The sequence below is a fragment of the Methanobrevibacter sp. genome, from assembly GCF_017410345.1.
Classification (GTDB): Archaea; Methanobacteriota; Methanobacteria; order Methanobacteriales; family Methanobacteriaceae; genus Methanobrevibacter.
Map to the genome: position 1 here is coordinate 1 of NZ_JAFQQZ010000033.1, position 41,203 is coordinate 41,203.

Consider the following 41,203-nt stretch of genomic DNA (forward strand, 5'->3'; position numbering starts at 1 on the left):
ATAAAAAAATTTAAAACATAGAGTAATTCTATGTTCTAAAATTTATAATGAATATTGTGCAATTTGTACAAGCATACTGAACTGCTTGATGGGAATGCATAGATCATATCATCTAACTCATCAAGACTAATTTTCTGATTTATGATGAATGTGAACATATTTGCAACATTCTCAGCATCTGCAGCATAGATTTCAGCACCTACAATCTGAAGGTCCTTATCTACAATGACCTTTGCTTCTGCGGTTCTATCGTTTTTAAGTTCTAATGAGTATGATTTACCATATCTGATTCTGTGAACTTCATATTCATCCATCTCTTCAGCCACAAAGGCTGGAACTCCAACAGTGGCAATTCTTGGTATTGTATATGCAACTGCTGGAACAACAGGGTAGATAATCTTATCCGGATTTTCTTCTGCCAAAGCCTTTCCAAGGTATTTTGATTGATGGATTGCAACTGTTACAAGCTTTGCAATTCCGCTGTCTGCAACATCACCGCATGCATAGATGTTAGGCACATCAGTCTGGAGGTATTCATTTACCTTGATTCCTCTTTTGGTATATGGCAATCCTACATTCTCAAGACCTATGTTCTCTACATTGGCTTCCCTTCCCATTGCTGAAATGACATAGTCTCCAGTCAATTCAAGTCCGCTTTCACATTTAACTGTAAATCCATTCTCATAAGCCTTATTGTCAATCTTTGCATCAGGATCCCTTAATTCATCATCGGTGTTCAATGCCTTTTCAAGATTTAAGACCTTTTCTTCAGGATTATTGATTGTTATACTGTCGTCTTTGATTATTTCATTGACAGTTTCGTTGAAATGGAATCTGATGTTTTTTTCCTTTAGGATTTCAATTACATTCTGAACATATGGCTGGTGGAAGTATTTCAATGCCATATCCCCTCTGATGATTACATCAGCTTCAAGGCCAGCCTCTGCAAGTATTGAAGCGAATTCCATTCCTACAAAGCCGGCACCTATGATGATTGCATGCTTTGGAAGCTCGTCAATGTCCAAAAAGTCAGTGCTGTCATGGAGGTATTCCTTTCCCGAAATGTCTGGAATGACCGGTTTCAATCCTGTACAGATGACTATCTTTTCTGTTGTGAATTGCTCATCTCCAACTTGAACGGTATGCTCATCAATGATGATTCCCTTTCCATGAGCTGTGTCAAGGTCATATTCCTTGAACTTATTGTCTAAAAATGGTGCCATTCCTGCAATGCGCTCACGTTTCAATTTCATAAGGTCCGGCCAGTTCACTTCAAAGTCACCTGATTTTCCACAGCCTTCAAAATTCTCTCCCAATGCCTTTATTTCATAAGGGGCGTCAAGCAATGCCTTTGAGTTGCATCCTCTGTTTGCACAGGTTCCACCGTATAGGCTTTCCTCCACAATCAATATCTTAAGGCCAGCCTTTCTTAGGAAACGGCCTCCCTGCCATGCTGCATTTCCACTTCCAATATATATTACATCATAATCCATTTCAATCATCTGATATTGTTTTAAAATTACTATATTATTTGTATTAAATAGTATAAATTATTATCTTTATGCCTCTTTAATTGATTATACTTATATGATGGAGAACTCCTATTCATTTTTTTATTATCTTTCTGAATCTAAACATCTCCTCATCCATTCCTTCATCATCTGAATGTTCACAGTCCTCTTCGTTTGGATCTGGATTGTATTTGTTGTAAAACTCTACAATATCGAATCCGCATCTGTTTACATAGAAGTGTATGTTTCGCTTTTCAAAGTAAGGTGTTACAGTTTCCCAAACCCTAACTTCCGGATGAATCTTTTCTATTTCACACCATGCAGCAAATCCGATTCCTTTGCTGTGGGCTTTAGGAGAAACGAATAGAATCAATAATTCCCCTTCTTCTCCATTCACTTTAATTATTGCGCCGCCCACTATTTCATTGTCAAGCATTATGCGATATGCTTCCCCTTCCTCTATGGATTTTTCTATGGTATCTCTTGCTATGATCTGTCCATCTTCTTCAAAGTTATCGTATAATCGTCCAAATTCTTCCAAAGCACCATAATTGAATGCTTCCTGATTATCAATTATAAATTGCTCTTTATCATCATCCTCCAATGGTTCAAGTGAAATATTGGCCTTTTCCTTATTCATATCCCATCACCATCATAAAATTGTTAAAAATGATTATTAATTAATTTAGTTTAATATTAAAAAAAGTTTTTCATTTGCTTTGAAAGATTAAATAAAAATTTTAAATTAAAATAGTTGGAATTGTTTTTAAAGTCGAAAAATAGCATAAGATTATTAAAAATATAGGTCTGTTAATAATTAAAAAAGTTAAAAAAAGAAAAAAAAGCAAATTGAGAAGAATTATAATTCTCCTCTTGCCCTTCTCTCATCGAGAAGCTTCAATCCGATTTCTCCCAATTTGTATTTCTGGATCTTACCGCTTGTGGTAAGTGGGAACTCGTCTACAAAGAATACATATTTAGGAACTTTGTATCTTGCAATCTTACCGATGCAGAAGTCTCTGATGTCAGCTTCGGTAACATCTTCGAATCCAGGCTCTCTGATGATGAATGCTCCTACCAATTCACCGTACTTTTCATCAGGAATACCTGCCACCTGAACATCCTGCACGCATTCGTGGGTGAAAAGATATTCTTCGATTTCCCTTGGATAGATGTTCTCTCCACCACGGATGATCATGTCCTTGATACGTCCTACAATGGAGTAGTATCCCTCTTCATCAACGGTTGCCAAGTCACCGGAGTGTAGCCATCCGTCAGGTTCGATGGTTTCAGCGGTCTTTTCAGGCATGTTGTAGTATCCTTTCATCACGTTGAATCCTCTGCACATGATCTCTCCGGTTTCTCCAGGTCCAAGCTCTTCGCCGGTTTCAGGATCTACAATCTTCACTTCAATGTTAGGGAACTTTCTTCCCACGGTATTGATCTTTTTCTCAAATGAATCAGCGGCATTGGTTTGTGTAAATCCAGGTCCCGCTTCTGTAAGTCCGTATACGCTGGTAATCTCGGTCATGTTCATCTTATTGATTGCATCCTTCATTGTCTCAACGGGACAGGTGGAACCTGCCATGATACCTGTTCTAAGTGATGACATGTCAAACATCTCAAACATAGGATGGTTCATCATGCCTATGAACATTGTAGGCACTCCATAAACGGAGGTACATTTTTCCTTTTGAATTGATGAAATTGCAAGAAGAGGGTCATATTCCTCAAGCACAACCATGGTGGATCCATGGGTGATTACTGCCATTACGCCGAGTACAGTTCCGAAACAGTGGAATAATGGCACTTGTAATAGAAGTCTGTCATTAGGAGTATAGTTCATGTTCTCTCCAATGTAATATCCGTCATTTAGAATGTTACGGCTGGTAAGCATTACTCCCTTAGGGAATCCTTCGGTACCGCTTGTATATTGCATATTGATTACGTCATTTTGTGTGACTGCATCCTTAATCTTTTGATATTCCTCTTCATCATAGTTCATTCCAAGGAGCAATAATTCGTTTGTGTTGAACATTCCCCTGTGCTTTTCCTGTCCCACATGGATTATGTACTTCAAGTAAGGGAACTTTTCGCTGTTCAAATTGCCTCTTGCGCTTGTAAGCATTTCCGGCACAAGTTCGTGGATGATGTCAAAGTAGCTTGTGTCCCTGAATCCGTCGGTCATTCCGATTGCCTTCATTTCGGATTGGCCTAATACATATTCCAGTTCATGGGATTGGTAAGCTGTGTTGACGGTTACAATAGCTGCACCGATTTTGGCGCATGCAAACATAAATGTAAGCCATTCCGGCACGTTTTTAGCCCAGATTCCCACACGGTCTCCAGGTTCGATTCCAATTGATAGCATTCCTTTAGCTAAATTGTCTACCCTTTCATCGAACTCCTTATATGTAAATCTTAGGTTTCTGTCGGGATAAACGATAAATTCATGATCAGGTTGCTTTTCAACCATATTTTCGAAGAATTTACCAATAGGAAGTTCAGTAAATAGTTCACTCATATTTTCACCCTTTCAATAATTATCAGGTTTTATATTTTCTTCTTTAATTTTTATTTTTTTAATTTGCTTCCGTATAAAGGTTAAATTAAGTTAAATTCTCAATCTTTTAGTCAATAGTTAATTTAATAAGGGGTGTATAAAACAGCCAATATTTTTGCTTTGTCTCCACTGGAGTGTAAATGATGAGGTACAACGGAATCATAGAATATGCTGTCTCCTGCAGCTACAGTGAATTTGTCCTTGCCGTATTCCACTTCAATCTCACCTTCCAATACATAAATGAATTCCTCTCCTTCGTGGGAAGATAACTTATGTTCCTTTTCATAGGTGATGTCAATTATATATGGGTCGATGTTTCTGTCTATTTTACCTGCACCTAATGAGTGGAATTCCAAATTGCTTGCATTGGTAACGTCTTCTCTTCCTGAGAAGTATAATACGTTGTTTGGTTTTCCGCCTCTTACAACAACAGGACCAAGCTGTGGAGTGTCATCAAGGAAAGTTCCGACTCTAACACCAAGGGCCTTTGCCATTTTGGTAAGTGGTGTGAGGGAAGGGATAATCTCTCCATTTTCCATAGCTTGAAGAACTTCTAATTTAACGTCACTTTTTTCTGCTAGCTCTTCAATGCTCATGTTCTGTCTTTCTCTAATGCTCTTTACCTTTAAAGCAAATTCTTTGTTTTCTTTCATCGTTTCACCTTTATACATGATTATCTTAAATTCTGTAATATTTTGATTTATTATTTTATTTGTTTTTATTAATTATTTTAAATGATATAAATATAATTTTATTATGTATTCCCTTTTAACGAGTAATTTTACATTAAATGATTTAAAAAAGAGAATTTAGAAGTTAAGTAAATTTAATAAAAAAAGATTTGGGGAAATTATTCATCATCAACATCATCTGAATGACTTGGTTTTGGTTTGGAATTTGAATTATCTCCTCCGCCATTTTCATTATTATTTGAATCTGAATTGCCGTTCTGATTGTTGCCATTTGGTTTTGTATCATCAGAATCGTCGTCATCATCTTCTTCTATAGTGGAATTTGAATCAGTTGCATTGTCAGTTTCGTTAACTTCTACTACCTTTTTTTGTTCATAAACTGCATTTATGCTTGCTGGAGCGAAATTGTCATCGTCCAACGCAATCATCTTGTCGGTGTCATTGATTCCCGGAAAGGATGATGTGACAAAATCTCCGGTAAATGCAGCTGCAAAATTACTCAATCCCAAGGCAAGGATTGCAATGACAAAAAATATGCAGAATTTGGCTTTCCGATCAACTTTCAAATTCTCACCTCTTTGAACTCATTATATTATATATAAATTAAAATACATTATTAATTTTTTATTTAAATAGTATTTATATATTATGGTAATATTTATTTTTATTGTCTTTTTTCCTGTTCTGTTTCGTGATTGTTTAGCTTAAGGACATTAAAAACAGTTATCTATGTTAATTCTTTCATTTATTTAGTTATTTCCATTTTTTTAGGCTTTTAGCAGTTTTTTCATACGGAATATTTATATACTATGAAAACAAATACTAATATGTCGGAAGTCGGAAGCCGCCTTCCGATAGGAAATAAAAAAATGATTTTATGTAGAAAAACTTAGTGATTATTTCCTTAATTTTTATTTATTAATTGATTATATGAGAAAATGATAATATGGTTATGTTAAGTACAGGAGATACTGCATGGATCCTCATAGCAACCATTTTGGTTCTATTGATGAGCATCCCTGGAGTAGCTTTCTTTTATAGTGGTCTTACAAAAAGGAAAAACGTATTGAATACAATGTTTTTAACATTTATAGCATTCTCCATAGCAAGTATCATATGGGTGGCTTATGGATATCCATTTGCTTTTGGAGATGTGAGCATAAGCGGTTTGATTGCTGAGCCTGCACATTTCTTCATGTCTGGAATCGGCGTCAATGACTTGACTGGATCAATTCCTACAATACTCTTTATTGTATTCCAATTGACATTTGCAGGTCTTACCGCAGCTCTTATTTCTGGAGCTATCGTAGGAAGGATGAAGACATCCGCTTGGATAATTTTCATAATTGCATGGGTGACTATAGTCTACATCCCTATAGCCCATTGGGTATGGGGAGGAGGATGGCTGATGCAAATGGGTGCTTTGGACTTTGCAGGAGGTACTGTAGTCCACATCAACTCAGGTGTAACAGCACTTGCATTGGCACTTGTTCTTGGAAAAAGGAAAAATCCTTCATTGCTACCTCATAACTTAGGTTACTCTGTCTTAGGTGCAGGATTCCTATGGTTCGGATGGATGGGATTCAATGGCGGTTCCGCTCTTGCAGCTAATGGGCTTGCAGCTTCCGCTATCTTGGTTTCAAACATCTCAGCTGCAACTGCACTCATCACTTGGGTAATACTCGATAGCGTTAAAGTCGGAAAGCCTACCATGTTAGGTGCGATTACCGGTGGTGTTGCTGGACTTGTTGCAATCACTCCTGCAGCAGGATTTGTGGATGTTCCAGCATCAATAATCATTGGTTTTGTAACAGCATTCGTATCCTACTTCGCAATTTACTATTTGAAATCAAAATTAGGCTACGACGATGCTTTGGATGTATTTGGAGTCCACGGGCTCTCTGGTGTATGGGGGGCAGTGGCTACAGGTATTTTCGCTTCACCTGCAATCAATGGGGCTGCAGGTTTGATATTCGGAAATCCTAGCCAAGTTACAATACAGATCATCAGTATTATAGTAACTGCAGTCTATGCATTCGTTATCAGCATAATTCTTGCAAAGATTCTTGATAAGACAATTGGAATCAGAGTTGATGAAAAGGCTGAAATCGAAGGGCTTGATGCAAACTTGCACAAAGAATCAGGATATAGGTTATAGGTTTTTAGGTTGTGATATTTATGAAAAGGATAATTGCTGTCATTCGTGAGGAAAAGTTTGAAAGCGTTAAGAAGGCATTGCTCGATGCAGGCTGTGAAGGAATGAATGTCTTTGAGGTCAAAGGTAGAGGAAGGCAAATGGGAATCAGGGAATCCTATAGAGGCTCCAGCTATTGCATTGACCTCATTCCAAAGACACGTCTTGAACTGATTGTGAATGATGAGGATCTGGAACGCATCCTTGATGTGATTGTGGAAAGCGCACGTACAGGGGAAGTCGGAGACGGAAAGATATTCGTTTCAGATGTTCAGGAAGTTATCAGGATCAGAACTGGGGAAAGAGGTATGGATGCTGTCTAACAAGCTTTTCCAGGCCTTCGGCCTGCAAAACCTTGACCAAAACTTTTTCCCAGCTTTTACTCGCCTTCGGCTCGTAAAACCTGGACCAAAACTCTTTTCACTAGTTGGGAATAATTCCAACTGGTTTTTCTTTTCCTTTCCTTCTTTTAATTATTTTTTTACTTTTTTTATTCTATTTCTATTCAATTATTTCATTTTTTTATTAAATTTAAATACTATTTTTTATAAATTATAATTAGAAAAGATAAAATTAATTTTTTTAATAAAACTATTTTTTTGAGGAATCCTATGTCAATTGATGAAAACCAAGAATTTGAATTATTGCTTAAGACAAGTGATGGTGATGAAATACTTAAGAATTCAGACACAGTGCTTGTCAAGTTCGGTCCTAAAAGGAATGGAATAGTCACTTCTTGGTTAAATGGAGGATACAATGAGGATTTATCTGCCGTTTTCAATCATCAGCTATCCCAAGAGAACATTGACAAATATGGGGATGGAGGCATATTGGATTTCCTAAATGACCTGTCTTCCAGTTTTTCCAATGATTTGGATTTGAGAAGCGACAAATTAAGCGGTCTCATCACATCTGCAGACATGGGCCATTATTCAATTGCCTGTGAAAAGTACAGGGATATTGAAGTGATTGCAATCACAACAGCAGGTGCCAGAGTGAATGCGGTTTCAGCAGGAGACATTGCTTCCTATTATGAAATCAATGCAGATTACAGATACGATTTGGATAAGGATTCAGATAACAATCAAGATCCGAATAAGCCTGGAACAATCAATACAATCCTTCTGATCAATACAAAACTGGATGAAAGTTCACTTCTTTTGGCAGAGATGATTGCTGTTGAGGCAAAAGCGGTGGCCCTTAGGGAATTGATGATATCAAGCAACTATTCAAATGAGATAGCCACAGGCACAGGCACAGATGGAATAGCAATTTTCTCTAATCTTGAAAGCGAAAACTTTACAGACAATGTGAGCAAGCATGCAAAGATAGGGGAGCTTATAGGAAAAGCGGTAATTAGCTCTATTAAAGAGTCTTTGGCTAAACTGCAATGGTTGACTCCAACTTATCAGTTGAATGCATTGGTCAGACTGGACAGATACCAATATGATTTGGATGATTTTTACAAGAATTACTTGCAGAACTATGTAAAAATGGATGATGAAGATGATAAAAGGGAATTTGTCATCTCATTGATTGAAGTCTCTAAAAATCCGGAGCTTGTTGCAAATGTCTCATTGATCATTCATCTCTTGGACCAATACAGATGTGGATTGCTAAGCAAGAAAACAGTTTTAAAGGTCTCCGATTCAATTTTGGAAAATCAATTCAAGAGAGATGATTGGCATTCAATGAAATTGCTTTTGAAATATGTAATTGAAACCCAATTGTAACATTTATTCGATAGTATTACTTTTTTTAAGATTTTAGAGGGTTTTTTATTACTTTTAAAACATTTAAATACTTTTATTTATATAAAAGTAAATATTAGTTGGAGGTTTTAGTATTTTAGAGGCAAGAAATATAGTTTACGAATATCCTGATGGGACAAGGGCACTAAATAACATTAACTTTAAAGTGGAAAAAGGAGAAATGATAGCTCTTTTAGGAAGGAACGGAGCTGGAAAATCCACACTCTTTTTGCATTTCAATGGAATCCATATACCAAAGTCCGGTGAGATTTATATTGATGGTGAGAAGTTGGAATATGATAAGGAAAGTCTTATGAATGCTCGTCAGAAAATAGGGATAGTATTCCAGAACCCAGATAATCAATTGTTCGCTCCAACTGTAGAAGAGGATGTTGCCTTCGGACCAATGAACCTTGGATTGCCTATTGAAGAGGTCGAACAAAGGGTAAAGGATTCCCTTGAAAAGGTTGGAATGGCTGGATTTGAAAAGAAATCTCCTCATCACTTAAGCGGTGGTCAAAAGAAAAGAGTGGCCATTGCAGGTATTCTGGCCATGAAACCTGAGCTCATGATTCTTGATGAGCCAACATCAGGTCTTGACCCAAAAGGTGCCTCCCATATTCTTCAATTGTTGTATCAGTTGAATAAGGAAGGAATGACCATTGTCATTTCAACTCACGATGTGGATTTGGTTCCTGTATATTCTAGTCAGATTTATCTCATCAGTGATGGTGAAATAATAGCTGAAGGATTGCCTAATGAGGTCTTCTCTGATGTTGAAACAATCAGGGATGCCGATTTACGTCTTCCAAGAATGGCACATCTTGCTGAAATCCTTGAAAAAGAGGATAAGATTGATTTCGATGGAGATTATCCATTGACCATCGGGCAGGCACGTAGAAAGTTCCTTGATTTAATGGACTAATTTTTTTATTTATTATTTTCACATTCTTTTTCTAACTTTTTTTAACTCTTTTATATTATTTTTATTCATTTTGTGCATTTTTTTAATCATTTTTTCTCATTTTTAAGTTATAATATTATTTAAATAGGATTATCAATAAAAAAATTAATAGAAAAAACTTTAAAATTACCTATTTTTGTGTTGATTTAAATGACTGAAGAGATTATAAGCCAAATCAAGAGGAATTTAAGCGGAAATCCTGATTTAGATAGGGATTATCTGATATCCCAATTGGATTATTATAAGAATCATGAATCCGCTTATGAGATAATCAAGGAGATTTCAAGGTTGATTTGGCAATCTTTAGACTTTTTTCATGAGGAAGAAAGCATCACCTCAAAGAAGACAAATGTGTCCAGAATGCTTGATGAAGTCATTCCACTTATTGAAAATAAGGAAAGGGATTTGGCTTTGGAAAAGCTGGACAGCTTCATGAGTCATTTTGAAGACAAGTATGAAAGCAAATCCGACCATAAGGAAAGTGACTTAAAATCTAACAGGTCCATTGCAGAAATACAGTATATGAGATATGAGGAAAACAAGCTCTCCAGAGCTCCAAGGTCATATCAGACATATCCGAAAAAGGAAGATAAAAGGGTCAATTGGCGTAAAGAGGTAAAGATCAATAGAATCAAAAATGTCAAAAAGGATGAAGCCATTGAAAAGGAATATCACAGTTTCCTAAATCCTCTCGAAGAGATCTTATTCTATCAATACATTGGCCTAAATCATGAATTGGCTTACATCCCATTCAATGAACCATTGTTTGACTTGTATTACATTTATGGAACATTGCTCTTGGAAAATGACGATTATGCAAAGGCAGAGGAATATCTGCTTAAAGCATTGAGAATCAATCCTGTATCTTCAAAGACCATATTGTCCCTTGCAGACATTTACAAATCTAAGACAAGAACCTACAATAGGTTTTTCCTATATAATGTGGATGCATTGAAGTTCGCTTATAGGAAGGAGGATATAGCAAGAGCCTATCGGAATTTCGGATTCTTCTATATTGAGGAGAATCAAATGGACATTGCTGCTGTATTCTATGATTACAGCCTGAACTATGACTTCAATAGGCAGGCTTTCAGAGAGCTTGAATATATTAAGTCCCGTGGAATCGATACTGAAATTGAGGCAAGGGATGCGGAAAGGATAATAGAATCCAAAAGCATTCAAGTGGGAGTGAATCCTTTCATCCTAGACACATTAAGGATTATATGTGCGGATTTGGAAAATAAGAAGAACGATGTCGGAGCATTGTATTTCTATAGGATATTGTATGATCTGACTAAGGACAATCTGATTTTAGGCAGAATCAATTCAATTCAAAACAGGATTTGATTTTCATATTCTTTTTTAATATTTTTCAATTTTTAATTTTTTTTCATTTTTTCTAAAGAACATTCATTCAATTAATTTACTTTATATATAATTAGAAACATATTTAATTATGTATTAAAATATTAAATCGAATTATTATTAAAAATTATTAAAATCAATTTATATTAAAAAATTTATTTAAAAAATTTATTTTAATCAATCAATTATTATTTATGGTGAGTTAAATGAGAATAGGAATTGCAGATACTACATTTGCTCGTTATGATATGGGTGCTGCAGCTATTGACGAACTGAAGAAAAACGCTTCAGACCTAAAGATTATTCGTGTCACTGTTCCTGGTGTAAAAGACCTTCCTGTTGCAAGCAAAAAGCTTATTGAAGAGGAAGGCTGTGAAATCGTCATGGCATTGGGAATGCCTGGACCTATGGAAAAGGACAAGATGTGTGCTCATGAGGCATCCACTGGGCTGATTCGTGCTCAGCTTATGACAAACACCCACATTCTAGAGGTATTCGTTCATGAGGATGAGGAGGAAGACCCTAAGGAGCTAAAGAAACTTGCAGACAACAGGGCTCGTGAACATGCCCAAAACCTCATTAAGATGATGTTCCATCCTAAGCAAATGAGAAAAGAGGCAGGAAAAGGAATGAGAGAAGGAAAAGAGGATGTTGGTCCTTTATAATGATTAATTGTTTTAATTTTAATCATGATTATTAGGTTTAAAAAATTAGAAAAATAGTTTTATTAAAGATTTATTTAAAATTAAAGAATTAGAAAAATAAGTTTTATTTAAAAATTTTATTTAAAATTAAGATAATATGTCAGAAATAAATTCAGATATCACTAAAGACGTTTACTTGGTTGTTCCGGCATTCAATGAGGAAAAGACCGTTTCCCAAATCATTGAAGGAATAGCTGAAAGGGGATATAATGTGATACTGGTCAATGACGGTTCAAGAGACAAGACACTAGATTTGGCCATTGAATCAAAAAGGAAGTATCCCGATCAGATATTCGTAGTCTCCCATGTAATCAATAGGGGATTGGGTGCTGCATTGAAGACAGGAATGATTCTTGCACTTAAAAAAAGGGCAAAATACATTGTAACCTTCGATGCTGATGGACAGCATGAGATAGGAGACATTCCAAAGGTCTGCAAGCCATTGCAGGATGGAGAAGCTGATGTTGTAATCGGTGCAAGGCCATTTGAGGACATGCCAATAAGCAAAAGCTTTGCAAACTACATAATGAATGCATTGACCTTAATCTTCTACGGAAGAAAGGTTAAGGATTCACAATCTGGGCTAAGGGCCTTCACTGCCCAAGCGGCAGATGCAATCAATATAGTCTCCAGAGGGTATGGTGTTTCATCCGAATTCATTAAGGAGATAAGCGATAAGAATCTTAGATTGGTTGAAGTTACAATCACAACAATCTACACTCCAGAAACCCAAAATAAGGGAACAGATGCAATTGTCGGATTAAAGATCTTAAGTAAAATGATCATTGACTTATTTAGGATATAATTAGGTTTTTACAATTATTAGAATATTTAGAATATAAGAGGAAGTGTTATTATTATAGGTCCGTTTCGTACATATCAGGTTTTATTAGTTATTGCAACTATAATAGTCATAATATACTTCTATAGGAGATTGAGAGTTAAGAAGATCACCCCAGCCACATTCGTATTGTGGGTTTTAGTTTGTTTAATCGTCAATTTCTTTGCTTTCGCACCTAAATTCAGTGACCCCCTTGCAGGATTCTTCGGTTTTGGCAGAGGATTGGACCTCCTCCTTGTTCTTGGATATGCACTTCTTGTTTATGCGATTTTCAGACTATATGTGAAAATCGATGAATTGAATAGGAACACAACCGAATTGGTTAGGGCTTTAGCCATTAAGGATGAAATCAAATTGGAAGATATCGATAAGGATGAAGATGAATAAATGTCTCATCTTTAATTTTTTTTTATTTTTATTATCATTAAATAATTAAATATTTAGTTTAATTAAGGTTTTATTATGTTATTGTATTTTAGAGGATGTACAGCTCGTGAAAAACTGAATTCAATCAGCAAAGCCACCGAAAGGATCTTAAGGCACGCAAAGATCAGTTATGAAACTTTGGAAGATGAAAAGTGCTGTGGCTCAGTGCTACTTAGAACCGGTTTTTTAGAGGATGCTATCGAGCATATGAATGGCAATTTGGAGGATTTTGAAGGAAGAACCATTCTCACCTCATGTGCTGGCTGCTATAAGACATTAAAGGAAGACTATAAGAAATACCTTGGTGTTGACTTGAAGGTCATTCACATTTCCCAATTGCTGGAGCAACTGATCAGGGAAAATAAGATCTCTCTTAAGGGAAACAATGATTTGAATGTAACATATCATGATTCCTGCCATTTGGGAAGGCATGCAGGGGAATATGATGCTCCAAGAAATGTCATCAACTCAATATCCAATCTTGTGGAAATGGAAAATACGAAGGAAAAGGCAAGATGCTGCGGTTCCGGAGGAGGAGTCAAATCCGCTTATGGGGAATTGTCCAATTCAATTGCAGATTTGAGAATTCAAGAGGCTAGGCAAACCGATGCAGACTTATTGGTGACTGCATGTCCATTCTGCAAATTGAATCTTAGTCAGAATTCCCAAGATTTGGATGTCTTGGACTTGTCTGAATTTGTTCTTAAGCATCTGGATTTAACTGAAGATTGTGACAAAGAGGGTGAAATCCAATGAAGGAAGAGGAAATAGAATCTATGAGACATGTATTCAGTGGCCTCAAGGATAGGATAGAGCCCCTTGTAAAGACTCCAAAGATAAAAGCTCTCCAGCAAAGGGTCATAGACATTAGAAAGGATGCGATAGACAACAACGAAGAGCTTATAGCCATTGCAAAGGAGAGCTTGAAGGAGAACGACATTGACTTCTTTTATGCAGATGATGATGAGGCAGCACGAAAAATATTATGGGATTTAATAGATGAAGAGATTAAATCAAGTAATTTAAATCCAAATGAAGTTTACATAGCGAAATCCAAATCCAATACATTACGTGAGATCGATGCAAGTCAGTTTTTAGAAGAGAAGGGCATGATTATTGTTGAGACAGACTTGGGAGACAGAATTCTGCAATTGAAAAAGGAAGATAACAGTCCTGTTCACCCTACTGGTCCCGCTTCCCATTTGACAGTTGATGACATCGCAGGGATTGTCAATGAATCCATGGGGTTGGATTTGCCTGCAGTACCAAGGCCTATTATGGAGGCTGTGAGAGCTGATGTTTTAGGATTGATTGAAAAGGCTTCCATAGGCATCAGCGGTTCCAATTCAATCGCTGCAGAGGATGGTGCCATCCTAATGGTTCATAATGAGGGAAACATCAGCCTGGTTCAAAACAAGAAGCTCCATATTGTCCTTGCAGGAATAGACAAACTGGTGCCTCTTATAGAGGATTCCGTTTCTATCGCCAAGCTGGAGACTGCATTTGCAACCGGAAAGCCGGTGACTTCTTATATCAATATCGTCGCAGGACCTTCAAAGACAGCGGACATTGAGAAAAAGCTTCTAAAGAATATGTACGGTGCGGAAAGGGTAGCTGTCATATTGCTGGACAATGGCAGAAAACAGGCATTCAAGGAATGCCTTTGGTGCATTGGCTGCGGCAATTGCATTGTGAATTGTCCTGTCTATAATGTTGTTGGGAATGAGTTCGGTTATCACAGCTATTTAGGTGGCAGAGGTGTTGCAATGAGCAAATACCTTAAGGATAACCAAGGTTCCGTTGATTCCGGCTTGTATATGTGCACCTTATGCGGAATGTGCACTGAAAACTGTCCTGTTCTCACTCCTACAAATGAAATCATTGAGAAATTAAGGAATTCCACTCAAAAAGATGGGCTTTCAATGAAACAGCATGAGAAAATCAGAGACAACATTAAGGATAAGGGATCTCCTTATTAATTATCTTATTTTCTAATCTTTCATTCTTTTTATTATTTTTAACTATTTTTGTAATTTTTATTCTTATTAAAATATTGATTTAATTTAGTAAATTCTAATTTTAGTCAAATATAATAATTATTTCATAATTTACTCTTTCATTATAATTTTATTTCAATTTTAAAACAATATTTCACTTTTAAATCAATTTTAAAGCTTTAAAAACTGTTTAATTTATAAATGATGACTAACTAACTATTTTTGAAGACAGATATTTTCTAAAAATTCTTTTTGAAAATAAATTTTTATTTTTGAATTTCAGTTCTATTAAAATTTCTACTCGGAATCTTTAGAATTTATTTCTCTTCTAAATTTTTATGAGGTGTTAATACATTGAAATTTAAAATTATATATTTAATTTGTATGATTCTCTGTGTATTTTTAACATTTTCAACTGTTAATGCAACGGATTTGGATGATTTTGGTCCAAATTCCCTTGCAATAGATTCACAGTCTGAATCTTCCTTTGCAAATTTAAATGAAGACTTAAGTGCGAATATTGTAAAAAGTGATGAGGATGAGGATTGTGTAGAATCTGTGAATGAATTATCTAACTTAGATGAGGATTCAAATCCTTCTTTAAGTTCTATTAATTCAGATGAGAATTCTCTTAAATCTGCTATTAGTCCCAGTGGAAATACATTCAGTGACATTCAAAGTTCAATAAAAAGCGCTAAATCTGGGGATGTCATTGAATTGAATGGAAAAACCTTCACAGGCAATGGCTCCAGAATTGTAATTGCAAATAAGTCCATTACAATAAGGGGCGGTGAGGGTTCAACTATGGCAACACTCGATGCAAGGAACATATCAGCAATTTTTAAGATTAGCAATTCAACCATAAACATATTTAATTGCAATCTTATCAATTCAAAGGGCATATGTGTTTACATCCTAGGTGGCAATGGCTCAATCGTCAATTGCAATTTTAGGAATAACCATGCAAATACCCTTGACGCACATCTTCTTGTAGATGAGAACTGCACTAATTTCCTAGTGGAAAATTCAAGCTTTATAAATGGTTCATCATTTGAATATTCAAATGTTGCAGTCATTGCAAGGAATTCCACAGTTAGGAATTGCACATTTATAAATAATGTTGTTGAGAATGATTATGGAGTTCCGGTTACTGGAGGAGGCCTTCAAATTGGCCAATATCCTGATATGATAAATGAGGGCAGTGTAATAAACTGTGTATTCATTAATAATTCTGCGATTTCCAATTCAGGCGCTCATGCTGGAGCATTGTGCTTCCGTCCAGGCATAAAGGTTTTCAATTCCACCTTTATCAGCAATTACTGCAATAATATTGGCGGTGCAACCACATTGCATGCTGATGGGGAAATGTTCAACTGCATTTTCATCAATAATAGTGCAGGCGTGTATGGAGGTGCGATCAGCACTGGATTGAATGAGAATAATATCAGTGTAAATATAAGTTCATGTATTTTTGAGGACAACTCTGCCCCTATGGGCGGTGCGATTCAAGTGAAAGGAAATAATGTAAAGGTTGTTAATTCCACATTCATTGGAAATAATGCCAGCGACAGCGATGGCGGGGCATTGTTCATTATGGGAAATGAGGCAATAATTATCAATTCCACATTCAATGAGAATTTTGCCAAATGCATTGGTGCAGGTGTTCTAATCAATGGAACAGATGTTACCATTTTGAATTCAAGCTTTGATGCAAACGTTGCAGACTATGGTGGTGCAATCTATGTTGTCGGATCAAATTCCAACATATTCAGTTCGAATTTCACCAATCATAAGGTAATCAACGGTTCTGTTTTCATCAAAGGTCCCAATACCTATGTCTATGACAGCAATTTCAAATTCAACTGCGGTGAAAACGGAGCTGCAATCTACATCAAAGGATCAGAGAATAATCTGATATTCAATAATTTCAGCTTCAACAATGTCACTAAAAGAGGCGGAGCCATCTATATTGAAGGGTCCAATGCAAATATCCTTGCTTCTGATTTCCTAAACAACTCCGCAATTCCAAATAAGTCTGACATTCTAAGCGGCTTAGGCGGTGCGATATACATAAAAGGAAACGACAATACCATCGATTCTTCCAATTTGACCTTCAACAGGGCAAGAAACGGCTCAGCAATATATACCGATGGAGTGAACATGGTCCTGTCAAATGTCAATTTCGACAAGAATCAGGCATGGTCATATATTCTGGATTCAACAGTATATCCGCTCATCAGCTATTTCAACGAAAGCGATATTCTAATTAATTTGACTTTGATTGGCGGCAATAATATTGCAAATGCAATCTATAATACTGCATCTATCGACGAAATATATTTCCATAATGTCAGCTATATATCCTCTAAGGGTCCGAAAGTGACTGGAGATGATGAGATACATCCTGTAGATGGTGCGGAAAACAGTTTGAACGGCAGCTTATTGTATCAGGATGACCGTGAAGACAACCAATTGGTCAATGTCATCATCTATAGGGAGCATTCAGGCAATGAGCCAATAAGAGCCCTTGATGAAGATTTCCTTTCACATTATGAGATTATCCTTAATGAGACATTCACAACAGGCATTCTTGGAAACATAAGCTTCAATCTCAGCGATTATCTTGGCAGTCCATTGAAGGCGGGAAAGTATTATCTCTACGCTGAGCATCTTGAAGATGACTATTACAAGGAAATAGATGAGACAAATGACTTTGACATCATTCCTCTTGTTGATGTGGCCATTGACATTGGCTCCAGCAGAGTGAATGTTGACTTCAACAAAACTGTCAAATTCACTGTAAAGGTCAGGAACAACGGTCCAAACGATGCAAGTGAAGTAAATGTCAATGCAATTGTCCCCGAAGGATTGGTCTATCTTTCATCATCACCTTCAGCAGGTGCATATGATCCGGAAAGCGGCATTTGGCATATAGGATACTTGGATGTGGGGGAAAATCAGACCCTGACAATCAATGTTTTGACAAACAGGACAGGACTTATCGATTATCCTGTTGATGTATCCTCTCTTGAAGAGGACTGCAACATGACAAACAACCAGGACAACAAGACCATAAGGGTTCTTATGGCTGACTTGGCCATAACTGTCAATGCATCTGAGGAGATTGCAAACTTTGGAGGCATTGTCAATTGGACAATAAGCGTTGTAAACAATGGGCCTAACAATGCAAGCAAGATAGTGGTTATATTGGACTATCTGGATGGCGAATTGGTCTATTTGGACAGTTCCAATGACAGCTTTGATCCTTCAAACAACAGGTTGGAGATTCCAAGCCTATTGGTTGGAGATGAAATCAGCTTTGACATTTCAACCAAGCTTAATGTTTCCAATATGACAATAAAACTCAATGGAACTGTAAGTGCAGACACTTATGACCCTATAGAATCTAACAATTTTGATTCGGATAGCGTAAATGCCTTGCCTTTATGTGATTTGATAACTAAAGTGAGTGTGTCTGAAAGTCCGGTGAATAAGGATGATGTTGTTGATTGGGTTGTTGTTGTTTCCAATGATGGTCCTGATGGTGCCAGTGATGTTGTCCTATCATTGTCTGATTTGGAGTCCTTGGGATTGATTGTTATAAATTCCTCTGATGAATCATTTGATGATGATGAGGGCATATGGACAATTGGCGATTTGGCTAGCGGAGATGAGCTAACTTTGGTCATTACAACTCAAGTAGACAAGTCAAATGGCAATATCACTGTTGTCGGTGAGGTTGAGACAATTACTAAGGAGTCTGATTACGAGAATAATGTTGACAATGATTCCTTGGCTGTAAATCCTTTATGCGATTTGATTATCAGCATAGATGTATCCAATGATACTGTAAATTATGGCGACATTGTTGATTGGATTGTTGTTGTTTCCAATGATGGTCCTGATGGTGCTAGTGATGTTGTGGTTTCCCTATCTGATTTTGAGTCTTTAGGTTTGCTTGTCTTGAATGCTTCTGATGATTCCTTTGATTTGGAGGATTATGAATGGATCATTGGAGATTTGGATGCTGGAGACAGCGTTTCCTTTAACATCACAGTAAAGGCAAATAAGTCAAATGATAACATCACTGTAAATACTGATGTGGAAACAAGCACTTATGAACCGAACAAGGAAAACAATCATGACAATGAAAGCTTGGAAATACTTCCAATCTGTGATATAGCGGTAAATATCGTTCCTGACAATGACACTGTCCATGTTGATGAGATTGTAAACTGGGTAATCAATGTAACAAATTATGGTCCTGATAAGGCAGATGAAGTGAATGTATCCAACAGTTTTCCAGAAAACTTGGAATTCATTGATTTTGAGTCAAACAATGGAGAATTGGAGCAAATCACCGATGAAGAGGGAAATGTCATAGACATTATCTGGAAAGTAGGTGATTTGGAGAGCAATGAGTCTGCAATATTGGTAATTTCCACTAAAGCGCTGGGAGAGGGAACTGTCTTGAACAATGTAAGTGCAGATTCCTCCACTCCGGATATCAACGAATCCAATAATATTGACTCTGCAAGCATCGATGTGATTCCAGCAGATGAAAGCTCTGATGAAAATCCAGATGATGGAAATGAGTCTGATAATAATCCCGGAAATCCGGAAAACAATTCAGATGAAAGTTCTGATGATTACGAGGATTATGATGATGATTTTTCATGGCTTGACTATTTCCTGGACAATCCTAATGGAAATGATGCTGGGAATAATGATGGTGATTTAGGTCCAAAACCTAAAAATCCTATGAAAAATCCTAAGAAATCAATAGACCTTTCAAAAAAGAAAACTGCAAATCCATTTGCTTTGGCTGTTTTATCCTTGTTTGCTTTGTTTGCATTAAGCTATAGGAAAGACTAAAATCTTATTTTTTGGAGTTCATCAACTCCTTTTTTTATTTTTTAATCATTTTATAGATTATCATCCATGATATGATTCTTATTTTTTTATTCATTTTACAGTTTATCCTCCAATTTAAAAAAATTTTTTATATAAAAAAATACAAATTTTAATTAATGAATGCTGCAGAAACTTCCAATCGAAATGATGATAAGATATTTACAAAGGACTTCTTTTTAATATTCGGTGCATTGCTCTTTTCCGCCCTTGTAATGTATGCGTTGATGTCTACCGTAACTGAGTATGCAACATCCATGGGAACAAGCGCAACCATTGCAGGACTTGTATCCGGAATATACATTTTCGGAGGCCTCTGTTCAAGAATCTACTCTGCAAATGCACTTGAGAGAAGGGATTGGAAGAAATTAGCCATTGTTTTTCTAAGCATTCACTTTTTGGCATGCATCTTCTACTTTTTTGCAAATAACGTGACTTTCCTTTTGATTGTAAGGTTCATTCATGGGCTTGGATTTGGGGCTTCCGCAAATGCAATCGTAACCATCGCAAGTGCGATTCTTCCTAAAAAACGCTTTGGAGAGGCTTTCGGATACTTCATGCTGGGAACTACCATTGCAGTCGGATTAGGCCCTTACATTTCAGGATTCTTCTATGACAATTGGGGATCCTTCGGTTCATTCTCTCTTGCCACAAGTTTCGCAGCCCTTGGACTCTTGTGCATTTTGCTTCTGGACATCACCAAATATGAGATCATCCATAACAATGAGATTGAAAACCATATGGAAAATGAATCCATTGAAGCAGAGGATTCATTGGAGGAAAAAGGAAAAATCAGAAGAGTCATAGATAAGATATTTGAGATTCCTGCAATTCCAGTTTCCCTTTTTACTGGACTTACAAGCTTAGGATACGTTTCCATCCTATCATTCTACAGATTATATGCTGTTGAAGTGGATTTGGTAAGCGCATTCTCCCTATTCTTTATAATCTATTCAATCGTTCTGGTGGCTTCAAGGCCTATTGCAGGGAGAATTCAGGACAAGCATGGTGACAGGATCATCTGTTTCACAGGAATCATTGCACAGGCAATCGGTCTCTTCTTGATCGCTTGGATGCCTTCAACCATAACAGTCTTTATCTGTGCGGTATGTGCCGCACTTGGTTTCGGTACATTGAATTCAGCATGCACAGCCATTGTTACAAGGGACACCACCGCAAATCGCCGTCCTTATGCAATATCAACATTCTTCATATTCTGTGATGGAACAATGGGATTCGGACCTGCATTGCTAGGGTCTTTCGTTAGTGCAAGCAGCGGATATGCTCCCGTTTACTTCATATCCTCTTTCATAACATTGCTTGCATTGCCAATAGCCTTCTTTGCCCTTAAAAGATAGCTAAATAAAATATTCTATTTTTATATCAATTTTAAATCAATCATAGTTTACTTTTTATTAAAATATTAATTCTCATCAAATTTAAATGTAAAAGAATAAATATTTAAATGATAATAAATAAGTTCATAATAGTTATAATCTTGACTTATTATTCTTTAATCAAAGCATAAAAGACATAAGTCAAATGATTGTAATGATTATAAGCTAATGTATGATAGGTGAAACTATGAGTATTCTATTAATAATTTTAATCGTTATAATAATCATCATTCTTGTAGGCGTTGTAGCCATTTACAACGGCCTTGTAACTTCAAGAAATAAGGTAAAGAATGCATGGGCTCAAATTGATGTCCAATTGAACAGAAGAGCGGATTTGATTCCTAATTTGGTTGAAACCGTAAAGGGATATGCCGGTCATGAAAGCTCTGTATTTGAGGAAGTGACTGCAGCAAGGGCAGGATTGATGAATGCAAACGGCGTAAAGGAAATCGGCGAGGCCAACAATCAATTGTCAAACACATTGAAGACCTTGTTTGCCGTTGCTGAAAACTACCCTGAATTGAAAGCAAATGAAAACTTCAAGGAATTGCAAGCCCAATTGTCTGAAACCGAGGATAAGATTGCCTACTCCAGACAATTCTACAATGACACAGTCTTGATGTACAACAACAAATGCCAAACTTTCCCAAACAATATATTTGCAGGAATCTTTGGATTTAAGGAAGCTGACTTCTTTGAAGCTGCTGGAGAAGCAAGATCCGTTCCTAAAGTTGAATTCTAATCTTCTATTTGGATTAAATTTAATATATGGGTTCATTTTCCATATATTAATTCAGGTGAAAACCATGAATTTGAAAAACAAGGCATTGGCAATTCTCTTAATCTCCATATTCTGTTTGTCCGCATTGCCTGCAGTATCTGCTGTAGACTATTCGATTCCATATGCGAATGTGGACATTCAGGTATATGATGACGGGTTGATCAATGTCTATGAGGAAATTGACTATCATTTTGATTCATCAGCCAATGGTGTCTATAGGGACATTCCACTAAAGAAGAACCAGTCTGTCGAGAACCTTCAGGTCTATGTGGATGGAGCTTATGCCGATTATCAGATCATTGACCAAGGAGGTCAGGAGAGAATAAAGATTTACCTTTACCGTGATGCGGCAAAGACCCAAAAGATTCTCCCTGGGACTGATGTGAAGGTCTATCTCCAATATGACTTCACACATGTCGTAAAGGTCTACAATGATGTAGGTGAGCTGCAATATAAGGTCTGGGGAGATGAATGGGAAGATGATTTAGGTTCCTTGGATGCCGTTATCCGTTTCCCAGATGACAAGAAGCTTGAATATTGGATCAATCCGGCATATAGCGATGCAAAGGCAAAATGGTCAAACGGCACTTTAATCATTTCAAGTGATGGCGTTTCAGAAGGGGATTATGTAGAGGCAAGGGCTCTCATTCCATTGGAGGAATTTTCATCAAGCACTCCTTATGCACAGCATATCGACCAGAATGCTGCAGATGAGATAAGGAACATGCAGAAGAATGAGGAAAACACCCAATATATGCTAAGCACAATCGGTTCAATCGTCAATTATCTGCTCGTTGCCCTATGTGCCATTCCACTTGCAATATACTATAAATTTGGAAGGGAGCCAAAGACTGACTATCAGGGAATCTATGAGCATGAGCCTCCAACAGATGACCCTCCTGCATTTGTAAATGCATTGATGGGTGGATTTGGAAAGAATGTAGGTAATCTCGACCAAAAGGCCTTCCAGGCTACAATCATGGACTTGATCAACAGGGGAAAGCTTGGCGTGGACTCTGAGGAGGATACTGAATTTACCAAGACCACTTTCCTTACAGTCAAGTCAACAGATGGATTGGAAAGGTATGAAAGGGAGCTTATCGACATTCTAAGGACATATGAATTGAACGGCAGGATAAGCTTCTCATATATGCAGGATTGCCTTAGGGAGGAATATCAGGCTCGCTCTTACCAAGACAGATACAACAATTGGTGTGAAAACTTCAAGGCCGACTATCTTCCTGATGAAGTGTTAAGCCAATACTTTGATCAGACAGGCTCAGACTATATGATGTACTTTGGAATAGGCGCAATTGTCTTGGCCATTATCGTAGGAGGATTATCTCTCTTCCTTCATTTCAGAGGAAACTTCATAACCACTTTGGTTGCAGTCTTCTTTGCAATAGTCGGTGGGGCATGTCTCATATTGCCATCTGGAATTGGAGGCAAGTACACCTTGAAGGGAATGCTTTATGTTGAAAGATGGGAGAAGTTCAAGAAGTTCCTGAAGGATTATTCATTGATCAAGGAGCATCCTCCTGAATCAATTGCAATCTGGAACAAGTATCTGGTCTATGCAACTGCTCTTGGAGTGGCGGATCAGGTCTATAAGGCAATGAAGATGCATGTCTATGGCGGATTGGACAATCCTAATTACACAACAAATGATTTGTTCATGTTCTATTATCTTGGTGGATACAATCATATAAACAGTTCATTTGCAACTGCATCATCTACCATTTCAGCTGCCAACAATGACTCCATAGGAGGAATCGGAGGCGGTTCCGGTGGTGGAGGTGGTGGTGCTTTCTAACGCCCCAGCTTTTACGTTGGCTTCGCCAACGCAAAACCTGGACCAAAACTCTTTCACGGCTTATGAATAAAATAATCTTTTTATTTTTTACTTTTTTTTACTTTTTTTTTAATTCATTTTCATTCCTATTTTTTATTTAAAGTATTACTCTTTTTGATTTTTTATTATTACTTTCACATTGTTATTTTTTTAAAAAATAATACTCTTTATAAAGAGTATTACTGATTTAAGCTATTTTAAGGCCTCAGTAATAAGAAAAACTTTATATGATTATTACTCCAATATATTAATTGAGCATGATATTACTTTTTGGCAAATTTTTATTATTTTAAAAAAATATTATCGCTGTGTTACCTTAAAGTTAGAAACAAAATGAGAATTTGCTGAAAGGATATTATGTTTTTTAAGTTAATAAGTATGTCATTACTTATTTTCTCTCCTTAATGCATTTTAGAAAAGGTTATAATGATTTGCAGACATAAAAGTTTATTTAAATCTTAAAAATCACTACAATCCAAATATTATTTAATAAATATTCTAAATCACAAAACATTATAATAGCAATCTCTTCTGCAAATTATTATAATCTCCCAGCTTTTCCGGGCCTTCGGCCCGCAAAACCTGGACCAAAACTTTTTCCACTATTTTTGAGTAACTAATTTTTTACAAATTTTACTATTTTCCAATCAATAATCTTTCTAAAAATTATATAAAAACTTATATTAAATCTAGATTATAATTAATAATATCCAATGAATAAGGTGTTTTTGTGGGTATTGTAAATAGATTAGGATTGGAAAAATCAGCCATTCTGCTTGCTGCAGTCGTTTCATTCGTCACTGCATTCCTGGCAAACATTTCAGTGGCATTGCCTCTGATTGCCCGTGAACTTGCAATGAGCAATATAGTCCAGAATTGGGTGGCCACCATATTTCTACTTGCAATTGCCGCATTGTCAATACCTTTAGGAAAGCTTACAAGCAAATATGGACTAAAAAGATCATTGCTAATTGGAATAATCGTTACCATAATAGGTGTGATCATTTCCTGTTTCTCATTTTCAAGCGAATTGTTACTGTTTTCAAGGGTTGTTCAGGGCATAGGGACAGCATTCATCAATGTTGCCTCAATGGCATTAATCGTTTCTGCAGTGCCTCCAGAGACCCGTGGACAGGCTTTGGGACTAAATATTGCAGGAGTCTATATAGGACTATCCTCTGCACCTGTCATAGGGGGAATCGTCATCTATTACCTTGGATGGCAGAGCATATTCTATGTGATGTTGCCTTTCCTTATCTTTTCAGCTTATCTATGCTACAGCCTTGAAGATGAATGGACAATGTATGATGGGTCAATCGATAAGATAGGATCAATCATATATATGCTTGGAATTCTATTATTTGTCTATGGATTTACAGTAATTATTACAGATTTGGGTAAGATATTATTATTGATTGGTTTGGCCTTGCTGATTTGCTTCGCGTATATTGAATTGAGGATCAATAATCCTGTATTTGAAGTGAGATTGTTTAAGAATGCAAGGTTCTTCTCTTCAAATTTAGCATCCTTGATTAGTTATCTTGCAACTTTTGTCATTACCTATATAGTAACCTATCATTTTCAATACATTATGGGCCTAAACTCCCAGATATCAGGACTCTTACTTATAGTGACCCCAGTGATGATGGCGATATTGGCACCGATATCAGGCAGAATATCAGACAGAATAGATCCTCAAAAGCTGGCAGCAATCGGTATGGGATTCGTAACCGTGGCAATCCTGATTCTATGCTTCCTGAATGAGTCAACCCCATTGTATGTCATCATAATTGCAATGTTCCTGCAGGGAATAGGATATGGAATGTTTTCAACCCCAAATACCAATGCGATCATGAGTTCAGTTCCAAAAGAGGAGACAGGAACCGCTTCAGCATCTCTAGCAGCCATGAGAGTCATCGGCCAGACATTAAGCATAGGTCTTTTGACAGTTATCTTTGCTTACATTATGGGAAGTGTGCCTATAATTCCTGAATATTATCCATTGCTTATGGAAAGCTCAAGGATTTCCTGTATCATTTCAGCTATTTTATGTGTGATTGCCGTTTGCGCCTCTTTAGTTGGCTTAAGGTCTGATGTTGAATACGAGACCTAAGCATATTTTACTTTTTTTTTAATTTTTCATTAGTGGATTTAATTCTTTTTTTAATTTTCAATCATAATTTTTCCATAAATGGTTTAATATAGCAAACCTTTATAAGCAACGGAATTTATAGTATTGTTCCGGTGATATAATGATTGAAAAAAGCGTAAACATAAAAAAACTAGAAGCACCAAGAGCTGCACCAAAGAAAGCACCAAAAAGAGCACCAAGAAGGAGACCTAAACCAAATGTAAGCCCAATCATGGCGGCTTATTTCCTAGGCTATCTCCAGTCACAGAACGGTGAAAAGATAGCAGAGGATCTTGAGGAAGTTGAAAAGCTCTACATAGGAACCTGCCTCTCTATGGGAATAGGTCCTGTGGAAGACATCTCCGAGCTATTTCAAGCTTTATTTGGCTTAGGGCAGGAGGAAGATGATGACAAGCCTCTTCAGTACTATGCTTAAATAATCCCTTTTTTTCTTTTTTTTAATTTTAAAAGATTCAATCCCTTAATAAAATATAACTGTCAAGGTAAAAGTCATATAGATTGTTCTTTTTTGAAAAAATCATCATATGTTTATCAATTTTTTCTATCTCTTTTTCATAATGCTCTTTTGAAAAACCGTTTGAATGTTTTATGATGAATTCCTTTTCACGATATGAACCATCATAGGATATAATGACTGATACTCTTCCCAATCCTTTTGCTACAGTCATTTTTTCAATTTCTTCTTTAAATCTAAAAATGTTCTTTCTTTCTTCATCGCTCATTGTTTTATAGATTTCTGGTGAGGGGTAATCTTTTACAAGGGTATTGTCTTCATTAATTAGTTTGTACATTTTATCACTGAGCATTTTAAGTTAATCATATATTATGTATACAAAATTATAAAATTTCACTAAATTGTTTATTCTACAAAATTCTCGCATATGCTTCCTGATTTTGTCTATTATCTTTTCACGTTCCTCAAAATTCATCTTCCTTGTATTTTTTATTCTAAAGACTTTCTCAATTATGTCACTATCATAAGTTACGCTTACAGTTATTTTTCCCAAACCTTCCTTTTCTGTTAGTTTATCAATCTCATTTTTGAATAGAAATATGAATTCCTTCTCATCATCATCCAGTAGGCCATATAAAAAACTTGAGGCATGTTCTGTTACTAGGCTATTGTCTTCATTAATAATTTTATACATATCTCATTCTCTCTTTAATTGAATTTTAATTCATCAAAAATTACATTCATATATTCTATTGATTCATCTAAATCATTTTTAGTTAAGGGATCAGATAGTTTATAATCCGCTTTTTTACGTAAGTCATGCAAATCTTTTAATTTTCTGCTGGCTTTGATTTTGTTATGATCTTTTAAAGCATTTCTAACCTGTTGATGTTCGCTTACATATTTTTCTCCCTTTTCTTCAAATTCCCATTTTTGCTTTGGCTTAAACTTTTCTGTTTCTTCCAACCATAATAAGGCATATGAATAGGCACTATAATAAGCTCTATTAATCACTGTTCCATTTACGGCACGGGATTCTATTTCTGGTCTTATAAAATATTCTTTGTTATAATTTAACAATATTGTAAATTTAAATAATTGACATTGGGGATATAATTCGATATTCATCTTATCACTTCAGTATATCAGATCTCTTTCACCAATAAACCAAATTCAATAATTAAATTCACCCTAATAATTACTTATTTCTTTAAAAAAGAAAGTATATAAATATATCGATTTTTTAATTGAATATTTTTACTTTAAATCAATTTTACAGAATGATTAGAATTTTTTATTAGATATAGTAAACTATATTTAACTTGTTAAATTATAACGAAACAATTAAATCATATTTAATCAAATAAATTGATTTGAATCGAGAAAATCATAATGAAATTGTAACAATATTCTCATTAATATATGGGCACTTGTTACAAATTCATTAGATAATTATAAATAATCTTAAGAATAGACTTATGTGTATTAATATAAATAAAAAAATTATTATTACTATTATTTCATTTATTGCAGTGGTATCATGAGAAGAAAGATAAAGACTCTGTTTATGACAGTTGGAACCGGAGTGAATCCGGATTCAGACATAGAAGGATATAGGAGATTGGCAAAAGGACTTTACAATTCAATAGACAAGATCTCTCCGGATTACATTGTCTTCTTCGCATCAGAAAAGTCAAAGACTACAATAGAGTACCTTAGGGAACTCTTTGAAGATGATGACGATGTGTTCATAGAGGGAGAGGACTATGAGATTGCCATATTGGAGGATATCGATGACTTCAACAGCTGCTTTGAAAGCTTTGAGGCCAAGGTATGGAAATTTGACATATTGTCTGAAGACAGGCATGAGATAATCATGGACTATACCTCCGGAACAAAGACAATGTCCTCAGCGATGGCATGCTGCGGAATGTTCTATTCCAAGAATCTCATCACAACAAGCGGAGACAGGGAGAAAGGATTTGTCTCCCTTGGAACAGAGACAATCAAGTACCAGAATCTATATAAGGTCTATGACAAGTTCTCATTGATGAGAGTCAGGAACTACTTCAATGCAAACAGATTCTACACTGCAAGTGAGATATTGGAGAACATCGTTGATGAGAAGGTCCATAAGGATGACCTATTGAACCTTGTGAATGCATATTATGCCTGGGACAACATGGACTTTGAAGTTGCATATGGCTATCTCACCAAGGTCAATCTCAATTGCCTGGAAGTATCAGAAATCAAGGATGACATCAAGGTCAACCTTAAGGCATTGGGGGCAATAGTGAAATCCCCACACGAGAATTTGAAGAACTGCTATATCCTTGCAAGCCTCATCAACAATTCAATAAGAAGGGCTGACGAGTATAAGTATGATGATGCCATCGCCAGATTATATAGGGCCTTTGAACTGATTGCACAGATTCGATTGAACAAATATAGGCTGAACAGTTCAGACATTGATGTTGATCTGCTACTTGAGAAAAATGTAAGTCCAGAATTTGTCGATTCATTGGAGAAGACAAGGGAAGACGGCAAGATAAAGATTGGACTGATCAAGGATTATGAAGTTCTCTCTGAACTTGACGATGACTTGGGCAAATACTTTGCAGAGAACAGAAAGAAGATCAACAACATTACCATAAAGAGAAACAATTCCATCTTGGCCCATGGTCTGGAATCTTTGGACAAGGACGATTTCGATGAGTTTGAGGAGCTTGTGGAAAATCTTGCACGAAAGTTGGACAAGGACATGGGCAAGTTCCTGGAGCAGACCAAGTTCGCCAAGTTTGACCTGAAGATAAAGATGAATAAGATTTAGTTTTTTTTTAAAAAAAGAAAAAGAATTATTAGATATAATTAACTATATCTAATTCTAATGGCTCCTTTTTCTTTTTTATTAGTTTTTTTAGTTAATTTTATATATTGGGATTCACAAATTAGTATTAAAGGGTAGGGGATTTACCCCCTACTTTTCTTGCATAAATCGTAAAACAGCAAATAATGCTGTAATTACAAGGCTTATGCAGGATATAATACTAACTGCTTCACCCATAGTATCACCCCCTATATAATGCATATTACTCTAATTTTTTAAGCTATTCTCTAACTTAAATTTAAATTAAAGCCACATACATAATTCATAATATTGTCTTATTTTTTATTTAAAGTTTTCTATATGCTTTATTTTCTTTATAAATAGTTTTATATAGTTAATTTTTTATTTTAATTATAATATTGCTTTTATTTTGTTATTAGATTGATTTTAAATTGAAAAATTATAATCGTTTCGTAAAAAGATTTCAATAGATTTAAATTTTTAAAAAACATAGTAGTAATGAGGGATATCATGTCTAATTTCAAGTTCAAGATCAGGAATGTAGGTTCAATCAGCCAGGCTGATATGGATATAGGAAGAATCAATGTCATAGGCGGGAAGAACTGCACAGGAAAGTCAACCACAAGCAATCTGCTCTACTGTTTCCTAAGAGCGATCTCATCAAAGAACGATTCCACAATGAAGGAACTCCTTGATTCGGAATTTGATATAAAAGGACCTCAGGATAATAAGGATTATGCCTGTCTCTACTCAGATGATTTCAGCTACTCCATTGACTTCAGGAATTTTGAATTTGAAAGGAAAGGAAATCTTGACATAAACAAGGTGTTCTACTTTGACTCATTCTCCCTTTTTGACAATAAGACAGGTGGAACCTATTTCCTTGAGCATGTGAAAAGCCTGGAAGAGGCCTTGGAAATCGATGGATCATTTAATGACAGGGATGACCTTGAAGTTGAAAAGCTCATCAAGGAAATACTTGGAGGAGAGATTAAAAAAGAGGACGGGGAGCTTTACTTCATTAGGGATGGCTACAGAAGCCATATGAAGAACACATCCTCAGGAGTGAAGCAGGTTGCTATCATCCAGACACTTCTCATGAACAATGAACTGGAAGAGAACTCGTTCCTCATCATGGATGAGCCTGAAGTCAACCTTCACCCTGAATGGCAGATCAAGTTCGCTAAGATATTGGTTCTTTTGGTCAAGGAATTGGACTTGAGCATTTATATCGCTTCACATAGCCCATTCTTCATAGAAGCCATTGAACTCTATTCGCAATTGTATGACTTGATTGATGAGAGCTATTTCTATCTGACCCAAAAGGCGGATTCCAAGTTTGATGTGGTTAAAATAGATTCCAATAACTTGGAGGAGATCTACAGAAACCTTGGCCAGCCTTATGATATCCTGGATGAGGTCAAGATGGAGCTGTTGTTTAAAAAGTTGGACAGTGATGGCGATGAATGACATTGAAAAGTTTGATGAGTTCCTGTCTTCATTCACTGATTATTATTTGCCTGTATCAGAGATATCAATGCCATGCGCATATCACGATAAGGATTGTCCTTCAATTAAACAGAAGGAATGCACAAGCAAAAGCAAGGTTCCGTTGGTAGATAGTGATTTCATGATGTATTCCTTTGACGATATTATAAGGCATGTTAAAACCATAGATATTTGTAATCTACCATCTACAGTAGATGGGTTATATTTGGATAAAAAGAGAAAAATTCTATATTTCATAGAGTTCAAGGGAGTTCAGATAGACAAGTCAAGCAAGCGTGCTGAGCTTCAGCAGTTATTGTATAATCTCAATAAGGACAATAAGTGTTATGAGAAGTATTATGAAAGGCTGAAAAGAGTATATAATATGTATGCCGATGAGGTCTCATATAAGTTGAGATTGAAGCCATTTGAGACTCTGGATCTGGCCTTGCCTAATGTCTATGAGGATTATTGCAATGAGAATGGGGTTACTGATAGGTTGGATATACGTGATTTCCTGTCTTCGGTGAGGAAGGTCTATATTGTGGTGGCAATCTGCGATAAGAGGAATCCTACTGCAGATAGGGCAGGGTCCTATAGGTTCTTGTTAAGGAAGCCATTTGATAGGTTACGTGACCTTGGACTCTTTGAGATGGTTGAGATAATGGATCATAATGAGTTCAAGTTCTTTTTGGAGAGGATTTGAATAATTTTACTTTTTTTTAAATAATTTCAACTTAATTTTTAATAAAAATCTTGAAATATACCTCTCCTTTCTCAATACCTAATATAAGTACTTTTACCAATACTTTTATATATAACTAATGAAAAAGATAATATTAATTAGGAGTATGGAGGTGAAAATATGAGTGAAATTCCAGTAGCACCAGTCGTACGTATCTTAAAAGACGCAGGTGCAGAAAGAATCAGTGATGATGCTAAGAAAGCATTTGCTGACGCAGTTGAAGCTGCAGCTGAAGAATTAGCTAAAAAAGTTATCAAGGCAGCTGAACACGCAGGCAGAAAAACCGTCACTGTAGATGACATCAAGTTCATCTGTGAATAAGCCTATTGTAAAGGTTTAGTCTAAAATTATTTTAAAATTTTTAATTTTTTTCTATTTTTTCTTTTGTTTATTTATTTGTTTTAGTTCTGTGTTTTCTTTTTTTAACAATTTTTATTAGGTTTTATTAGTGGGGCTATTTGGATAAAGGAATCCCACTGCAGATAGGGTAGAATCCTATAGGTTCTTGTTACGTAAGCCATTTGATATGTTACGTGATTTGGATTGTTTGAAAATGGTTGGGATAATGGATCATAAGGAGTTCAAGTTCCTCTAGGCAGGATTTAATTTTTTTAATCTTTTCTTAAGTTTTTAATTGGAATTTATTAATAATTTTTTTAGTTTTATTTTTATTTCTTTGTATATGTAATGTGTTTTAGATACTTTTTATATTGTATTTTTTTTACATTATGTAATGTATTTTAGATATTTTTGTAATTTATCTTTTTTGCATTATGTAATGTGTTTTAGATACTTTTAAATATTTATAAAAATAAAATATAATTAATCAATAAAAAGAGGTTTTATAATGGATGTAATACCCTGGGGATTAAATGCTGATTTAACTGATGATCAATTTTTTAATAGAGAAAGGGATATAATTTTTTTAACTAAACTACTAGATTCTACAAAGGATGAAATTCCTCCTGCATTATTATTGACTGGAATCAGAGGTGTTGGAAAGACAGCTCTTTTAAATAAACTTAAGAATGACTTAAAAAAAGATTATTTAATCATTTATCTGGATTTATCCTCTTCAAACAATTATCAAGAAGATAAATTAAGTCGCATGGCATTCATGCAATTATTCTATAAGAGAATTATAGAGTCCTGTAAGGAATATGGATTAAAAACCATAGATAAACAAATAGAAAGCTGGTTTAAGACTCATAATATCTCTTTAAAAAACATATTTAATGTAGATGGGGTTCCGGTACCTATTGTTGGCTTTGAGGAGGATTATACTAAATTGGCTGATTTTGTAATGAATTTGCCTAGAAAAATCTATGAAAAATATTCTGATGAAATGGATGGAATCCTGATTTTCATAGATGAATTTCAGTTAATAAAAGATTTGGATGATGAAACAAATGGTTTCTTATGGTATTTAAGAAGCTTTATCCAAACAGAGAAAAACGTTTCCTATACTTTTACTGGAAGCATGAGCATGGAAGATAGTCTTCTGGGAGAGATAAATGGTGCAAAAGGAGCATTTGGTGGCAGAATGCTTACATATCAAATAGAACCGTTTTCATATGAAACCACAAAAAGATACTTGATTGAAAGAGCAGGCCATTTGGAATTTAGTGAAGAGGGATTTGAAAGATTCTATAAATGCACTAGAGGCATTCCATTTTATATAAACACATTCGTAAGATTTTTAATGCCTGGTGAAATATTGGATAAGGAAAGGGTTTCTGAAGAATTTGCTAATGTTTTGCCATTTTTAGCAATTAATCTTATTAATGATTGGAAGAACTTAAGCAAGCAAGAGCAGAAGATTATCACCACATTATTGGATGAGCCATTAAGAAGGGTGGATATTGCTAAGAAGTTAGATGTAACCAGTGGAGGAATAGGTGGATCTTTGAATAATCTATTGAATAATGGATTAATAAAGTATGAAAAGTCACGTTATCTTGTTTCTGACAATATTTTAATAGCATGGTTAAAAGGGGAATATGATAAGAAAGGAGTTTATCCTTATAGGGATTTTTAAAAATTAAATTTATCATTCAAATAAGATTATATCTAGTTTTATGGACAATTTAATATGATTATCTTATTAGAGCTATTTATTCCAGTACAAATATCATGCCTAATTTATAACAGGTTTTACCCTACAATTAAACACAAGATTGTATCTCAAAAGTTAGAATCCTCTTGTAGTAGCATTTTCATTATGCATTCCTTTAAAGATATTTATTACTTGTTGATAGTGTTTGCATTCTAGCATTTGGGATATAGTGAAATAACTTGAATTAGGAAAGATATTTTGAAGGTTTTTAAATCATTTTTTTAGAAAAAGATATCCTAATCTATGGAAATAGTAAAATAGACTAGAGAAGAGTTTCTATAAAGAAGGTTATTCAAAAAGAAATAAAATAATTCGGTAATGGAAATAAACATCTCTTTCGAAATAAAGATATATATTTTTATATTATATTAAAAATAAATTATTTATATAAATGTATAGAGGTCATTATGAATATAACATTTTTTAAAAACAGAAGTAATTTTGATGAAGAAACTTTTATAAATTTTTTAATAGAGAATTATGGATTTATTAAGCAAGAAAATAATCATCCAACTGTAATAAATTTTTTAAAGATGGATAAAGTAACAATAACAACTTATAACTCAAAAATTTTATTCCAATCTGATGATAGCAAATCTTCCTTTGATCTTGTTAATTCATTATACAATCTTAATTGTTTAGATATGGATGATACTAATTTATCTAAGTTTAAAGATTTTCAAAGAAAATTTAAAAACACACTTAATCATAATTCTTTATATTGCAAGGATTGTTCTGAAAAATCAAACTATTTAATTAATTTAGATGTGTCTGAAAATTCCTTAAGCTTTATTTTTAATAATTGTCATCATGAAATTGAAATGAATTCTCAGTTATTGATGGTTAATAATCGCATATTGCCTGATTTAAGTGTATTACAAGCTAGAACTTTATCAAAATGCATATATTTAGGATATTTTAAAAATTTTGAAATTGTTATTCCATCATTTCTATTAGATGTTGTTGATAAACTTTCTTCAAAAAATGGTAAAAAAGGCATTTCTAAAGAAATTGATACCTTAAGAAGTTATGAAAATAAGTATGGTTTCTCAATATATAATTGCCATTATGAAAATCATATTTTTAATAAAGAGATTCTAGAAGATCAGGAAGATAATATTATTTTAAAATTGGCTCATATGACTAATTCTATTTTATTTACTCAAGATAACATTTTAAAATCTAAAGCCATTGTTCAAAAAAGACCCACATTATATTTAGATTCTGAGCAGTCTAAGAATCTTAAAAAAGTAATAGAAAATGAATCTAGTCAAATTTAAGAAATTTTTAACATGAATAATTAGAGATTTATATAATTGGTGATAATATGGAAGATTTAAATAATTCTCAAGAGATTGATGATGCTAATTTGGAAAATATTAATGAAAATTCAGATAATCTTTCATCAATAAATATAGAGGAAACTTTTAAAACTTTAAAAATTAGAGATTTAAAAGATCTATTAAAAAACGCATATAAAAAATTTAAATCTTACACTTATTATAACCAATATAGTGCTATTGATAGATTAAAACTTTCTGATTTTGAATTTAAAAATTTTTGTAAAAGTGATAAATTCGAAATTGATGAAGAAAGATTAGATCAATTTTTTGAAGAATTAGCTGAAAAAGTTATAAGTAATAATCTAAAGGAGTTTATTGATGAAGTTGATGTAATTTCTTTGCCTAAAAAAATGCAAGAGAATAAAGAATCTGATTTTAATATTTTTACTAATTTTTTACCAGACAATTTTTCTGTGGATAAAATTCATTATTTTTTAGATTTGCCTATTGAAGGTCATATTTTAGGTGTTCTATGGATATTGAGATGTGGCTATATTTTAGATGATAAATTATATAAAAATTGTTATAGTAATAGGATTAACAATAAGATTTTAAATAAATTTAAAAATGATCAAAAGGATTGCAGTACATTTTTATTTTACCCTTATTTTAGAAATTATGAATCTTGGAGAGATAATGGGCTCGATGAAGTTACAAACATATTAAATAAAGAACAAAATGCCATAATGATTTCATTAGATATTAAAGATTATTATTATGCCTCCAGAATTAATTTTAACGATTTAAAAAAGGATATGGAAAAGGCTAAGGACAAATTAGAAAATAATAAATTTAATGAACCTATGCCTCAAGATAATTGGGACGATATTGATGATATTTTGAATTGTTTTGTTGAACATGTTTTTGAAGCATATCATGAAAAATTTTCATTTAATTTTTCTAATAATTCTATAGCTGAGGATTCTGGGTATATGATTCCTTTAGGATTTTTACCATCTTTGATTATTGCAAATTGGAATCTTCAAGGTTTTGATCAAGCTATTCTTGAAAATGTACATCCTAATTATTATGGCCGTTATGTTGATGATATTTTAATCGTGCTTCCTTCTCATGAAAAAAGTGATACTCATGGAAATCAATTTATTGAAGATTTATCATTAGAGGACATTATAATAAAATTTTTAACACCTTATAATGATCCAAAAAATTCCATACTTAAAAAAAGAGATGAAAATAAGAAGGATGTGTCTTATGGTATAGAAAATTTACCTATTTGTTCATTAGGCTCTGAAGATAAATATTATTGTTATGATTATTTGGAGATTCAAGAAGATAAATTTAAAGTTTTTTTATTTAATTATAAAGAATCTCAAGCAATGATTAAAAAGTTTAAAAAAGAAATTGCTATTAATACAAGTGAGTTTAAATTATTACATGGTGTTAAATCCACATTTGAAAATTTAGAATATGATTTATATAGGATGGATTATGAAGAATCTATAAATAAATTAAAAGATGTGAATAATTTTAGATTGAATAAATTTGAAGCTTCCAAAATACTATCTAGCTTAATAGATTCTTCTAAATATTCTGAGGATATTGATAAAAAAGAAATTACTAAAGAAATTTTGAGTGCTTTTTATAATGATGCATTGAGTTACATTAATCTATGGGAAAAGATATTTGGTTATTTATATATTAATAATGAAATTTCATCTTTAGAAAAATTAATAAAACATATAGAATTTCTTATAGATAAGATTCAGATTAATTCAGATCTTGACTTTAATAAATCATTTTTTGAATTAAATGATTCTTCGGATAAAAATATTGAAATTAATAATTTAAAAAAGTCTTTAAATTTATTTTTATATTCTTCAATTGTTAGAGTTTTATCCTTAAAATTTGAAAAAAACTCTACTAATATATTATATAAACCTATAAATAATTTAGCGTACAATACAGGTAATGCATATCCATCAAATTCAAAAAATTATGATATGCTCTCTGAAGAATTTAATAATAAGATTTCTAAATTGGAACCAAAATATTTATTTACTTCAATGGAATTTTTATTTTCATCATTACAAAACAATAATCTGATGAGATTCCCAATTTTAGATATTCATAACCTTCTTAATGAAAAAATTTTAAAAAATTATATGAATGGGGAGTCAAATGTTTTAGAGAGTTATAATTTAGTTAAACCAGATCGTGATGAAGATTATGGTTTATTTAATGGATACTTTTATCCTCGCTATGTAAAATTCTATGAATGTATTTTAAATCAAATTAATTCTGAAATATTTAAAAAAGAAAATAATTCTGATGTAAACTCTCCTTATTTAGATGAATCTCATTTCAATTCTAATGAAGAAAATAATTATGATATTAAATATATTTTAGATGAATCTTATAGTAATTACAAAAAGATAAATTCCAAATCAAATAATTCAAATAATAAAGATTATATTGTTGAGCCTTTTTCACCTGAAAATATTGAATATGGTAAAAATTATGAAATTTCAATATCGTCTGAAGAAAAGAAAGACAAAGTTAAAGTTGGTCTAATTAATACTAAATTAAATTATCAAGATAATATTAATAGGATTAAAAATAAACCTAACTTAAGCTATAAAAGGTTTGATAAAATAAAGAATATTATTAATGAAGCCATTAATAAAAAAGTTGAATTTTTAGTGATGCCAGAATTATATGTGCCTTATGAATGGATTGATAAAATAGTTGAGGTTTCACGCAATCATCAGATGGTTATAATTTTCGGTTTAGAATATATTGTTCAGGAAGATTTAGTTAAAAATTATTTAATGGTTAGTTTACCTTATACATCTCACAATGGTTTTAAAAGCAGTATTTTAACTTATAGATTAAAAAATCATTATGCTCCTAGTGAAATAAATACAATTGAAGATTTGAATAAGAAATGCAAGATGAATGACTTAAAAAATCAAAATTATATTTTATATAATTGGAAGGGTATTTCATTTGTACCTTATTGCTGTTATGAGATAGCAGATATCACAGCTAGAAGTTTATTTAAGAATCATTGTCATATTGTAACAATTTCTGAATTTAATAAAGATACAAAATATTTTGAAAATATTTGTGAATCTCTTTCTCGTGATTTATACTGTTATTGCATTAGTTCCAATACTTCAAAATATGGTGGAACTTCAATTATCCAACCTTCTTCTTCTGAAGATAAATACATTATTCGGCTTAAAGGTGGAGAAAATGATTATATTGTAACTCATGACCTAAATATTTCTGATTTGCAAGATAAAAGTTTAAGATCTTATTCTGCAGATTATTCTGATACTCATTTTAAACCACAACCTCCTGGTTTGAAAAAGGAGTTTAAATGATTTAAAGGTGTTTTATTATATTAATAAAAGAAGTTTAAAAGACTACTCGGTGCAAATAGGAAAAATTTCATAGTTTTAAGCATATTTTATCAACAACTAAATATTTCTTAGTATTTAAAAAATCTAAAAATAAGAATAAGGAATTAACAGTATATTAAATTGTAGTTTTATACTATTAAAGAAAATTTGAATAGATATATAGATAAAATTTATTATCTATTTTTATTTTTTAATAGATGTGGGTGTTCTTTAATTCTTTTAGATAATTAATTAAGCACTAATTTATAAAAGAGAAAAACAATAAATATGATTTGAATAATGAAAATAATAGATTAATTAAGGTGATTTCGGGTGTTAAATTTTGTATCAGATGAAACTAATTCATTTCTTAATTCTATTTCTAAAGAAGATAGGAAAAAAATAGGCCAATTCTTTACAGATGTTGATGTGGCAAAGTTTATGGCCCAATTATATGTTCCTACTAAAAAACATTTAGATATTTTAGATCCGGGAGCAGGTTCAGGCATACTCTCTGCTGCCATTATCTCAGAATTGGAAAATACTGATGTTGAATCAATAAATTTAACTTTATATGAAAATGATTCTCGCATCTTACCTTTACTTCAGAATAATTTAAAATTCATCTCAGAAAACACATCTAAAGATTTAAAATATGAAATCATTGAAGAAAATTATATACTTAACAATTCATTCAGCATTGAATCTCAAGAGTTTTGCAAGAAAGAGTATGATCTTGTCATTGCCAATCCACCTTATTTTAAGATATCAAGAAAAGCACCAGAAGCTCAATTGATGGAATCGATATGTTATGGAGCGCCAAATATCTATTTCTTATTCATGGCTATGTCCTTACATCACTTATCAAAAGATTCAGAAATGGTATTCATTGTTCCTAGAAGTTGGACTTCAGGAGCTTACTTTAAAAAATTTAGGGAATATCTCTTAAGTGCTGGAAAAATTAAACAAATTCATCTGTTTGTCAGTAGAGATAATGTTTTCAATAAGCAGAATGTATTGCAGGAAACAATAATTATTCATGTAATCAAATCTAAAAAGCCTTTGGAATCTATAAAGATTTCTTCATCATCCAATAATGATTTTAGTGATATTGATGAATTTGAAGTCCCTTATAATTTAGCTATTTCCAATGATGAAAATCATTTTGTTTATTTGCCTACTAACAAAGAGGAAGTAAAAGTTTTAAATGACGTTCATAAATTTGATAGTTCTTTTTTAACAGAAGAAATAAAATTACGGACTGGTTTAACAGTAGATTTTCGAAATAATGACTATCTGGAAGAGAAATCAAATAAAAATAATGTTCCTTTATTTTATCCTTTCCATTTCAACAATAATTTTATCAATTTTCCTGTAGAGCATGATAAAAAACAATATGTTAATATGGCTAAAAAAGGATTAATTCAAGAAAATAAAGACTATTTGTTTCTTAAAAGGTTTACTTCAAAGGAAGAAAAAAGAAGATTGCAACCAGCCATATATCTTAAAGAAGATTTTTCAAATTATGATTATATTTCTACTGAAAATAAAATAAATTTTATAGAGTCCACAAATGATGATGACTTATCAAAAGAGCAGATTTATGGGTTATTTGTAATTTTCAATTCAACATTATATGATAAATATTATAGGATATTAAATGGAAGTACACAAGTCAATGCTAATGAAATCAATTCATTGAATATTCCTTCTAGAAGTAGTTTAGAAAAATTAGGGAGTATTTTAATTAATAAAAATGATTATTCTGTTAAATCTTGTGATGAAATTTTGGAGAGTATATTATGAGTAAAATAGATGAAGCTAAATCAATTTTAAAAGATTTGGAAGTACCTGATAGTCAACAATCAGATATATGTGTATATACATTTTTGTCTTTACTGTCTGTTTCAGAAGATACTGAGTGGGAAGAGTCAACCAATGAATGGATAAGAATTCATGATGTAATTCAATTCATAAAGAATAATTATGGAGTGGAATATGCTGAAAACAGTAGAGAAACTATTAGAAAGAGAGCAATGCACCCTTTTAGAGATGCAGCTTTCATTGAAGATAATGGTAAACCTACTAACTCTCCAAATTATAGGTATAGAATCACTGATGAATTATTAGAAGTTGTTGTTAGTTATAATACTGCAAATTGGGATTCTGCTTTAAGTTCATTTAAGTCAAATCATGAAACCTTAATCGATATTTATTCATCTAAGAAACGGATGAGGAAAATGCCTGTAAAGATTAATGGACAAGATTTAACCTTTTCACCAGGGGCACATAATCTACTTCAAAAATTAATCATTGAAGAGTTTGCTCCAAGATTTGCTCCACATTCAGAATGTTTGTATGTAGGGGATACCACTAAAAAAGATTTGATAAAGAACACTGAAAAATTACAGGAACTGGGATTTGAAATCAGTTTGCATGATAAAATGCCTGATGTCGTATTGTATTCAGAAGAGAATGATTGGATTTACTTTGTTGAAGCTGTAACAAGTGTAGGACCTATGAGTCAAAAGAGAGTGAATGAAATTAATAAGATGACTGAAGAAGTTGAATCAGGGAAAATTTTTGTGACTGCTTTTTTAAATATGGATGATTTTAAAAAGTTCTCTGAAGAGATTGCATGGGAAACTGAGATATGGGTGGCTAGTTTTCCTGATCATATGATTCATATGAATGGAGATAAATTCCTAGGGCCAAGGTAATGATTTTTTATATTTTTATTTTC

Annotated in this window: 33 protein-coding genes; 25 read left to right on the forward strand and 8 right to left on the reverse strand. The window is 33.6% G+C overall.

The window, feature by feature from the left end; translation table 11 throughout:
- Positions 1 to 35 precede the first annotated feature (35 nt).
- The 5 genes from IJE13_RS04330 to IJE13_RS04350 all read right to left on the reverse strand — a co-directional run bounded on the left by IJE13_RS04330 (position 36) and on the right by IJE13_RS04350 (position 5,332).
- The gene (locus IJE13_RS04330; RefSeq protein ID WP_292777503.1) at positions 36 to 1,493 is read right to left on the reverse strand and encodes an NAD(P)/FAD-dependent oxidoreductase; all 1,458 of its coding nucleotides are present in this window, start codon (positions 1,491 to 1,493) and stop codon (positions 36 to 38) included.
- Positions 1,494 to 1,605: 112 nt separating this feature from the next.
- A complete protein-coding gene (locus IJE13_RS04335) occupies positions 1,606 to 2,151 on the reverse strand; it encodes a GNAT family N-acetyltransferase (RefSeq protein ID WP_292777504.1) in 546 nt (181 codons plus the stop codon).
- A 219-nt stretch (positions 2,152 to 2,370) separates the two neighbouring features.
- Complete coding sequence (locus IJE13_RS04340; RefSeq protein ID WP_292777505.1) at positions 2,371 to 4,035, reverse strand: AMP-binding protein; 1,665 nt, start codon at positions 4,033 to 4,035, stop codon at positions 2,371 to 2,373.
- A 122-nt stretch (positions 4,036 to 4,157) separates the two neighbouring features.
- Positions 4,158 to 4,727 carry an XRE family transcriptional regulator gene (locus IJE13_RS04345; protein ID WP_292777506.1) on the reverse strand — a complete coding sequence of 190 codons (570 nt, stop codon included), beginning with the start codon at positions 4,725 to 4,727 and terminating at the stop codon, positions 4,158 to 4,160.
- 197 nt (positions 4,728 to 4,924) lie between these two features.
- Positions 4,925 to 5,332, reverse strand: coding sequence for a hypothetical protein (locus IJE13_RS04350; protein ID WP_292777507.1), 408 nt, complete (start codon positions 5,330 to 5,332; stop codon positions 4,925 to 4,927).
- 380 nt (positions 5,333 to 5,712) lie between these two features.
- Between IJE13_RS04350 and IJE13_RS04355 the strand changes: the two genes are divergently transcribed.
- The 16 genes from IJE13_RS04355 to IJE13_RS04430 all read left to right on the forward strand — a co-directional run bounded on the left by IJE13_RS04355 (position 5,713) and on the right by IJE13_RS04430 (position 26,516).
- Entirely contained in the window at positions 5,713 to 6,924 is a 1,212-nt protein-coding gene (locus IJE13_RS04355; protein ID WP_292777508.1) for an ammonium transporter, read from the forward strand.
- Between the two features lie 20 nt (positions 6,925 to 6,944).
- Positions 6,945 to 7,283, forward strand: coding sequence for a P-II family nitrogen regulator (locus tag IJE13_RS04360; RefSeq protein WP_292777509.1), 339 nt, complete (start codon positions 6,945 to 6,947; stop codon positions 7,281 to 7,283).
- Positions 7,284 to 7,571: 288 nt separating this feature from the next.
- The gene (locus IJE13_RS04365) at positions 7,572 to 8,693 is read left to right on the forward strand and encodes an adenosylcobinamide amidohydrolase (RefSeq protein ID WP_292777510.1); all 1,122 of its coding nucleotides are present in this window, start codon (positions 7,572 to 7,574) and stop codon (positions 8,691 to 8,693) included.
- A gap of 112 nt (positions 8,694 to 8,805) precedes the next feature.
- Complete coding sequence (locus IJE13_RS04370) at positions 8,806 to 9,636, forward strand: ATP-binding cassette domain-containing protein (RefSeq protein WP_292777542.1); 831 nt, start codon at positions 8,806 to 8,808, stop codon at positions 9,634 to 9,636.
- Positions 9,637 to 9,825: 189 nt separating this feature from the next.
- Positions 9,826 to 11,022, forward strand: coding sequence for a hypothetical protein (locus IJE13_RS04375; RefSeq protein WP_292777511.1), 1,197 nt, complete (start codon positions 9,826 to 9,828; stop codon positions 11,020 to 11,022).
- 224 nt (positions 11,023 to 11,246) lie between these two features.
- Complete coding sequence (ribC, locus tag IJE13_RS04380) at positions 11,247 to 11,705, forward strand: riboflavin synthase (RefSeq protein WP_292777512.1); 459 nt, start codon at positions 11,247 to 11,249, stop codon at positions 11,703 to 11,705.
- A gap of 136 nt (positions 11,706 to 11,841) precedes the next feature.
- Complete coding sequence (locus IJE13_RS04385; RefSeq protein ID WP_292777513.1) at positions 11,842 to 12,549, forward strand: glycosyltransferase family 2 protein; 708 nt, start codon at positions 11,842 to 11,844, stop codon at positions 12,547 to 12,549.
- Positions 12,550 to 12,603: 54 nt separating this feature from the next.
- Positions 12,604 to 12,972 carry a DUF2304 family protein gene (locus IJE13_RS04390; RefSeq protein WP_292777544.1) on the forward strand — a complete coding sequence of 123 codons (369 nt, stop codon included), beginning with the start codon at positions 12,604 to 12,606 and terminating at the stop codon, positions 12,970 to 12,972.
- 75 nt (positions 12,973 to 13,047) lie between these two features.
- Complete coding sequence (locus IJE13_RS04395; protein WP_292777514.1) at positions 13,048 to 13,767, forward strand: (Fe-S)-binding protein; 720 nt, start codon at positions 13,048 to 13,050, stop codon at positions 13,765 to 13,767.
- Complete coding sequence (locus tag IJE13_RS04400; RefSeq protein ID WP_292777515.1) at positions 13,764 to 14,990, forward strand: LUD domain-containing protein; 1,227 nt, start codon at positions 13,764 to 13,766, stop codon at positions 14,988 to 14,990. Before IJE13_RS04395 ends, IJE13_RS04400 begins: the two co-directional genes overlap by 4 nt.
- 372 nt (positions 14,991 to 15,362) lie before the next feature.
- Positions 15,363 to 19,883, forward strand: coding sequence for a hypothetical protein (locus IJE13_RS04405; RefSeq protein WP_292777516.1), 4,521 nt, complete (start codon positions 15,363 to 15,365; stop codon positions 19,881 to 19,883).
- Between the two features lie 155 nt (positions 19,884 to 20,038).
- Positions 20,039 to 21,277 carry an MFS transporter gene (locus IJE13_RS04410; protein WP_292777517.1) on the forward strand — a complete coding sequence of 413 codons (1,239 nt, stop codon included), beginning with the start codon at positions 20,039 to 20,041 and terminating at the stop codon, positions 21,275 to 21,277.
- 226 nt (positions 21,278 to 21,503) lie between these two features.
- Positions 21,504 to 22,058, forward strand: coding sequence for a LemA family protein (locus tag IJE13_RS04415; protein ID WP_292777518.1), 555 nt, complete (start codon positions 21,504 to 21,506; stop codon positions 22,056 to 22,058).
- 64 nt (positions 22,059 to 22,122) lie between these two features.
- Positions 22,123 to 23,910, forward strand: a complete 1,788-nt coding sequence (locus tag IJE13_RS04420; protein ID WP_292777519.1) for a DUF2207 domain-containing protein — start codon at positions 22,123 to 22,125, stop codon at positions 23,908 to 23,910.
- Between the two features lie 769 nt (positions 23,911 to 24,679).
- Positions 24,680 to 26,062 (forward strand): MFS transporter, encoded by a 1,383-nt coding sequence (locus IJE13_RS04425; protein ID WP_292777520.1) that lies wholly within the window; start codon positions 24,680 to 24,682, stop codon positions 26,060 to 26,062.
- A gap of 139 nt (positions 26,063 to 26,201) precedes the next feature.
- A complete protein-coding gene (locus tag IJE13_RS04430; RefSeq protein ID WP_292777521.1) occupies positions 26,202 to 26,516 on the forward strand; it encodes a hypothetical protein in 315 nt (104 codons plus the stop codon).
- Between the two features lie 37 nt (positions 26,517 to 26,553).
- Here IJE13_RS04430 and IJE13_RS04435 read toward each other — a convergent pair whose 3' ends face one another.
- Genes IJE13_RS04435 through IJE13_RS04445 form a run of 3 tightly spaced genes read right to left on the reverse strand, consistent with a single transcriptional unit; the run spans position 26,554 to position 27,683 of the window.
- Positions 26,554 to 26,892: a hypothetical protein gene (locus IJE13_RS04435; protein ID WP_292777522.1), complete on the reverse strand. Its 339-nt coding sequence runs from the start codon at positions 26,890 to 26,892 to the stop codon at positions 26,554 to 26,556.
- 21 nt (positions 26,893 to 26,913) lie between these two features.
- Positions 26,914 to 27,249, reverse strand: a complete 336-nt coding sequence (locus IJE13_RS04440; RefSeq protein WP_292777523.1) for a hypothetical protein — start codon at positions 27,247 to 27,249, stop codon at positions 26,914 to 26,916.
- 14 nt (positions 27,250 to 27,263) lie between these two features.
- A complete protein-coding gene (locus tag IJE13_RS04445) occupies positions 27,264 to 27,683 on the reverse strand; it encodes a hypothetical protein (RefSeq protein WP_292777524.1) in 420 nt (139 codons plus the stop codon).
- A 412-nt stretch (positions 27,684 to 28,095) separates the two neighbouring features.
- Here IJE13_RS04445 and IJE13_RS04450 point away from each other — a divergent pair, with 412 nt between their 5' ends.
- The 9 genes from IJE13_RS04450 to IJE13_RS04490 all read left to right on the forward strand — a co-directional run bounded on the left by IJE13_RS04450 (position 28,096) and on the right by IJE13_RS04490 (position 41,180).
- On the forward strand, positions 28,096 to 29,385 hold the full coding sequence (locus IJE13_RS04450; RefSeq protein WP_292777525.1) for a TIGR02710 family CRISPR-associated CARF protein: 1,290 nt from the start codon (positions 28,096 to 28,098) through the stop codon (positions 29,383 to 29,385).
- 528 nt (positions 29,386 to 29,913) lie between these two features.
- Positions 29,914 to 30,873, forward strand: coding sequence for an AAA family ATPase (locus tag IJE13_RS04455; protein ID WP_292777526.1), 960 nt, complete (start codon positions 29,914 to 29,916; stop codon positions 30,871 to 30,873).
- Positions 30,866 to 31,597 (forward strand): hypothetical protein, encoded by a 732-nt coding sequence (locus tag IJE13_RS04460; RefSeq protein ID WP_292777527.1) that lies wholly within the window; start codon positions 30,866 to 30,868, stop codon positions 31,595 to 31,597. Before IJE13_RS04455 ends, IJE13_RS04460 begins: the two co-directional genes overlap by 8 nt.
- A 159-nt stretch (positions 31,598 to 31,756) precedes the next feature.
- Complete coding sequence (locus IJE13_RS04465) at positions 31,757 to 31,957, forward strand: histone (protein WP_292777529.1); 201 nt, start codon at positions 31,757 to 31,759, stop codon at positions 31,955 to 31,957.
- 526 nt (positions 31,958 to 32,483) lie between these two features.
- On the forward strand, positions 32,484 to 33,674 hold the full coding sequence (locus tag IJE13_RS04470) for an ATP-binding protein (RefSeq protein ID WP_292777532.1): 1,191 nt from the start codon (positions 32,484 to 32,486) through the stop codon (positions 33,672 to 33,674).
- A 485-nt stretch (positions 33,675 to 34,159) separates the two neighbouring features.
- On the forward strand, positions 34,160 to 35,032 hold the full coding sequence (locus IJE13_RS04475; protein ID WP_292777534.1) for a hypothetical protein: 873 nt from the start codon (positions 34,160 to 34,162) through the stop codon (positions 35,030 to 35,032).
- Between the two features lie 47 nt (positions 35,033 to 35,079).
- Positions 35,080 to 38,442: a hypothetical protein gene (locus IJE13_RS04480; protein WP_292777536.1), complete on the forward strand. Its 3,363-nt coding sequence runs from the start codon at positions 35,080 to 35,082 to the stop codon at positions 38,440 to 38,442.
- A gap of 351 nt (positions 38,443 to 38,793) precedes the next feature.
- Entirely contained in the window at positions 38,794 to 40,266 is a 1,473-nt protein-coding gene (locus tag IJE13_RS04485; protein ID WP_292777538.1) for an N-6 DNA methylase, read from the forward strand.
- Positions 40,263 to 41,180, forward strand: coding sequence for a BsuBI/PstI family type II restriction endonuclease (locus tag IJE13_RS04490; RefSeq protein WP_292777540.1), 918 nt, complete (start codon positions 40,263 to 40,265; stop codon positions 41,178 to 41,180). Before IJE13_RS04485 ends, IJE13_RS04490 begins: the two co-directional genes overlap by 4 nt.
- The last annotated feature ends 23 nt before the right edge of the window (positions 41,181 to 41,203 follow it).

Excerpts from the sequence above, each read along its gene's own strand:
- IJE13_RS04445 (WP_292777524.1), bottom strand. The coding sequence starts at position 27,683 with ATGAATATCGAATTATATCCCCAATGTCAATTATTTAAATTTACAATA.
- IJE13_RS04365 (WP_292777510.1), top strand. The coding sequence starts at position 7,572 with ATGTCAATTGATGAAAACCAAGAATTTGAATTATTGCTTAAGACAAGT.
- IJE13_RS04395 (WP_292777514.1), top strand. The coding sequence starts at position 13,048 with ATGTTATTGTATTTTAGAGGATGTACAGCTCGTGAAAAACTGAATTCA.
- IJE13_RS04455 (WP_292777526.1), top strand. The coding sequence starts at position 29,914 with ATGTCTAATTTCAAGTTCAAGATCAGGAATGTAGGTTCAATCAGCCAG.
- IJE13_RS04460 (WP_292777527.1), top strand. The coding sequence starts at position 30,866 with ATGAATGACATTGAAAAGTTTGATGAGTTCCTGTCTTCATTCACTGAT.
- IJE13_RS04385 (WP_292777513.1), top strand. The coding sequence starts at position 11,842 with ATGTCAGAAATAAATTCAGATATCACTAAAGACGTTTACTTGGTTGTT.
- IJE13_RS04345 (WP_292777506.1), bottom strand. The coding sequence starts at position 4,727 with ATGAAAGAAAACAAAGAATTTGCTTTAAAGGTAAAGAGCATTAGAGAA.
- IJE13_RS04335 (WP_292777504.1), bottom strand. The coding sequence starts at position 2,151 with ATGAATAAGGAAAAGGCCAATATTTCACTTGAACCATTGGAGGATGAT.
- ribC (WP_292777512.1), top strand. The coding sequence starts at position 11,247 with ATGAGAATAGGAATTGCAGATACTACATTTGCTCGTTATGATATGGGT.
- IJE13_RS04330 (WP_292777503.1), bottom strand. The coding sequence starts at position 1,493 with ATGGATTATGATGTAATATATATTGGAAGTGGAAATGCAGCATGGCAG.
- IJE13_RS04360 (WP_292777509.1), top strand. The coding sequence starts at position 6,945 with ATGAAAAGGATAATTGCTGTCATTCGTGAGGAAAAGTTTGAAAGCGTT.
- IJE13_RS04415 (WP_292777518.1), top strand. The coding sequence starts at position 21,504 with ATGAGTATTCTATTAATAATTTTAATCGTTATAATAATCATCATTCTT.
- IJE13_RS04400 (WP_292777515.1), top strand. The coding sequence starts at position 13,764 with ATGAAGGAAGAGGAAATAGAATCTATGAGACATGTATTCAGTGGCCTC.
- IJE13_RS04470 (WP_292777532.1), top strand. The coding sequence starts at position 32,484 with ATGGATGTAATACCCTGGGGATTAAATGCTGATTTAACTGATGATCAA.
- IJE13_RS04450 (WP_292777525.1), top strand. The coding sequence starts at position 28,096 with ATGAGAAGAAAGATAAAGACTCTGTTTATGACAGTTGGAACCGGAGTG.
- IJE13_RS04410 (WP_292777517.1), top strand. The coding sequence starts at position 20,039 with ATGAATGCTGCAGAAACTTCCAATCGAAATGATGATAAGATATTTACA.
- IJE13_RS04475 (WP_292777534.1), top strand. The coding sequence starts at position 34,160 with ATGAATATAACATTTTTTAAAAACAGAAGTAATTTTGATGAAGAAACT.
- IJE13_RS04480 (WP_292777536.1), top strand. The coding sequence starts at position 35,080 with ATGGAAGATTTAAATAATTCTCAAGAGATTGATGATGCTAATTTGGAA.
- IJE13_RS04465 (WP_292777529.1), top strand. The coding sequence starts at position 31,757 with ATGAGTGAAATTCCAGTAGCACCAGTCGTACGTATCTTAAAAGACGCA.
- IJE13_RS04420 (WP_292777519.1), top strand. The coding sequence starts at position 22,123 with ATGAATTTGAAAAACAAGGCATTGGCAATTCTCTTAATCTCCATATTC.
- IJE13_RS04355 (WP_292777508.1), top strand. The coding sequence starts at position 5,713 with ATGGTTATGTTAAGTACAGGAGATACTGCATGGATCCTCATAGCAACC.
- IJE13_RS04490 (WP_292777540.1), top strand. The coding sequence starts at position 40,263 with ATGAGTAAAATAGATGAAGCTAAATCAATTTTAAAAGATTTGGAAGTA.
- IJE13_RS04430 (WP_292777521.1), top strand. The coding sequence starts at position 26,202 with ATGATTGAAAAAAGCGTAAACATAAAAAAACTAGAAGCACCAAGAGCT.
- IJE13_RS04375 (WP_292777511.1), top strand. The coding sequence starts at position 9,826 with ATGACTGAAGAGATTATAAGCCAAATCAAGAGGAATTTAAGCGGAAAT.
- IJE13_RS04435 (WP_292777522.1), bottom strand. The coding sequence starts at position 26,892 with ATGTACAAACTAATTAATGAAGACAATACCCTTGTAAAAGATTACCCC.
- IJE13_RS04440 (WP_292777523.1), bottom strand. The coding sequence starts at position 27,249 with ATGTATAAAATTATTAATGAAGACAATAGCCTAGTAACAGAACATGCC.
- IJE13_RS04340 (WP_292777505.1), bottom strand. The coding sequence starts at position 4,035 with ATGAGTGAACTATTTACTGAACTTCCTATTGGTAAATTCTTCGAAAAT.